The 55106-nt window shown below is 66.1% G+C and carries 54 protein-coding genes and 5 pseudogenes (2 of these 59 cut by a window edge); 21 read left to right on the top strand and 38 right to left on the bottom strand.

Annotation, left to right across the window (positions count from 1 at the left end; all coding sequences use genetic code 11):
* A protein-coding gene (locus ACT2FV_RS02835) for an NRAMP family divalent metal transporter (protein ID WP_444503153.1) crosses the window boundary here: on the top strand, window positions 1-1030 show its 3' portion. It extends 257 nt beyond the left edge of the window; the window shows 1030 of its 1287 coding nt (coding positions 258-1287); its start codon lies off the left edge, out of view; its stop codon occupies window positions 1028-1030.
* A gap of 36 nt (window positions 1031-1066) precedes the next feature.
* Here ACT2FV_RS02835 and ACT2FV_RS02830 read toward each other — a convergent pair whose 3' ends face one another.
* The 15 genes from ACT2FV_RS02830 to ACT2FV_RS02760 all read right to left on the bottom strand — a co-directional run bounded on the left by ACT2FV_RS02830 (window position 1067) and on the right by ACT2FV_RS02760 (window position 15128).
* Window positions 1067-1468, bottom strand: coding sequence for a PPC domain-containing DNA-binding protein (locus ACT2FV_RS02830; protein WP_151048621.1), 402 nt, complete (start codon window positions 1466-1468; stop codon window positions 1067-1069).
* A gap of 297 nt (window positions 1469-1765) precedes the next feature.
* The gene (locus ACT2FV_RS02825) at window positions 1766-3166 is read right to left on the bottom strand and encodes an MFS transporter (RefSeq protein ID WP_174912228.1); all 1401 of its coding nucleotides are present in this window, start codon (window positions 3164-3166) and stop codon (window positions 1766-1768) included.
* A gap of 28 nt (window positions 3167-3194) precedes the next feature.
* A complete protein-coding gene (locus tag ACT2FV_RS02820; protein ID WP_444503152.1) occupies window positions 3195-4439 on the bottom strand; it encodes an NAD(P)/FAD-dependent oxidoreductase in 1245 nt (414 codons plus the stop codon).
* Complete coding sequence (locus ACT2FV_RS02815; RefSeq protein WP_059608463.1) at window positions 4436-5398, bottom strand: VOC family protein; 963 nt, start codon at window positions 5396-5398, stop codon at window positions 4436-4438. The genes ACT2FV_RS02820 and ACT2FV_RS02815 overlap by 4 nt, the downstream gene beginning before the upstream one ends.
* Window positions 5399-5416: 18 nt before the next feature.
* Window positions 5417-6907, bottom strand: a complete 1491-nt coding sequence (locus ACT2FV_RS02810; RefSeq protein ID WP_124628982.1) for an aldehyde dehydrogenase — start codon at window positions 6905-6907, stop codon at window positions 5417-5419.
* Between the two features lie 89 nt (window positions 6908-6996).
* Complete coding sequence (locus ACT2FV_RS02805; protein ID WP_059608465.1) at window positions 6997-7824, bottom strand: aspartate dehydrogenase; 828 nt, start codon at window positions 7822-7824, stop codon at window positions 6997-6999.
* A complete protein-coding gene (locus tag ACT2FV_RS02800; RefSeq protein WP_151048628.1) occupies window positions 7817-9487 on the bottom strand; it encodes a thiamine pyrophosphate-binding protein in 1671 nt (556 codons plus the stop codon). Before ACT2FV_RS02800 ends, ACT2FV_RS02805 begins: the two co-directional genes overlap by 8 nt.
* Window positions 9480-10277, bottom strand: a complete 798-nt coding sequence (locus ACT2FV_RS02795; protein ID WP_444503151.1) for an SDR family oxidoreductase — start codon at window positions 10275-10277, stop codon at window positions 9480-9482. Before ACT2FV_RS02795 ends, ACT2FV_RS02800 begins: the two co-directional genes overlap by 8 nt.
* Window positions 10274-11131: an IclR family transcriptional regulator gene (locus ACT2FV_RS02790; RefSeq protein WP_124904915.1), complete on the bottom strand. Its 858-nt coding sequence runs from the start codon at window positions 11129-11131 to the stop codon at window positions 10274-10276. Before ACT2FV_RS02790 ends, ACT2FV_RS02795 begins: the two co-directional genes overlap by 4 nt.
* The gene (locus ACT2FV_RS02785; RefSeq protein ID WP_444503150.1) at window positions 11128-12024 is read right to left on the bottom strand and encodes an alpha/beta fold hydrolase; all 897 of its coding nucleotides are present in this window, start codon (window positions 12022-12024) and stop codon (window positions 11128-11130) included. The genes ACT2FV_RS02790 and ACT2FV_RS02785 overlap by 4 nt, the downstream gene beginning before the upstream one ends.
* Before the next feature lie 18 nt (window positions 12025-12042).
* Window positions 12043-12570 carry a cupin domain-containing protein gene (locus ACT2FV_RS02780; protein ID WP_009692519.1) on the bottom strand — a complete coding sequence of 176 codons (528 nt, stop codon included), beginning with the start codon at window positions 12568-12570 and terminating at the stop codon, window positions 12043-12045.
* A 33-nt stretch (window positions 12571-12603) separates the two neighbouring features.
* Window positions 12604-13374, bottom strand: a complete 771-nt coding sequence (locus tag ACT2FV_RS02775; protein WP_124628974.1) for an SDR family oxidoreductase — start codon at window positions 13372-13374, stop codon at window positions 12604-12606.
* Window positions 13367-14443 (bottom strand): aromatic ring-hydroxylating dioxygenase subunit alpha, encoded by a 1077-nt coding sequence (locus tag ACT2FV_RS02770; RefSeq protein ID WP_059608471.1) that lies wholly within the window; start codon window positions 14441-14443, stop codon window positions 13367-13369. The genes ACT2FV_RS02775 and ACT2FV_RS02770 overlap by 8 nt, the downstream gene beginning before the upstream one ends.
* Before the next feature lie 54 nt (window positions 14444-14497).
* Window positions 14498-14809 carry a recombinase-like helix-turn-helix domain-containing protein gene (locus tag ACT2FV_RS02765; protein ID WP_059608472.1) on the bottom strand — a complete coding sequence of 104 codons (312 nt, stop codon included), beginning with the start codon at window positions 14807-14809 and terminating at the stop codon, window positions 14498-14500.
* 1 nt (window position 14810) lies between these two features.
* A complete protein-coding gene (locus tag ACT2FV_RS02760; protein WP_006758060.1) occupies window positions 14811-15128 on the bottom strand; it encodes a non-heme iron oxygenase ferredoxin subunit in 318 nt (105 codons plus the stop codon).
* Between the two features lie 445 nt (window positions 15129-15573).
* On the opposite strand from ACT2FV_RS02760, the gene ACT2FV_RS02755 reads away from it, so the two are divergent.
* Entirely contained in the window at window positions 15574-16653 is a 1080-nt protein-coding gene (locus ACT2FV_RS02755; protein WP_124628972.1) for a porin, read from the top strand.
* Window positions 16654-16765: 112 nt separating this feature from the next.
* Here the strand turns inward: ACT2FV_RS02755 and ACT2FV_RS02750 are convergent, their stop codons facing one another.
* The 3 genes from ACT2FV_RS02750 to ACT2FV_RS02740 all read right to left on the bottom strand — a co-directional run bounded on the left by ACT2FV_RS02750 (window position 16766) and on the right by ACT2FV_RS02740 (window position 19214).
* Complete coding sequence (locus ACT2FV_RS02750) at window positions 16766-17710, bottom strand: IclR family transcriptional regulator (protein ID WP_151048632.1); 945 nt, start codon at window positions 17708-17710, stop codon at window positions 16766-16768.
* A gap of 375 nt (window positions 17711-18085) precedes the next feature.
* Window positions 18086-18292: a hypothetical protein gene (locus tag ACT2FV_RS02745; RefSeq protein WP_059608475.1), complete on the bottom strand. Its 207-nt coding sequence runs from the start codon at window positions 18290-18292 to the stop codon at window positions 18086-18088.
* 316 nt (window positions 18293-18608) lie between these two features.
* The gene (locus tag ACT2FV_RS02740) at window positions 18609-19214 is read right to left on the bottom strand and encodes an alpha-ketoglutarate-dependent dioxygenase AlkB family protein (protein WP_174919656.1); all 606 of its coding nucleotides are present in this window, start codon (window positions 19212-19214) and stop codon (window positions 18609-18611) included.
* 253 nt (window positions 19215-19467) lie between these two features.
* Here ACT2FV_RS02740 and ACT2FV_RS02735 point away from each other — a divergent pair, with 253 nt between their 5' ends.
* Window positions 19468-20055 (top strand): malonic semialdehyde reductase, encoded by a 588-nt coding sequence (locus ACT2FV_RS02735; protein ID WP_151048633.1) that lies wholly within the window; start codon window positions 19468-19470, stop codon window positions 20053-20055.
* Between the two features lie 7 nt (window positions 20056-20062).
* Here the strand turns inward: ACT2FV_RS02735 and ACT2FV_RS02730 are convergent, their stop codons facing one another.
* Window positions 20063-21211 (bottom strand): metallophosphoesterase, encoded by a 1149-nt coding sequence (locus ACT2FV_RS02730; RefSeq protein ID WP_444503149.1) that lies wholly within the window; start codon window positions 21209-21211, stop codon window positions 20063-20065.
* Window positions 21212-21717: 506 nt separating this feature from the next.
* Between ACT2FV_RS02730 and ACT2FV_RS02725 the strand changes: the two genes are divergently transcribed.
* From ACT2FV_RS02725 to ACT2FV_RS02705, 5 genes are all read left to right on the top strand, one after another.
* On the top strand, window positions 21718-22011 hold the full coding sequence (locus tag ACT2FV_RS02725; RefSeq protein WP_444503148.1) for a hypothetical protein: 294 nt from the start codon (window positions 21718-21720) through the stop codon (window positions 22009-22011).
* The gene (gene mdtN / locus ACT2FV_RS02720) at window positions 22008-23057 is read left to right on the top strand and encodes a multidrug transporter subunit MdtN (RefSeq protein WP_059608479.1); all 1050 of its coding nucleotides are present in this window, start codon (window positions 22008-22010) and stop codon (window positions 23055-23057) included. Before ACT2FV_RS02725 ends, mdtN begins: the two co-directional genes overlap by 4 nt.
* Complete coding sequence (locus ACT2FV_RS02715) at window positions 23038-25098, top strand: FUSC family protein (RefSeq protein WP_444503147.1); 2061 nt, start codon at window positions 23038-23040, stop codon at window positions 25096-25098. The genes mdtN and ACT2FV_RS02715 overlap by 20 nt, the downstream gene beginning before the upstream one ends.
* Window positions 25085-26629, top strand: a complete 1545-nt coding sequence (locus tag ACT2FV_RS02710) for a TolC family protein (RefSeq protein WP_444503146.1) — start codon at window positions 25085-25087, stop codon at window positions 26627-26629. Before ACT2FV_RS02715 ends, ACT2FV_RS02710 begins: the two co-directional genes overlap by 14 nt.
* 331 nt (window positions 26630-26960) lie before the next feature.
* Complete coding sequence (locus ACT2FV_RS02705; protein ID WP_059608483.1) at window positions 26961-27668, top strand: MgtC/SapB family protein; 708 nt, start codon at window positions 26961-26963, stop codon at window positions 27666-27668.
* Window positions 27669-27717: 49 nt separating this feature from the next.
* Here ACT2FV_RS02705 and ACT2FV_RS02700 read toward each other — a convergent pair whose 3' ends face one another.
* Window positions 27718-28437, bottom strand: coding sequence for an autoinducer binding domain-containing protein (locus ACT2FV_RS02700; RefSeq protein ID WP_124628957.1), 720 nt, complete (start codon window positions 28435-28437; stop codon window positions 27718-27720).
* Window positions 28438-28510: 73 nt separating this feature from the next.
* On the opposite strand from ACT2FV_RS02700, the gene ACT2FV_RS02695 reads away from it, so the two are divergent.
* The 3 genes from ACT2FV_RS02695 (at window position 28511) to ACT2FV_RS02685 (ending at window position 30582) form a co-directional block, all read left to right on the top strand.
* Window positions 28511-28954, top strand: coding sequence for a DUF4902 domain-containing protein (locus ACT2FV_RS02695; protein ID WP_124628955.1), 444 nt, complete (start codon window positions 28511-28513; stop codon window positions 28952-28954).
* 208 nt (window positions 28955-29162) lie between these two features.
* Complete coding sequence (locus tag ACT2FV_RS02690) at window positions 29163-29771, top strand: acyl-homoserine-lactone synthase (RefSeq protein ID WP_059608485.1); 609 nt, start codon at window positions 29163-29165, stop codon at window positions 29769-29771.
* Between the two features lie 52 nt (window positions 29772-29823).
* Window positions 29824-30582, top strand: a complete 759-nt coding sequence (locus ACT2FV_RS02685; protein WP_174919662.1) for a hypothetical protein — start codon at window positions 29824-29826, stop codon at window positions 30580-30582.
* Window positions 30583-30934: 352 nt separating this feature from the next.
* Here ACT2FV_RS02685 and ribA read toward each other — a convergent pair whose 3' ends face one another.
* Entirely contained in the window at window positions 30935-31585 is a 651-nt protein-coding gene (gene ribA / locus ACT2FV_RS02680) for a GTP cyclohydrolase II (protein ID WP_151048510.1), read from the bottom strand.
* 177 nt (window positions 31586-31762) lie between these two features.
* Between ribA and ACT2FV_RS02675 the strand changes: the two genes are divergently transcribed.
* The gene (locus tag ACT2FV_RS02675) at window positions 31763-32224 is read left to right on the top strand and encodes a CBS domain-containing protein (RefSeq protein WP_124628951.1); all 462 of its coding nucleotides are present in this window, start codon (window positions 31763-31765) and stop codon (window positions 32222-32224) included.
* 153 nt (window positions 32225-32377) lie between these two features.
* Here the strand turns inward: ACT2FV_RS02675 and ACT2FV_RS02670 are convergent, their stop codons facing one another.
* Window positions 32378-32707 (bottom strand): DUF4148 domain-containing protein, encoded by a 330-nt coding sequence (locus ACT2FV_RS02670; protein WP_059468447.1) that lies wholly within the window; start codon window positions 32705-32707, stop codon window positions 32378-32380.
* A gap of 513 nt (window positions 32708-33220) precedes the next feature.
* Here ACT2FV_RS02670 and ACT2FV_RS02665 point away from each other — a divergent pair.
* Window positions 33221-33619, top strand: coding sequence for a GreA/GreB family elongation factor (locus ACT2FV_RS02665; protein ID WP_059608488.1), 399 nt, complete (start codon window positions 33221-33223; stop codon window positions 33617-33619).
* Between the two features lie 188 nt (window positions 33620-33807).
* Here ACT2FV_RS02665 and ACT2FV_RS02660 read toward each other — a convergent pair whose 3' ends face one another.
* Window positions 33808-34926, bottom strand: coding sequence for a porin (locus ACT2FV_RS02660; protein WP_012366341.1), 1119 nt, complete (start codon window positions 34924-34926; stop codon window positions 33808-33810).
* A 612-nt stretch (window positions 34927-35538) separates the two neighbouring features.
* Here ACT2FV_RS02660 and ACT2FV_RS02655 point away from each other — a divergent pair.
* A pseudogene (locus ACT2FV_RS02655) lies at window positions 35539-35721 on the top strand (hypothetical protein); the annotation flags it as partial.
* Between the two features lie 73 nt (window positions 35722-35794).
* Here the strand turns inward: ACT2FV_RS02655 and ACT2FV_RS02650 are convergent.
* The gene (locus ACT2FV_RS02650) at window positions 35795-36406 is read right to left on the bottom strand and encodes a cysteine hydrolase family protein (protein ID WP_059608489.1); all 612 of its coding nucleotides are present in this window, start codon (window positions 36404-36406) and stop codon (window positions 35795-35797) included.
* A 474-nt stretch (window positions 36407-36880) separates the two neighbouring features.
* On the opposite strand from ACT2FV_RS02650, the gene ACT2FV_RS02645 reads away from it, so the two are divergent.
* A complete protein-coding gene (locus tag ACT2FV_RS02645) occupies window positions 36881-37129 on the top strand; it encodes a hypothetical protein (protein ID WP_239007352.1) in 249 nt (82 codons plus the stop codon).
* A gap of 261 nt (window positions 37130-37390) precedes the next feature.
* A complete protein-coding gene (locus ACT2FV_RS02640; protein WP_151048507.1) occupies window positions 37391-38146 on the top strand; it encodes a glucose 1-dehydrogenase in 756 nt (251 codons plus the stop codon).
* A gap of 138 nt (window positions 38147-38284) precedes the next feature.
* On the opposite strand, the gene ACT2FV_RS02635 is transcribed toward ACT2FV_RS02640, so the two are convergent.
* The 4 genes from ACT2FV_RS02635 to ACT2FV_RS02620 all read right to left on the bottom strand — a co-directional run bounded on the left by ACT2FV_RS02635 (window position 38285) and on the right by ACT2FV_RS02620 (window position 46021).
* Window positions 38285-39802, bottom strand: coding sequence for a purine-cytosine permease family protein (locus ACT2FV_RS02635; protein WP_444503145.1), 1518 nt, complete (start codon window positions 39800-39802; stop codon window positions 38285-38287).
* A gap of 330 nt (window positions 39803-40132) precedes the next feature.
* Window positions 40133-41629 (bottom strand): efflux transporter outer membrane subunit, encoded by a 1497-nt coding sequence (locus tag ACT2FV_RS02630; protein WP_151048505.1) that lies wholly within the window; start codon window positions 41627-41629, stop codon window positions 40133-40135.
* Window positions 41626-44799, bottom strand: a complete 3174-nt coding sequence (locus tag ACT2FV_RS02625; protein WP_444503144.1) for an efflux RND transporter permease subunit — start codon at window positions 44797-44799, stop codon at window positions 41626-41628. The genes ACT2FV_RS02630 and ACT2FV_RS02625 overlap by 4 nt, the downstream gene beginning before the upstream one ends.
* A 13-nt stretch (window positions 44800-44812) precedes the next feature.
* A complete protein-coding gene (locus tag ACT2FV_RS02620; protein WP_444503143.1) occupies window positions 44813-46021 on the bottom strand; it encodes an efflux RND transporter periplasmic adaptor subunit in 1209 nt (402 codons plus the stop codon).
* Between the two features lie 79 nt (window positions 46022-46100).
* On the opposite strand from ACT2FV_RS02620, the gene soxR reads away from it, so the two are divergent.
* Window positions 46101-46577, top strand: coding sequence for a redox-sensitive transcriptional activator SoxR (gene soxR / locus ACT2FV_RS02615; protein ID WP_124628937.1), 477 nt, complete (start codon window positions 46101-46103; stop codon window positions 46575-46577).
* A 33-nt stretch (window positions 46578-46610) separates the two neighbouring features.
* Here soxR and ACT2FV_RS02610 read toward each other — a convergent pair.
* Window positions 46611-46886: pseudogene (locus ACT2FV_RS02610) on the bottom strand (SDR family oxidoreductase); the annotation flags it as partial.
* 5 nt (window positions 46887-46891) lie between these two features.
* Here ACT2FV_RS02610 and ACT2FV_RS02605 point away from each other — a divergent pair.
* Window positions 46892-47182, top strand: a pseudogene (locus ACT2FV_RS02605) (LysR substrate-binding domain-containing protein); the annotation flags it as partial.
* Window positions 47183-47206: 24 nt separating this feature from the next.
* Here the strand turns inward: ACT2FV_RS02605 and ACT2FV_RS02600 are convergent.
* Window positions 47207-47860 carry a TetR/AcrR family transcriptional regulator gene (locus tag ACT2FV_RS02600; RefSeq protein ID WP_124628935.1) on the bottom strand — a complete coding sequence of 218 codons (654 nt, stop codon included), beginning with the start codon at window positions 47858-47860 and terminating at the stop codon, window positions 47207-47209.
* A 146-nt stretch (window positions 47861-48006) separates the two neighbouring features.
* On the opposite strand from ACT2FV_RS02600, the gene ACT2FV_RS02595 reads away from it, so the two are divergent.
* Both ACT2FV_RS02595 and ACT2FV_RS02590 read left to right on the top strand, forming a co-directional pair.
* A complete protein-coding gene (locus ACT2FV_RS02595) occupies window positions 48007-49299 on the top strand; it encodes an NAD(P)/FAD-dependent oxidoreductase (RefSeq protein ID WP_444503142.1) in 1293 nt (430 codons plus the stop codon).
* Between the two features lie 44 nt (window positions 49300-49343).
* Window positions 49344-49733 (top strand): DUF3331 domain-containing protein, encoded by a 390-nt coding sequence (locus ACT2FV_RS02590; RefSeq protein ID WP_444503141.1) that lies wholly within the window; start codon window positions 49344-49346, stop codon window positions 49731-49733.
* A gap of 2 nt (window positions 49734-49735) precedes the next feature.
* Here ACT2FV_RS02590 and ACT2FV_RS02585 read toward each other — a convergent pair.
* Window positions 49736-49933 (bottom strand): annotated as a pseudogene (locus ACT2FV_RS02585) (dicarboxylate/amino acid:cation symporter); the annotation flags it as partial.
* A gap of 95 nt (window positions 49934-50028) precedes the next feature.
* Window positions 50029-50326, bottom strand: a pseudogene (locus ACT2FV_RS02580) (gamma-glutamyltransferase); the annotation flags it as partial.
* Window positions 50327-50357: 31 nt separating this feature from the next.
* Here ACT2FV_RS02580 and ACT2FV_RS02575 point away from each other — a divergent pair.
* The gene (locus tag ACT2FV_RS02575) at window positions 50358-50786 is read left to right on the top strand and encodes a MurR/RpiR family transcriptional regulator (RefSeq protein WP_444503893.1); all 429 of its coding nucleotides are present in this window, start codon (window positions 50358-50360) and stop codon (window positions 50784-50786) included.
* 96 nt (window positions 50787-50882) lie between these two features.
* On the opposite strand, the gene ACT2FV_RS02570 is transcribed toward ACT2FV_RS02575, so the two are convergent.
* The 6 genes from ACT2FV_RS02570 to ACT2FV_RS02545 all read right to left on the bottom strand — a co-directional run.
* Window positions 50883-51140: a PAAR domain-containing protein gene (locus ACT2FV_RS02570; protein WP_444503140.1), complete on the bottom strand. Its 258-nt coding sequence runs from the start codon at window positions 51138-51140 to the stop codon at window positions 50883-50885.
* 41 nt (window positions 51141-51181) lie between these two features.
* Window positions 51182-51946, bottom strand: coding sequence for a DUF6708 domain-containing protein (locus tag ACT2FV_RS02565; RefSeq protein WP_444503139.1), 765 nt, complete (start codon window positions 51944-51946; stop codon window positions 51182-51184).
* Between the two features lie 117 nt (window positions 51947-52063).
* On the bottom strand, window positions 52064-52870 hold the full coding sequence (locus ACT2FV_RS02560) for a DUF6708 domain-containing protein (RefSeq protein WP_444503138.1): 807 nt from the start codon (window positions 52868-52870) through the stop codon (window positions 52064-52066).
* Window positions 52871-52881: 11 nt separating this feature from the next.
* On the bottom strand, window positions 52882-53688 hold the full coding sequence (locus tag ACT2FV_RS02555) for a DUF6708 domain-containing protein (RefSeq protein ID WP_444503137.1): 807 nt from the start codon (window positions 53686-53688) through the stop codon (window positions 52882-52884).
* Between the two features lie 64 nt (window positions 53689-53752).
* Window positions 53753-54559 (bottom strand): DUF6708 domain-containing protein, encoded by an 807-nt coding sequence (locus tag ACT2FV_RS02550; protein ID WP_444503136.1) that lies wholly within the window; start codon window positions 54557-54559, stop codon window positions 53753-53755.
* A 103-nt stretch (window positions 54560-54662) separates the two neighbouring features.
* Window positions 54663-55106 carry the 3' portion of a DUF6708 domain-containing protein gene (locus tag ACT2FV_RS02545; RefSeq protein ID WP_444503135.1) on the bottom strand. Its footprint extends 360 nt past the window's final position, so 444 of the gene's 804 nt are visible here — the last part of the coding sequence; its start codon lies off the right edge, out of view; it ends in the stop codon at window positions 54663-54665.

Genomic DNA, 55106 nt, shown 5'->3' with positions numbered 1-55106 from the left:
GCGCGCGCACTACCCGTCATGGCTGCTCTACAGCGCAGTGGCATTGCTGTTGATCGCGAACGTGATCAACATCGCGGCCGACCTGTCGGCGATGGGCGCGGCGGTCCATCTCCTGCTGCACGGCCCTCAGGAACTCTATGTCGTCTGTCTGGGCGGCGTGTCGGCCGTGCTGCAGATTTTCGTGCCGTACGACCGGTATGCACGCCTGCTCAAATGGATCGCGCTGGTCCTGCTCGCGTATGTCGCGGTGGCGCTCATCGTGCCCGTCCATTGGGGCGAGGTCGGCCGCGCGATCGTGTGGCCGCATATCCAGCTGACCGCCGCCTACCTGACCACGGTCATCGCCGTGCTCGGCACCACGATCAGCCCTTATCTGTTTTTCTGGCAGGCGTCGCAGGAAGTCGAGGAACTGCATGCGAAGCCGAACGAGCACGCGTTGCGGCGCGCACCTCGTCAGGCACCCGCGCAGTTGCGACGAATCAACTTCGATACCTGGGTCGGCATGGGCGTATCGAACGTCATTGCGTTCTTCATCACGCTGACCGCAGCGGCCACGCTCAACATGCACCACATCGAAGTGAAGACGTCCGCCGATGCCGCGCGCGCGCTCGAGCCCATTGCCGGGCACTTCGCGTACATGCTGTTTGCGCTCGGGATCGTCGGCACCGGCCTGCTGGCGTTGCCGGTGCTCGCCGGATCGGCCGCGTATGCGGCCTCGGGCAGCTTCCGCTGGCGCAACAGCCTCGCGCTTCGGCTCGGCGTCGCGCCCGAATTCTATGCGGTGATCGCCCTCGCGATCGTGGGCGGCGTCGCGATCACGTTCATGCATTTCGACCCGATCCGCGCGCTCTACTGGAGTGCGGTCATCAACGGCGTGACCGCGGTTCCGATCATGATCGTGATGATGCTGATGGCCGGCAGCCGACGCATCATGGGCAAGTTCGCCGTGACGGGCGCGCTGGCGTGGGGCGGCTGGGCCGCGACGGTCGCGATGGCGATCGCGGCGATGGGGGTGTTCGTGCCGGGGTAAGCCGCATCGGTCACCTGCGCCAGACCGTGCGCACGATCAGCCTGACTCCGGACGAATCACCAGCTCGTTGAACCCGGTCCCTGCATCGGGTTCACGGGAGAAACGATATGCGGGCAACAGCACGAGCAGGATCTCGGCGGTCGTCCGCACCATGCAACCGCTCGCGACGTGTCCGCCCGACACGCGGCCGTTCGCATCGGACACCGACATATGAAGGTGCGCGCCGTCCGGCGAGACCGAACCGGCCAGCGTCAGGATCTCGAGGTCGCCGCGCAGTTCGGTCGGCGCGTCGACACCGGCAAAGCGCAACTGCGCGACGGTCAGGCTGCCGATCCCCTGGATCACGAATGCCGCGTGTGTGTCGAGCCGGCACAATGCCTGCTCGACCGATGCGCGCAGATCGTCGCCGAGGGAAAGACGCAAAGGATGGGCTTGCATGGTCGATAACCTGCTGGTGGGCCGGGGTGTCGACAAAGCGTACGTTCGACCGGGCCATCCGGCAAGCCGCCTGCCGGATGGTGCATCGCGCCTGCGTCACGGCAACGCGCGGCACGCCCAACGCATCGACCGGCGTCCCGCGGAACCCGGCCCATGCCTGGCCCGGTCGCCATACGCACAAGTCGAGAAAGTGAAAGGAGATGCCGGATCAGCCCATGCCCGCAGACAAAAGCACAAAGGCCCGGACGGTATCGCCCGGGCCCTTCCCTTCACGCCATCCACCACGGCGACATGCGCTTACGCTTCCAGCGCCTCCAGCACCTTGCCTTTCGTCTCGATCCCGACGAAGTGCACGGTCACCGCCGCGATCAGCGGCACGACGCCGATCAGGTAGAACGCCGGCGCGAGGCTGCCGCCGATGATCGCGTGCGGCACGATCATCGGCGCCGCGAACGACGCGATCTTCAGCCACGCGCTGCCGAGTCCGCAGCCCGACGCACGGATGCTCGTCGGATACTGCTCCGGCGTATAGACGTACGCGGTGATGAAGCCCGATGCCATCAGCCCCAGCGACAGCGAGCAGAACACCGCGACGACGTACACCGACGATGCGTGATAGAGGCCCGCGAACGCCAACGACAGCGCGCACAGCACGAACGACCACACGATCACCGGCTTGCGTCCGAGCTTGTCGACGAGCAGCGCCGACGCAAGCGACCCGAGCACGCCCATCACCGAGCCGATCACCGCGAGATTCAGCGCGAGTTGCAACGGCGCGTGATAGAAGTTCTTGTAGATCGTCGGCAGCCACGTGGACAGCCCGTACTGGATGAACCCGCAGGTCGCCCAGAGCGTCGCCACGGCAAGCGTGCGCTTGCGATACGCGGCGCTGAACAGGTCGCTCATCCGGCGCTTCGGGTGCTGGCGCACCATCTCGTCGTACGCGGCCACCTGCGTGACCGGCGGCAGTTCGCCGCGCACCGACGATTCGAACACACCGACCGCGCGCCCGGCTTCGGGGAGGCGCCCGCGCGATGCGAGCCAGCGCGGCGATTCCGGCACGAGATGCGTGAGCACCAGCGCGAGGATCAACGGCAGCCCGCCGACGAAGTACATGATCTCCCAGCCGAACCGTGGCACGAGCCATGCGCCCAGCGCCATCGACACCAGCAAACCGATCGGAAACACGATTTCATACAACAGCACGAAGCGGCCGCGACCGTGCGCACGCGTGATTTCGTTGATGTACGTGGCTGCGACCGGCAGTTCGCCGCCGAGACCGAGCCCCTGCAAGATCCGCAGGAGCACGAATATCTCGAACGTCGGCGCGAAACCGCACGCGATGCTCGTGATGCCGATCACGGCCGAACTCCACGCGATCGCCTTCACGCGGCCATGCTTTTCCGCGAGCGCGGGAAACAGGAACGCACCGATCAGCTGGCCGATCGCGCCGGACGCGATCAGCATGCCGATCTGCGTCGGCGACAGCCCCCACTTGTGAATCAGCAGCGGCAGCGTCGCCGCGATCGTGATCACGTCGAAGCCGTCGAAGAACGTGGCGGTGCCGATCAGCACACGCGCGCGGATCTGCATCGCGTTGGTCGGAAGCCGCTCGAGCCGCGCGATGATCGCGCCGGGCGTGGAGGCGGCAGCTTCCATCGTGGCCCTGCCGGCCACGACGTTGTCGAAAGTGCTCATGCGGGGGGTCTCCTGGATCGTTCGCCGGTCAGGCAAGCGGTTTGGTCGTGTCCGCCAGGGCTTCCGTATCCACAGCCCGGCCCTGGTTCATCCACTTGCGTGCGAGCTTGAGCTCGCGTGCGTTGTTGACGGCGATGACACCTCTCACATGCCCATCGCCTACGAAAAACAGCGTCGCGCGGCGCGCGGCGAGGTCGCCGCGCACGACGAGCTGCGCATCGGCCGGCAGATCGCCGAGGATCTGCAGGTTCACGTCGTACTGATCGGACCAGAACCACGGAATCTCCGCGTACGGCGCGCGCACGCCGAGCACGGCCTTCGCAGCCGCGATCGCCTGGTTCTGCGCGTTCGCCCACGATTCGAGCCGCACGCGCCGCTTCAGCCAGCCGTTGTGATGATTCGCGACGTCACCGCACGCGAAGATCGCCGGGTCGCTGGTCGCACCGAATTCGTCGACCACGATGCCGTCGTCGATCGCCAGGCCCGCGTCGCTCGCCAGCGTCGCGTTCAGCGCGAGGCCGATGCCGGCCACCGCGAAATCGGCGTCGATCGTCGTGCCGTCGGCGAGCGTCGCGCGCACCTTCGACGCGTCGTCCGGTTGCGCGTCGAGCGATGCGAGCGCCGCGCCGAGACGCACGTCGACACCGTTCGCGCGATGCAGGTCGAGCAGGAAGTCCGACACGATCTGAGGCACCGACCGTCCGCACAGACGCGGAGCGCCTTCGACGACGACCGCTTCGACGCCGAGCTTGCGTGCGGTCGCAGCGACTTCGAGGCCGATCCAGCCGCCGCCGATCACGAGCACGCGCCGGCTCGCACGCAGCTTCTCGCCGAGCGCGGCCGCTTCGTCGAGCGTGCGCAGGTAGTGCAGGTTCGGCGTCCTGACGATTGCATCAGGCAAGCGACGCGACGTGCCGCCAGTCGCGATCACGAGACGGTCGTATTCGATCTCGAGCCCGCTTTCGGTCTTCACCACGCGGCGCGCACGGTCGATCGACGCAGCGCGTTCCGGCTGCCACGCCTCGACGTTCAGCGTGTCGAATTCGTCGGGACGCACGACGCGCACCGTTTCGATGTCGGCATCGCCGGCCAGCACGGCTTTCGACAGCGGCGGGCGTTCGTACGGCAGGTGCGGCTCGTCGGCGATCATCACGAGGCGGCCCGCGAACCCTTCCGCGCGCAGCGTCTTCAGCACCCAGCCGGCGGCCTGGCCGCCGCCGATCACGACGACCGTGCCCGGCACGGCCGACGCCTGCGTGTTCGCTTCGGTCATGATTTGCGCTCCGTCATGAACTTGCCTTCCGGCGCCTTCGCGTCCTTCTGCCGGCGCGTGTTGCCGTCGAGGCCGCCGTCGACGGCCCATTCGGCGAACACGGTCGGGCCAGGTTCGAATTCGCGCGGCTGCCACTCGGGCGTCAGCACGTCTTCGTCCGCGTAGTACTCGATCAGCGCGCCGGCCGGGTTCTGGAAGTACCAGAAATACGCGGACGACACCGGGTGACGCCCCGGGCCGAGTTGCGTTTCCCAGCCGCAGCGGTCGATGTGCATGCCGCCGCCGAACACTTCGTGGATGTCCCGCACGGTGAACGCGACGTGGTTCAGGCCGCGCTTGCCATTCGGCAACGCGAGCAGGAACAGATCGTGGTGGCCGCCGTGCGGCGCGCAACGCATGAACGCGCCGCGGCCCGGATAGCGATCCGACGTCTCGAAGCCGAGCAGCTCGTGATAGAACGTTTCCTGCGCGTCGAGGCAGTTCGTGAAGAACACCACGTGGCCAACCTCGACCGGTTCCGCGCGCGGATAGATCGGGCTCGGCTGGTCGACGCGCAGCGTCTGGCCCCACACGTTCGACGGCGAGCCGGTGATGTCGAGTTCGCGCTTGCGCGTGACTTCGACGCGAATCGCCATGCCGTTCGGATCGATGCAACCCACCGCGTCGTCGTGCGCGTAATAGCCGGGCTGGCCAGCCAGTTTCGTGCGCAGCGCGTCGAGTTCCTGCTTCGTCGCGACACCCCACGTCACCTCGCGCAGCGTCGGACCCGCCTCGAACGCCGGCGGCAGCGACGGATCGTCGGCCTTGACGACCAGCACGGTGCAGCCGTTCAGCGTTTCGAAACGTGCGCGCGTGTCGTCGTGCGCGACTTCCTTCAGCCCCCAGTCGGCGAAAAAGCGCCGGCACGTCGCGAGGTCGTCGACACCGTACGTGATCTGCTCGATACCCAAGATGCTCATTACGTCATTCCCCTTCGCTCAGTTCGCCCACGGCAGCGGCGCGTCGTTCAAGCCCCAGTAGAGGCTCTTCTGCTGCATGTACTCGCGGATGCCGAGACGGCCCTTCTCGCGGCCCATCCCGCTCTCCTTCCAGCCCGAGAACGGGGTGGAGATCGAAAACAGCTTGTACGTGTTGATCCAGACGGTGCCCGTCTCGAGCGCGCGCGCAATGCGCCACGCGCGCTTGTAGTCCCGCGTCCAGATGCCGGCGGCAAGGCCGAACACGCTGTCGTTCGCCTGCGCGATCAGCGACGCTTCGTCGTCGAACGGCATCGCGACCAGCACCGGTCCGAAGATTTCTTCCTGGCAGATGCGCGCGGTGTTCGGCAAACCTTCGAGAATCGTCGGCTGGTAGAAGAAGCCGTCCTCACGCCCGTCGCCCGACGGCCGCTCGCCGCCGCACAGCAGGCGGCCGCCTTCCTCCAGCCCGAGCGCGACGTAGCGCTCCACCGATTCACGATGCTTCGCGGTGATCAGCGGGCCCATCTGCGTGTCGGGCCGCGTCGGGTCGCCCACGCGCAGCTTGCGCGCGCCTTCGACGAGGCGTTGCATGAACGTGTCGTAGATCGCGCGCTGCACGAACAGGCGCGAACCCGCGATGCACGCCTCGCCCGACGAGCTGAAGATGCCGTACAGCACGCCGTTGACCGCGTGATCGAGATCGGCGTCGTCGCACACGATCGTCGGCGACTTGCCGCCGAGTTCGAGCGACACGGGCATCAGCTTCTCGGCGGCGATGCGCGCGATGCCGCGGCCCACTTCGGTGCCGCCGGTAAACGACACCTTCTTCACGAGCGGATGGCGCACGAGCACGTCGCCGATCACCGAGCCCTTGCCCGGCAGCACGCTCAGCACGCCCTTCGGCACGCCGGCCTCCTCGCAGATGCGGGCCAGCGCGAGCGACACGAGCGGCGTGACTTCGGCCGGCTTGAGCACCACCGCGTTGCCGCCGGCGAGCGCCGGCGCGAGCTTCTGCGCGTCGGATGCGATGGGCGAATTCCACGGCGTGATCGCCGCGATCACGCCGATCGGCTCGTGCACGCTCATCGTCAGATAGTCGCCGCGCGACGGTGTCAGTTCCTCGTCGAGCGTTTCCAGGCACGCCGCGAAATAGCGGAACGTGTTGGCGGCGCTCGCCACCAGCACGCGCGTCTCGCCGATCGGCTTGCCGTTGTCGCGGCGCTGCAGGTTCGCGAGCGCCTCGTGACGCTGCATGATCAGGTCGGCGATCCGGTACAGCACCAGCGCGCGCTGGTGCGGCTTGAGGCCGGCCCAGTCGGCGCGGCGCCACGCGGCGTCGGCGGCCACGACGGCTTCGGCCGCGTCTTCCGCGTTCGCCGTCGATACTTCCATGTTCAGCGACTGGTCGGCCGGGTAGATGCTCGCGTAAGGCGCGCCGCGACCGCGCCGCCACTCGCCGCCGATCAGGATGTCGCCGTTGGGTACGAGGCTCGTATCGAATGGAGTCATGTCACAAGTCCCACTAATCTGTCTCTGCGCAGCCGCCCGCGCCGTGGCGCCGGCGGCCGTTCATTGGCCCGAATGGCTGCGTCGCACGCTCAGATCACGCAGCGGGCCGCGCGGTTGCGCAGCGCGCGGATCGCGCTGTACGCGGTCAACGCGGACGTCTTCGGGTTGTCGGGCAACGGCTTGCCGCTCATTTCGAGCGACATTTCGCCGAACGCGCCGCGTGCGGTAATGCGGTGCACGTTACGCGCGACGGCCGGATCGGCAATCAGGCGCACGCGCGTCGCGTCGAGGCCGAGGCCCGCGAGCGCGACCGTCGCCGCGACGTTCGCGTTCTTCGGATACAGCCGCGCGGCGTCGCGTGCGGTGCCCTCGAAGATGACCTTCTCTTCGGTCATCGCACGCAAGTCGCACAACGCCTCGGCAGGTGTGCCGAGCCAGCCGAGCGGCGGCTTGCGGCCGACGTACAGCACCTCGTCGAGGCCGCCCTGCTTCGCCGACGCCAACGCGTCGATTCCGCCGATCGCGCCGGACAGCAGCGTCAGCGTCGCGTCGCCTTCGTCGGCGGCCTGCGACAGCACGTCGAGCAGCGCAAGGTCGGACAGCGCGCCGATCGATGCGACCGCGCAATCGGTGCCGGCCTTCAGCAGCGGCACGACGTGATCGACGAGCGCGCCGTGGCCCGCGCATTCGAGCGCGAACTCGGGCAGGTGGGCCAGTGCATCGACCGACGATACGACCTCCACCGCGCTTCCGAGCTCACGCTGCACCGCGTCGCGCTGGTGCTCGGGCACGATCACGTGCGCGACGCGCAACGATGCATCGTGCTCGACCGCGTGATACACGGCCGCACCGATCGCGCCGAAGCCGATCATCGCGATGTCGACGGGCGCATGCCCGTGGGCGTGGTTGTTACGCATACTGCCGCTCCGACGGCGTTTCTTCCTTCTTCACCGGCGGGCCTGCGAACTGCGATGCGAACGAGCCGACCGACAGCATGTCGACCTCGACCATCACCGGCCCTTCCTTCGCCATCCCTTCGCGCACGATCGCTTCGGCCTGGTCGAGCGACGAGATCCGGTAGTGCGTGAGGCCGAAACTCGCGCAGAACTGTGCGAAATCCGGCTGGTGCAGCTGCACGAAGCAGCGGCGGCCGCCATAGTGCGCGTCCTGGATGTTGCGGATCACGCCGTAGCACTGGTCGTTCATCAGCACGATCATCACGTTCGCGTTTTCCTGCACGGCCGTCACGAGCTCGCCGACGTTGACCATCAGGCCGCCGTCGCCGACCAGGCAGACCGTCTTCGCCGCCGCGCCGGCCAGTGCCGCGCCGATGCCCATCTGGATGCCCTGGCCGATGCCGCCGCCGAGCGCATGCACGCCAGCGCGCGGTTCGAAGATTTTCAGCAGGCGGTTGCCCCACGTGCTGTTCGAAATCGTCACGTCGCGCACCCAGTTGTAGTCGCGGCCCACCGCGCCCTGCAGCGTATCGACCAGCTTCTTGTAGGGCCCGAGACCTTCCGACACGCTGGCGACGGCCTGCTCGCGCGCTGCCGCGAGATCGCCCGCGAACTGCGGATCGACGGACAGGCGGCCTTCGAGGCGATCGGCCAGCTCGGCCAGCACGCGCTTCGAATCGCCGTGCACGAACAGCTCGTTGCGATAGCCGCGGTTGTCGGCGAGCGCGTCGGCGTCGATGCGGAACAGCGGCTGCGGCAGCGCGAGCTTGTACTTCAGCGTTTCGTTGCCGCGCAGGCGCGAGCCGACCACGACGAGCGCGTCGCAGGTCTTGTAGAACGCTTCGACGGACGCATGCACGTTGAACGCGCCGAGCGTCGCCGGGTGATCTTCCGGCAGCACGCCGCGCCCCTGCACGCTCGTCACGACGCCGAAGCCGAGCTTCACCAGGCGTTCGACTTCCGCACGGGCGTGGCGCGCACCGCCGCCGATCCACAACAGCGGACGGCGCTTGGCCGCCAGCGCATCGGCGAGCTTCGCGACGCGTGCGTCGTCGTGCTCGCGCACCGCGACGTGCGCCGGCGCGAGATCTTCCGGCCACTCGATTTCGGCAGCCTGGATGTCGATCGGAATCTCGACCGACACGGGCCCCGTCGGCGCGGTCTGCGCGATGCGCACCGCTTCGCGGATCGTCGGCAGCACGGTCTCGACCGTGCGCACGCGGAACGCGGCCTTCGAGATCGCGTCGAGCATCGTGAGCTGGTCCGGCGCTTCGTGGATGTAGGCGAGATCCTGGTCGAGGTACGGCGTCTCGATCTGCCCCGTGATGTGCAGCAGCGCGGTGCCGGCCGTCAGTGCCTCGACCATCGCACCCGCTGCGTTGCCCGCCGCCGTGCCGGTGCTCGTGAACGCGACGCCGAGGCCGCCCGACACGCGGGCGAGGCCGTCGGCCATGTTCACCGCGCCCGCTTCGCCGCGCGCGCCGACATACCGGATGTTGCCGCGCGAGTTGATCGCGTCGAGGATCGGCATGTTGTGGATCGAGATGACACCGAATGCGGTTTTGACGTCGCACTGCTCGAGAAAGGCGGCAATCAGCTCGCCAACCGTGGTTTTTTTAGACATGGCGTGCAAAGCCTCCAGAAACGTCGATATGGCTGCCCGTCGTGTAGGACGACAGATGCGTTGCGAGATAAAAAAGTGCCCAGGCTGCCTCGTCAGGCTTGCCGAAGCGGTTCAGCGGGATGTTCTTCTTGCGGGCGAGCGCGCCCGTCCAGTCCTCCCAGCTTTCGCCGGCCTGCGCCTGCGCTTCGTAGCGGCGGCGCCATTGACCCGACTCGACGATGCCGATCAGGATCGAGTTCACGCGGATGCGCTGCGGCGCGAGTTCGGTCGCGAGCGACTTCACGAGGCTCAGCACACCCGCGCGCGCCGACGACGTCGCGACCATGTGCGGCTCCGGCTGCAGCGCGAGCAGCGAGTTCACGCAGGTGATCGTCGGCGCATGCGCGTCGCGCAGCAGCGGCAGGAAGGCGCGCGTCGGGCGGATGATGCTGAAGTACTTCAGATCGAGCTCTTCGCGCCATGCGTCGTCGGTCGTGTCCGCGAAGGTCGACACGCGGCCCTGGCCCGCGTTGTTGACCAGCATGTCGGCGCGGCCGAAGCGGTCGGACACGGCCTGCGCGAACGCGGCCACATCGGCTTCGTCGAGCACGTTGCAGCGCACGGCGAGCAGTTGCGCGTCCGGGTATTTCTCGCCGAGCAGCGCTTGCGCGCGCGCGAGGCGTTCGCCGTCGCGGCCGCAGATCGCGACCGACGCGCCGGCCTGCAGGAACCGTTCGGCAGTCGCGAGGCCGATGCCGGACGAACCGCCCGTCACCACCGCCACCTGCCCCGTCAGATCGATCTCAATCATCGGAGTCCTAAAGCCTTCATAAACGTGTGCTCGTCATCCGAGCGGTAATTGAGCCGCCGCGACAGTTCCGCCGCCGCGCGCTGCACCTTGTCGATCAGGCCGTCGGCGATCAGCGCCGCGTCGATCTCCGGCCGAGGCACCGTCACGGTGATGCACGCGACGATCCTCTGCGTGTCGTTGCGCACCGGCGCCGTGACCACCGAAATGCCGCGTTCGAACGACGAATTGCTGACGCCGTAGCCGCGCAGCGCATCCTCGCGGATCACTTCGTACAGCGCGTCGACCGTCTCCGGCGTCGCGCTCGTCATCCGGTTCAGCGTGCCTTCCGGATACAGCGCGCGCAGCTCATTCAACGACAGGTCGCCCATCAGCACGTGGCCGTGCGTCGTCGCATACGCGGGCAAGCGTGTGCCGACGTTCACGCGAATCGAGCTGAACACCGGCGACTGGCTCTGCGCCTTCGCGACGAACACCACGTCGCGGCCGTCGCGGATCACGATGTGCGTCGTGAAGCCGGTCGCGTCGCGCAGGCTCTCGATCACGGGCAGGCCGAGATCGGTCAGCTCGAGCGAGCTCAGGTATTCGAAGCCGAGCCGCAGTACGGCGATGCCGAGCTTGTAGTTTCGATCCTTGTCCGCGCGCTCGAGAAAGCCGAGCGATTCGAGCGTCTGCAGCAGACGGAACACCGTCGTGCGCGGAATGCCGAGCCGCTTGGACAACTCCGGCGCGCCCAGTACCGGCTCACGCGGCGAGAATTCGGCGAGGATTCGCAAACCGCGTTCGAGGCCCGGCACCACGTAGTTGGCCTCGGACTTCGCGGAGTCCGCATCCGGCTGCTGCAACGGTTCGCTCATTCCAGCCCCCGTTGACGATCGCACTGACGGCAGAACGCGTCGATCAGCGACGAATAAACCCCCGGTGCTTCCACGTAACCCGCATGACCTGCCTGCGGAATCACCTGCAAGCCGACGTGCGCTGCCGCGGCGATGCGCTCGCACGCGGCAGGCGGCGTGATCGCATCGTTCGCGCCGACCGCCACCGCCGTGCGACCGCGAAAGCCGGCGAGATCGGACGCGAGATCGGCGTTCGCGAGCAGATGCGTGGCCTGCGCATAGCCGGCCGGCACGATGCGCGCCATGTTCCAGCGCACCCACGCACGCGCATCCTCGCTCGCGAAGCCCGACAGCATGTTGCCGCTGCGCTGCTCGGCGAGTCCGGCCGGGCCGAGTTCCTCGAGCATGGCAAGGCGTGCATCGCGGCGCGTGTCGCGCGTTTCCGCGGGCGCGCTGCCGTAACCGCCCGCGGGCGAGATCAGCAGCAGGCCGGCGATCCGCGCGGGCATCAGACGGGCCAACCCGCCTGCGACGATCGCGCCGAGCGAATGCCCGACCAGCACGCAGCGTTCGATGCCGAGTGCCTCGAGCCACGCGTTCAGCGACGCCGCGTAATCGGCGGCCGCCGGCGACGCGCCGTGCACCGGGGTCGACACGCCGTAGCCTGGCGCATCCCACGCCAGGACGCGTCGCGACGCGCCGAGCGTGTCGAGCTGGCGCACCCACGATGCTGCGCCCGAGCCGATCCCGTGCAGCAGCACGACGGGCAGCGCGTGGCCCGCATGCTGCGCGCCGGCCTCGCGAAAACCGATCGTGCCCGCCGCGCCGGCCGCGCAGCACCGTTCGGGAAACTGCCCGAGCAGCGCGGCGAACGCCGCGGTGCGGTCGCGTTCACGTTTGTCGATGACACTCATTGCTTGTTCCGCCCCGTCTCAGCGCTTGATCTTCGCGAGCGGCGAATCCGGCGGATACGTCGGCGTGATGGGCTTCGGCGAACCGAGCATCACGCACATCAGCGCGTCTTCCTCGCCGATGTTGATTTCCGTGCGATACACGCCCGGCGGCACCGAGATCAGGTCGCGCTCGCCGAGGATCGCTTCCCAGGTCTCGCCGTCGCGCTCGCAGATCACCTTCATCTTGCCGCGCAGCACGAAGAAGATTTCCTCGACGTCGATGTGGATGTGGCTCGGGCCGATGTTGCCGGCCGGGATGACCATCGTCGAAAACGTGAAGTTGCCGGCCGGCACCGTGTTGACGTCCTTCGCGACGCCCGTGCCGCCCGTGCCGACGTAGCGCATCTGTGCACGGCGATACTTCGGGTCGTAGTCGGCCTGGAACTTCAGCGCATCCCAGTCGTAGCGCCGCGTCGCGTAGCGCGCGACACGCCCTTCCATCCAGTCGCCGAAGCTTGCGCCTTCCGGCTGGTCCCACGACTTGCGTTCGAGATCTGCATCCGCCATCGTCCTCTCCTTCATTCAGAGTGAAACTTCAATTCAATTCATTACGAAGCCGCCGTTGACCGGCAGCAGTTGACCCGTCACGAAGCGCGCGCCGTCCGACAGCAGGAACAGCACGGGGCCCGTCACGTCGTCGGGCACCTGCGCGCGCGTCAGCGCGCGGCCCTGCATGTAGAACGCGTGGCGCTCGGCCGGCACGTAGGCCGTCGCCTCGACTTCGGTCAGCCCCGGCGCGATCGCGTTGACCGTCACGCCGTGCGCGCCGAACTCGCGCGCCTGCGCATGCGTCATCGCGATCACGGCGCCCTTGCTCGCGACGTACGCGAGCAGCTTCGGCGCGCCCCACAGCGCGGTATCCGATGCGAGGTTCACGATCGCGCCACGGCCCGACTGCGCGAGGTACGGCAGCGCCGCGTTGCTGACGAGCCACACGCCGCGCACGTTCACGTTCATCACGGCGTCCCACGTCGACACGTCGAGTTCCGTCGACAGCTTGCCGCCGGAGTTCGTGATCGCCGCGTTGTTGATCAACGCGTCGATGCCGCCGAGCGCCGCCGCGCCCTGCGCGACGAACGCGGTGACGCTCGCCGGATCGGCGAGATCGAGTGCGAAGAAATGCGCGACGTGGCCCGCTTCGCAGAGTTGCGCGGCAAGCGCACGGCCTTCGTCGGCCAGCACGTCGCCGAACGCGACCTGCGCGCCCGCGTCGACGAGCGCCGTCACGAACGCCGCGCCGAGCCCGCGCGCGCCGCCCGTGACGAGCACGCGGCGACCCGCGAGCGACACGACCGGAGCGCGCTCAGCCATTTGCCGGCTCCGATGCGGCCTGCGCCTGCGCCGCGCGATGCGCGTCGAGCGCGGAAAGATGCTCCTGCGCACGCGTGCGCAGCATCCGGCGCACGCGCGTCATGCCGACGTCGTGCTGGTACAGGTATTCGTGATCGCGCGCATTCGGCGCGAGGCTTTCGAGGACGTAGCGGTCCTGCTCGAGCACGTCCCAGTGCAGGCCCTCGAGGCGGTTGCGGTACATGAAGCGCCACACGTCGCGCTGCCAGCCGCTGACCTTGCGGGTGCGCCAGAAATAGACCTGGCAATTGTCGCCGTCGACCGGCGTCGCGAAGCCAATGATCCCGAAATTGCCGCCCGGGCCGAACTTCTGCTTGTACGGAATCGCGAGGCGCATCCACAGGCAGCCCGTTTCGCCGAGCTCGACCCAGTCGAAGTTCACGTCGCGTTGGCCGATCTTCTCGAACATCAGGCCCGTTTCCGTCTTGCGCACGCGCATGTCGGCCTGCTTGTCGCCTTCGGCCATCGAGTGCGAGGTGGCATGCAGGTACGCGCCGTGCATCGGGTCCATCACGTTGTCGATCGCGTACTGGTAATTGCACTTCCAGTTCGACACGCACAGGAAGTGGCCGTATGCGTCGTCGACCAGTTCCTCGGGCAGGTTCAGCGGCGCCGGCTCGCCGTGCGCTTCGTCGCCGAACCACAGGAAGATCGCGCCGGCCTTCTCTTCGACCGGATAGGACTTCACGCACTTCATGCCTTCGAGCGGACAGTTCGCGACCGCCGGCACGCGATTGACGGTGCCGCCGCCGTCGACTTCGATGCCGTGATACCAGCAGGCGATGTTGCCGCCGAGGTTCCAGCCGAGCGACAGGCGCGCGCCGCGGTGCGGGCAGCGATCTTCCAGCGCGTGAACCTTGCCTTCGTGATCGCGCCACAGCACGATCTGCTCGGACAGGCGCGTAAGGCCGACAGGCGCGTTCGACACCTGCCAGCTCGGGGCGACGGGATACCAGTAGTTCTTGATGCCGCGGTCGAGATACGCGCGGACCGGGTCGTGTTGTGTTTCGTGTTGTGCGGGGGACGTCATCAGTGTGCTCCGGATGCGGTTGTCGTCGGGTCGGCAGTCACGCGGTGCGCGCGCTCATTCCGCCAGCGAGGCCATTTCGGCGCGAAAGCGCTCAGGCGTCCACGCCGTGCCGTCCGGCGCGCGAAAGCCGATGCGGTTCAGGCCCGCGACGACATCGTCCAGCTCGGTCGCCCCGCTCTCGAACACGCGTTCGAGCGCGTCGCCGAGGTCGTTTTCATATTGGGTGGGCTCGGCCTTGCGGTTCTGCCAGACCTGGTTCTCGACCTGGCCCGGGATCTCGATCTGCCCCTTGCCGGCGACGTTGTTCGGCTGCGGCGCCACCCACGGCTTCAGGAAGGGATTGAAGTTGACGGTCGCTTCTTTCATGTCATTCCACCTTGATCTGGATTTCCTCGCCGGCCAGCCGCACCGCGTACTGCTTCAGTGCGCGTCCGCCCGGACCCTTCAGGCATTCGCCCGTCTTGATGTCGAACACGGCCTCGTGCAGCGGGCATTCGACAGTGCCTTCGTCGACGAACCCCTGCGTCAGTAGCGCGTATGCATGCGGGCACACGTTCTCGAGCGCATACACCTCGTCGCCGACGCGGTAGATCCCGATTTCGACGCCGTCGGTCCGCTTGAACTCGATCGGCGTGTCTTCCGACAGCGCGCCGGCGTGCCCGGCACAAACCCATTGTTCAGACATCTCACACCTTTCCTTCTGATCGACTCTCGGTTCGCTCCGGATTTGTTCCATATCCGGAACAGCAGTTTATGGATGGTGATTATAGGAGCGACTTTCCGCGAGTAAAACAAAAAGCTGCACGTCCTAGGGAAAACACTGACCGTCGGGTCGGCGCTCACGCGCGCCGACCTCGCCAAACGAATTTTTTTGTTATATGGCGGGGATTTACCGGGTTTACGCGGGCTTCGCGCACCGAGACCGGGCATCGGTCCGAAACCCATCCGTCCCGAAAAAATTATTTTTGATCCGGTGCTGGACGCCTCTATACTCCATTCCATCAGAGGCACATTGTTCCTTATATGGAACATACGAATGCCCACTCGATGGCGAAAACGCGCGACGGCCGGCCGTTCCCGCGCGCGCCGCCACGGCAGGTTTTCATCAGGTTGGAGATTCAGGAGATCAAATGGTCAAGCATGCGGTAGCAGCAGCAGTCATCGGATTGGGCGCCGCGTCGGGCGCGTGGGCGCAGAGCAGCGTGGTGCTGTACGGCAGCATGGATGCGGGCGTCGCGTACGTGAACAACGTCGGCGGCCATGCGAAGTGGGCGATGATCCAGGGCAATACGCAGCCCGATCGGTGGGGCCTGAAGGGCAAGGAAGACCTCGGCGACGGCCTGTCGGCGATCTTCCAGCTCGAAAACGGCTTCTATACGAACAACGGCCAGTTCGCGACCGCGAACACGATCTGGAACCGCGCGGCATTCGTCGGCCTCAGCTCGGAACGCTACGGCACGCTGACGCTCGGCCGCCAGACGCCGCTGACGTTCGACTATCTCGATCCGCTCAGCACGGCCTACCTCGCCATGAGCTGGTATGCGTTCCACCCCGGCAACATCGACGGGCTCGCCGCGACCGGCAACGTGCCGTACAACAATTCGGTGAAGTACCGTTCGCCGAGCTTCGCGGGCTTCTCGGCCGCGGCGACGATGGCGCTCGGCAACACGACGAACTTCTCGACCGGCAAGTCGGTCGGCGTCGCGCTGAACTATGCGAACGGACCGTTCAAGGCGTCCGCCGTTTACTCGAACGAGCATGACCGCTCGATCCTGATCGGCACGACCGGCATCACGTCGTTCCAGGGGCAGAACACCGCGAACGGCTACATCGCGAGCAAGGTCGAGAACATCGGCGCGGGCGCGTCGTACCAGTTCGGCGACTTCCTCGTGCACGGCCTGTACACGCGCACGAAGATGCAGTCGAACGGCTTTTCGGATACGTTCCAGAGCTACGACGCGGGCGTGAACTACCGCAGCAGCGCGTTCAACACGATCGCGGGCGGCGCGGCGACCACGACGCTGGCCGGCCGCCGCTGGACGCAGGTCGAGCTCGGGGACATCTATTCGCTGTCCAAGCGCACGCAGCTGTACGCGAACGTGCTGTACGAGCACGGCTCGGGCGGCGCGAAGGCCGCGTTCTTCACGGCCGGCGCTTCGAGCACCGCGAACCAGGTGATCGTGCTGACCGGCATCCACCATTCGTTCTGAGCGGCGACGGGCGCACGCGCCCGAGGCCGGAAACGAAAAGAGCAGCCCGCGGGCTGCTCTTTTTCATTGACGATGGATGGATAACGCCGCACGACGCGGCGCGTGCGACGGATCAGAACATCGCGACCCGGTGGCGCGCGTGCGCGAACGTCGGGTCGCTTTCGAGCGGCCGGTAGTTCAGGCGCTGCGACAGGTCGACCGCCGCACCGCAAACCGCTTCGACGAGCCGCTCCTTCTCGCCGGCCTCGCCGATCTCCGAGCGCGGCACCGTCGCGGTGATCGCCGCGACGATCGCGCCCGAATGGTCGCGCACGGGTGCGGTCACGGCCGAGATGCCGCTCTCGAACGCGGCCTCGCTGACCGCGTAGCCGAGCCGCGCGTAGTGACGCACGCGCTCGTAAAGTTCGTCGACGGTGCCCGGCGTGCGTTCGGTAAATTGTTCGAGCCGCTTTTCCGGATACAGCTGACGCAACGCGTCGCGCGTGAGGTCGCCCATCAGCACGTGCCCGTGCACGGTCGCGTGCGCCGGCAGCCGCGTGCCGACGTGTACCTTCACCGAACCGAACATCGACGTGTTGCTCTGTGCCTTCGCGACGAACACGACGTCGCGCTGGTCGCGGATCAGCAGGTGCGTCGACAGGCCCGTCGCGTCGCGCAGCCGTTCGAGCACGGGTGTGCCGAGATCGGTCAGTTCCAGCGAATTCAGGTATTCGAAGCCGAGCCGCAGCACGCCGACGCCGAGCCGGAAATGGCGGTCGCCGTTCACGCGCTCGAGAAAACCGAGCGCCTCGAGCGTCTGCAGCAGGCGGAAGGTGGTCGTGCGCGGGATGCCGATGCGCTTCGACAGCTCGGGCGCGCCGAGCACGGGTTCGCGCGCCGAGAATTCGGCGAGGATCCGCAGCCCGCGTTCGAGGCCCGGCACCAGATACGACGACGCGCCGCCGGACGATTCGTCGTCGCCGGCGCCCTGCTTCGGCGCGTCGTGGTCGACGTCCTCGCCCGCAGTCGCACGCGGCGCGCTTGCCGGCTTCGCCGGCGGTTTCGATGCGCCGCTCATCGTTGGATTGACCCTCTGCACATGGACGGAATGGAAGCGTTCAAGAAAGACCCGCAATGCTTGATTATGGATTTTCGACCGGACCGGATCAACACGATCCGGCTCATGCGGCCGGCGGCCCGATGCGCCCGACCGGACCGCGGGGCCTTCATATAGCCTGATGCGATCGGAAGGATAACAGCGATAGACAGGGCTGCCCATCGGAACGTCGCCGGGTATGACGGCGGCCTGCCGGCAATGCTCGATATGCGTTCGGGTGCGTCGTGCGCGGCATCGGGCGGCATAGTCCCGACCGATGCACGAAAGGAAACGGATGGAAAAGCGGATGGAAATAAACGACCGCGCCGATCCGCGAACGGGATCGGCGCGACGGCGTCAGGCCGTCACGGCGGCGTCGTACTCGACGCGCGCGAGCTGACCGGCGGCATAGGCGTCGGCTTCGCCGCGGAAGCCGTCCGTGCTGAATGCAACGACTTTCACACCGACGCCAGATGCCCGCTTCACCGTCAGCGCCCATTGCCATCCGCCGTCTTGTTCGAAGACGTGCAGCGAGGGTTCGAGGGATGAGTCCAGTACGGTCACGGGTTGTGCTCCTGCCCTGCGCGCCGCATCGGCAACGCGTCGGACATGTCGAAAAGATGCGCCGGCTCGCGGCGCGTTTCAGCTATTCGACAGTCTAGTCAAGGAATGTTGCGACGCACCATCAGGGCTTACACCTGCCTATCAGAACCGGGCGGTCGATGAAATCCACCTGAAATCCTTATGGCACGGGCCTTACGGGCCTATTCCCCCCGCACGCACACAACGTGTGCGGCAACGTGCCGCATGGACGACCGATGGACTGGATCGGTTGAAAACGGGTCGCGACCCCGGGTGGCGAACCATCCGATCGGCGCGGCTACGGGCCCGCCTCGGCCGTCACCACCCGCCGGAACGTCAGGTTGACGCGCTCGCCCTGCACGGCCGGCGCCTTCGGCACTCGGTGCTGCCATTCGACCTGCGTGCGGCCGCGCATCACCAGCAGGCTGCCGTGCGTCAGCCGGTACGCATGCACGACGCCGGTCACACGATGACGCAGGTCGAACACGCGCATCGCGCCGAGGCTCACCGACGCGATCACCGGCGCGTCGCCGAGCTCCGGCTCGTTGTCCGCGTGCCAGCCGAGACTGTCGTGCCCGTTGCGATAACGATTGAGCAGCACGCTGTTGAAGCGCGCGCCGCAGGTCGCCTCGACCGCGTGCTTCAGGTCGAGGACGGCCGGCGTCCACGGCGCGGACACGTTGCGGATTCCCGAATACACGTAGACGGCGTCGGGCTCGCCCTGCCACGCGGTGAGCCGCGGCAGCGGAATGCGTCCGCGTGGCGTGCGGATCGTGTCCTGCCGCCACGCGACCTCGTCGATCAGCGCGGCCAGCACGCGATCGGCCTCGGCCGGCGCGAGCCAGTCCGGGTACCAGTCCACGTCGGGCGCGGGCGTATCGGCGAAAAGATCGGGCGTCGACATGTCGGAATCAGGCAGGGGTGAACGATGCGGGCGAACCATGTCTGCATGGTAGCCAACGGCGACGCGCGCCGCCATGCGCTGTCATTCCGGCGCGTCACACGCCCGAGCGCTCGAATCGCCGATTGCGACGCCGGTGCGTTTTCGCGCGCCACGCTATCATCGCGCCGTGTCGCAGCGCGCCCTTATCCAGGGCGCCGCTTTCTTCCGCCATGCCGGCCGGCGCGACCCGGCCGCTTTCTTTCCGGATCCCATCATGACGACGCTCTCCGATGCCGCCCTCGATCAACTGTTCCGCATCGCGCGCACGCACAACGCGTGGCAGGACAAACCCGTCGACGACGCGCTGCTGCACCGGCTGATCGACCTGACGAAATTCGGCCCGACGTCGGCGAACTCGAGCCCGGCGCGCTTCGTGTTCGTCAAGTCGCCCGAGGCGAAGGCGCGCCTGAAGCCCGCGTTGTCCGAAGGCAATCTCGCGAAGACGATGGCCGCGCCCGTCACCGTGATCGTCGGCATGGACTTCGCGTTCTACGATCACTTGCCGCGCCTGTTTCCGCACGCCGACGCACGGAGCTGGTTCGCCGGCAACGCTGCGCTGATCGAGGCCACCGCATTCCGCAACGCGTCGCTGCAAGGCGCGTACCTGATCCTCGCCGCGCGCGCGCTCGGCCTCGATGCCGGCCCGATGTCGGGCTTCGACGGCGCGAAGGTCGATGCCGAATTCTTCGCGGGCACCGCGATCAAGAGCAATTTCCTCGTGAATCTCGGCTACGGCGACCCGGCCGGCCTGTTCCCGCGCAGCCCGCGCTTCGACTTCGACGATATCGCGCGCATCGAGTGACGCGTCGCTAACCGCCGCGCGTCAGCCGGATCAGCGCGATCTCGGACGGCACGCCGAAGCGGTTCGGCGGCCCCCAGTATCCGGTGCCGCGGCTCGTATAGAGCCACAGATCGCCGAAGCGGCTCAGCCCGCCGATCACCGGCTGCTGCATCCGTACGAACGGCGGCCACGGCAGGAACTGGCCGCCGTGCGTATGCCCCGACAACTGCACGGTAAAACCCGCGCGGCTCGCCGCTTCCGCGCTGCGCGGCTGGTGCGCGAGCAGGATCTTCGTGCCGACGTCGCACGGCGCGCCCGCCAGCGCCTGCTCGGGGTCGCTGCGATGCGCGGGATCGAACCCGCCGGCGGTGAAGTCGGTCACGCCCGCGAGCACCGCGCGCGCGCCGTCGTGCTCGATCAGCACGTGCTCGTTCAGCAGCACCGTCAGCCCGATGCGCCGGAATTCGTCGATCCACTCGTGCGCACCCGCGTAATACTCGTGGTTGCCCGTCACGAGAAAGCTGCCGTGCCGCGACCGCATGCGGCCGAGCGGCGCCGTATGCTCGCGCAGGCGCTTGACCGAGCCGTCGACCACGTCGCCCGTCACGACGACGAGGTCGGCCTCGAGCGCATTGACCGCGCGCACGATCCGTTCGATATAGGGACGCTTGATCGTCGGCCCGACGTGGATGTCGGACAGTTGCACGATCGTCAGCCCGTCGAGCGCGGCCGGCAGCCCGTCGACCGGAATCGACACGCGCTTGACCGCCGCCGTGCGGCGCGCGCCGACGAACCCGATCGCGGTGACGAGCACCGCGGCCGCCAGGACGCCGAGCGCCGTATCGGCTGCAGCGCCGCTCCACGCGCCGTCGTGCCCGAGATGCCGCCACGCGAACACGCCGAGCAGCACGAATTCGCGCAGGAACGTCAGCACGAGCAGCGACGAAAAGAAGCCCATCACGAGCGAGCCGGCCCAGCCGATCAGCGTCGCGGCCCAGCCTTCGTCGAAGCGGCGCGAGAACATGCCGACCGGAATCAGCACGACGAAGCTCGCCAGCACGAGCGCCGCGATCGTGCGCGCCGCCGGCGACGCGAATGCGTCGGGAATGATCCGCATCCCGACGTACAGATGGAACAACACGCCGATTGCAATGAACCGGACAAAGAAACTTCGCATGGAGCGCTCACCTTCGTTGCAATACGGCTTCCGCGAAATCCGTCACACGGGGCCGTGACGCCCCATGCCGCGCTTCGCGCCATACATACGATGGTACACAGATCCCGGCTACGACGACCGGTCGCGACCACGGGTGGAGGCTCGCGTGGCTTCGGGCGGTGATCGCGCCGTTTCCACGCCGATTCCGCCGCGTCGGCACGAGAAATGCAGCGCGCCCTCTTTAATCTGACGATCCTTTACAGTCCGTTAGCAACCCTACACGAGCGCACGCTGGCAGAATCGCGACGATCCGCACGCCGCTGCCGAAACGCGATTCCGGACGGCCCGATATGGCCGCCGGGCCTTTCACGGCCGGCCACGGGGCGTGCCGCACATGCGGGACGGACGGCTGGCGGTCCGCATCGTGCTGCTTTATTATCGGCTCCGTATCGCGGAATCGTCGTCGCGGCGGCGAACCGCATTGCGCCGCGCCCGGCATCCACCCCCATCGTCGAGCTCGCCACACCATGAGAAAAACAACGCCGCGCGCGCCCTTGCGCGTCGCCGCCGTCCTGGCGCCCGCCCTGCCGCTCGCGGGCTGCGCATCGCGCGGCGCACCGTCGTACGTGCTGTTCGGCGCGTATTTCCCGCTCTGGCTCGTCAGCGCGATCATCGGCATCGTCGGTGCGATCGTCGCGCACCGCATATTCGTCGCGACCGGCTGGGCCGCCACGGTCCCTTACCAGCTTGCCGTCTGCACCGCGATCGGGCTCGTGGTCGCCGTGATCGTCTGGCTCACCGGCACGGGGCCGTTCGCATGAAGGCCGCCGGAACCGCCCGCCCGTCCATCAAAGGCCGTGCGATCGCGCTCGCGATCGTCGCGCTCGGCATCGCGGCGCTCGCATACGCGTACCACCGCACGACGGCCTACCCGTCCACCGACGACGCGTCGATCGACGCGGACGTCGTGCATGTCGCATCGCCTGTCGGCGGGCGCATCGTGCGGCTCGCGGTGCATGAAAACCAGCGCGTCGCCAAAGGCGACCTGCTGTATGAAATCGATCCGGTGCCGTACCGGCTGACGGTTGCGCAGGCGCAGGCCGATCTCGAGCTCGCACGCGCATCGCTCGACACGCGCCGCCGGTCGCTGATCGGCGAGCGCTCGAACGCGGCGGTCGCCGCCGAGCAGGTCAAGCGCGCGACGCAGAACGCCGACCTCGCGACGCGCGACGTGAACCGGCTCGCACCGCTTGCCGCGCAGGGCTACGTCAGCGCGCAGCAGTTCGATCAGGCGAAGGTCCGCCAGCGCGACGCGGCCGTGTCGCTCGCGCAGGCGCAGGAGCAGCAGCGCGCGTCCGCGCAGACGATCGGCGACGACGCCGACGCGATCGCGACGCTGCATGCGCGCGAGGCCGCGCTGGCCCGCGCGCAGCACGCGCTCGACGACACGGTCGTGCGCGCCCCGCACGACGGGCTCGTGACGGGCCTGAGCGTGCTCGCCGGCGAAACCCTCGCACCGAACCAGTCGATCTTCACGCTGATCGACGCGAGCGAATGGTTCGCCGTCGGCAATTTCCGCGAGACGTCGCTGAACCGCATCGAGCTCGGCGACTGCGCGACCGTCTATTCGATGATCGACCGCAGCCGCCCGATGACGGGCAAGGTCGTCGGCATCGGCGCGGGCATCGCGGACAGTGCTCGCATCAACCTGCCGCGCTCGCTGCCGATCGTGCAGAACTCGGTTAACTGGGTGCACGTCGCGCAACGCTTCCCCGTGCGCGTGAAGCTCGACGAACCCGACGGCAAGCTCGTGCGCGTCGGCGCCAGTGCGATCGTCGAGGTCCGGCATGGCTCAGCCTGCCGCTGACGTCCGCTCGCCGGGCCTGCGCGAAGTCCTGCGACTGCTCGCGCCGTTTCCCGGGCGCACGGCGATGGCCGTGCGCGTCGCGCTGATCTGCGCGCTCGTCGTACTGGTGACGAGCGGGTACGGCACGCCGGAGGCCGCGATCTCCGTATACGTCGTGTTCTTCCTGAACCGCGCGGACCGCGTGACGAGCGTCGTGCTCGCGGTCGCGATGCTGCTGCTCGTCACGGTCGTCATCGCGCTCGTGATGGGCGTCGCGATCTTCAGCATCGACTATTCGATCCTCCGCGTCGCGTGCATGGCCGTGGTGTCGGTCGGGCTGCTCTACCTGACGTCGGCAAGCAAGCTGCGCCCGGTCGGCGCGATCCTCGCGATGATCGTCGGCTTCGGGCTCGACCAGCTCGGCCTGGCGCCGTTCGGCGAAGCCGCGACGCGCGCGCTGCTCTATGCGTGGCTGATGGTCGCGATCCCGGTCGGCGTCGCGATCGTCGTCAACCTGCTGATCGCACCGTCGCCGCGCAAGCTCGCGCAGGCGCAGCTCGCGAAACGGCTGCGTCTCGCCGCCCGGCGGCTGCGAGGCGATGACGGCGACAACGCGCGCGCCGCGTTCGACGCGAGCCTGCGCGAAGGCGACAAGCAGTTGCTCACGTGGCTCAAGCTGTCGAAGCTCGAAGGCTCGTCGGCGGCCGTCGACGTCGTCGCGCTGCGGCAGGCCATCGCGTCGAGCACAGCGCTGCTCGTCGCGGTCGCGCTCGCCGACCGCGAACCCGACGCAAGGCTGCCCGACACGTTTGTCGAGCCGATTGCAACGACGCTCGACGACATGGCCGCCATCCTCGAACGCGGCGGCTATCCGGTCGACGTGACGCTCGCGCTGCCGGCAGCCGATACGCTGCCGCCGCTCGCGCGCGTCGTCGCAACGGATCTGCACACGGCGATCACGCATTTCGCGGAACCGGCCTCGAACGACGCATCGGCCGATACGGCCACCGCCGACACGCCTGCCGAGCCCGCCGCACCGCCTGCGCCGCCCGCCCCCGGCGGCGGCTTCTTCCTGCCCGATGCGCGCACCAATCCCGACCACGTCCGCTATGCGCTGAAAACGACGGTCGCTGCGATGTTCTGCTACCTGCTTTACTCCCAGCTCGACTGGTCGGGCATCCACACTTGCTTCATCACCTGCTACATGGTGTCGCTCGGCTCGACGGCCGAAACGGTCGAGAAGCTGACGCTGCGCATCGCCGGCTGCATCGTCGGCGCGCTGATCGGGACGGCCGCACTCGTGTTCGTCGTGCCGTCGCTGTCGTCGATCGGCGAGCTGATGGCGCTCGTGTTCGCCGGCGCGTGGCTCGCCGCGTGGGTCGCGTTCGGATCGCCGCGCATCGCATACGCGGGCTTCCAGGTCGCCTTCGCGTTCTTCCTGTGCGTGATCCAGGGCGCGGGCCCCGGCTTCGACCTCACGCTCGCGCGCGATCGAACGATCGGCATCCTGCTCGGCAACGTGGTCGTGTATCTCGTGTTCACGCGCATCTGGCCGGTCAGCATCGGCAAGCAGATCGACACGGCGCTTACGGCGCTGCTCGACCAGTGGCGGCGCCTCGCGCAGATCGCGCAGCCGGCCGAGCGGCGCGCACTGGCCGCCGAAGCGTTCGCACGCCACGGCGCGATCGCGCAGGAGCTCGGCCTGATCCATTACGAGCCGTCGTGGGTGCGGCCGGCCGCCACGTGGCTCGCCGCGCGACGGCGCGCACTCGCGGAACTCGGCGCGCTCGAAGGCCCGCTGTTCCTGCTCGCCGAACGCGCACCGGGCGACGCGGCGATCGGCGATCGGCTCGCACGCGTGGTCGACCTGCGTGACGGCGAAGCCGCGCCTCATGCGGCCTCCCCCGCGCCGCCGGCCCCACCGCCGGGCGCCGCCCCCGCTGCCCCCATCGACCCCGCACGCGACGCGCTGCTGAACCTGATCGACACGCGGCTCGCGCACATTGCCGACGACGCCCGTCAAGCCACACCGAAGGAGCCTGTTCCCCATGCGCCTACCTGAACCGCCGGCCGCCTCGATCGCCGCCGCCGCCCTCGCGACCGCCGTCGCGCTGGCCGGCTGCGCGACGTCGTCGATCGATCTGGCGCCGGAGGCGTCCGACCGCCCGTGGCAGCCGCAAACATCGGCCGCGGGCGACATCGTGCCGGCACCGCCGCTCACGACCGCGCAAGGCGCGCACGACTACACGCTGCCGGCCACGCCCGCGCTCGCGTCGGTATCGCCGCCTGCCACGCTCGATGCCGCCCATGCGTACACGCTGCCCGAACTGATCGATCTCGCCGAATCGGCGAACCCGCTGACGCGCATCGCATGGAACGACGCGCGCAACGCGGCGCTCGCGGTCGGCATCGCGAAGGCCGCGTACCTGCCGAACCTTTCGGCGACCGCGATGGGCGCGTACCAGACGAGCCACGGCTCGACGTCGACGCTCCTCGGCGACGCGTCGAGCAACACGACCGTGCACGGCACGATCTCGGCGCTGTCGCTGCAATGGCTGCTGTTCGATTTCGGCGGCCGCGCGGCGCGCGTCGAAGCGGCCGAGCAGGCGTCGATCGCGTCGAACGTCGCGTTCACGGCCGTGCACCAGCAGGTGATCCACGACGTGACCGTCGCGTATTACCGGTACGAAGCCGCCCGCTCGCGCGCGGCCAGCGCGCAGCAGGGCCTCGCGAACGCGGACGCGATCCTCGCGGCGTCCCGCGCGCGGCTCAAGCATGGCGTCGGGACGGTCGTCGAGCTTGCGCAGGCGACGCAGAACCGTGCGCAGGCGAACCTCGCGCTCGTGCAGGCGAGCGGCACGGAAAGCGACAGCTACCTCGCCCTCGTCTCCGCGCTCGGCATCTCGCCGCTGTCGAAGCCGACGATCGCCGCGCTGCCGAAACGGCCGCTGCCGCCCGCGCTCGGTTCGTCGGTCGACGCGATCGTGTCGGACGCGATCGCGCGCCGCCCCGACCTGCAGGGCGCGTTTGCGCTCGAACAGGCCAATCGCGCAAAGATCAAGGCTGCGGAAACCGCGTTCATGCCGAAAGTCTTCCTGTCCGCTTCGACGTCGTACGCAAGCGGCGGCACGGCCATCACCGCACTGCCCGCGATCGGCGACCAGGCGCCGACCGTCAACCTGAACGGCAGCCGCTACGGCGGAGGCGTGTTCCTCGGCGTGACGATTCCGCTGTACGACGGCGGCCTGCGCTCGGCGGTGCTGATGCAGGCGCGCAACGACGCGCAAAGCGCGTCCGCGCGCCTCACGCGGACCAAGGAGGAAGCCGTGCGCCAGGTCGTCGCCGCGCAGAACGCGGTGCAGACGAGCCTCGCGTCGCACGACGCGGCCAAGGCGCTCGTCGATGCCGCGCAGACGAGCTACGACGCGGCGCTGACCGCGTACCGCATCGGTGTCGGCTCGGTCACCGATGCGACGATCGCGCAAAGCCAGCTGCTCGCGGCCCGCAACGCGGAAGTCGACAGCTACGCCGGCGCGCTGTCGGCCGCCGCCGCGCTCGCGCTCGCGACAGGGACGATCGGCGCGTCGCAGTAGCCGTCGCCGTGACGCACCGGCCGTTCGCGGCCGGCCACCAGACGGGTTGACGCCTGCGCGGACGGCCCACTAGAATGCCGCCCATTCTTCCTTCAGGAACCATCGTGGACAGTTGCAGCACTCCGTTGCGTGCGCCGCTTGCCGCCTGAACGCCTGTCCGACGCAGTTCTCCTGCCGCGGCTCGCGTTCCGCGAGCCCGCATGCCATCCGTTTCACACTGAATGACGCATTCGCGCGGTACAGTACCGCGCGATGACGGCCATCGTGCCGCGTTCGGCCTCGCGCCGCCGCGACGCGGGCCGGCATGCGCACTTGGCACGGCAGAACAAACATGACTTTCGATTTCGCACTCCGTCTTTTCACTGCGTTCGCCTGCGGCGTCGCGATCGGCCTCGAACGCCAGATGCGGCAACGCACGGCCGGCCTGCGCACGATCACGCTCGTCGCGAGCGGCGCCTGCCTGTTCGTCACGCTCGGCGTGCTGACCGGCAACGGCGTGGCCGGCGTCACGCAGATCGCCGCGTACGTCGTGTCGGGCGTCGGCTTTCTCGGCGGCGGCGTGATCATGCGCGACAAGGGCTCGATCCAGGGCATCAACACGGCCGCGACGCTGTGGTGCTCGGCCGCCGTCGGCGTACTGGCCGGCTCCGGGCACTTCGTGCCGGCACTGGCCGGCACGGGCGTCGTGCTGCTCACCAACACGGTGCTGCGCGGCGTCAGCCAGGCGATCAACGCAACCCCTGTGTCGAACGCCGACCTCGTGCGCGAATACCAGATCACGGTGATCTGCCTGGACGCCGACGAAGTGCACATCCGCACGCTGCTGTCGAATTCGATGTACGCGAAGCCGCTGTCGTTCCAGAGCCTGACGAGCGAAGACGTGCCCGACCAGCCGGACCGCCTGAAAGTGACGGCGACGCTGAAGCTGCACCCGAAGGATCAGCAGAAGCTCGAGCAGATCGCGAGCCGAATGAGCATGGAGAAGAGCATTTCCAGCGTGAGCTGGACCGCGAAGGAAGCGGAGCCGATGATGGAGTGAGCGGCGGCGACGCCCGGCGCGGCACGATCGCCCCGCCGCCAGCGCCGGATCAGGGTGTATCGATGAGTCCGGCCGCGATCGCCTTGACGACCGCCTGAACCTTGTTGGTCGCGCCGAGCTTCTCGAGGATGTTGTTCACGTGGAAGTTGACCGTGCGCTCCGAGATGCTGAGGATCTGGCCGATCTCGCATGCGGTCTTCCCCTCGGCCGTCCAGCACAGCACCTCGCGCTCGCGCGCGGTCAGCGTGACGCTCGACTCGGGCGACAGCTTCGGCACCATGAAGCGGCTCATCAGCGAATGCGACAGGTTCGCGAGCCAGTTGGTCTGCAGCGTCAGCATGTTGATCTCGGCCGGCGTGAGCCGGTCCGCGTGACGCGCGATGCTCAACAGCCCGAACGCGCCGCGCGCCGCCCAGCTCGACTGCGCGACGCCCACCGACAGCCCGTAGTCGCGCGCGTCCTGCCACAACGGGCACGGATCGATCCGGTCGACGTCCGGCCAGACGATCATGTTGGTACTGAGCGCGCCGTCGCGAACCGTCGAGTCGATCTCGATGTAGTTCTGGGCCTGATAGTGCGCCATCCAGCCGTCCGGATAAGTATTGAAGATCGCGACGGCCGGCTTCGACACCGGCAGCGGCACGCGAATGCCGTAACAGCAATATTCGAAGCCGAGGCGTTTAGAATAAGCGGCGATCCGCTGGAAGAGCTGCTGCTCGTCTTCCGCGGCGCTGAATTGTTGGTAGGCATCCTGCCAGCGCAGTTCCATTCATTCTCCGACAACGTTACGCTGTCATACCTGTCAGGTGCCAGCGCCGGTTCGGGGCTGATACATTCCGCGCATGACTTCACCTTTGTTGCATCCGGTCCGTGGCCCGTCTCCGGACGGCTACGTGCGCCTGTCCGAAAGCGCACTGGCCGCGCTCGTGCTCGACCACGTCGCGAGCGGCCTCGATGCATCGCTGCTCGCGGAACTACGCGACAGCGCCATCGACGCGCGCCTGGCCGGCTACACCGAATGGCATCGCCCGGCCAGTGCCGGCGTCGCATACCTGACGGTCGGCTGGGACTGGTATCTCGAGCGCGCGACGGGCACGTTCGTGATCGCGGGCGGCGACGTGCGCAGCAACATCATGGCCGTCGACGCCACCGGCGCCGATCTCGGCATGTTCCGCACCGCCGCCGTGCTCGCCGCGCGGCTCGCACACGTCGACTGGCCGGCCGCGGTCGCATCGTCGCTGCTCGGTCGCAACGACGCCTATCATGCCGGTCCCACGCTCCAGTGACAACCGGCCGCGCTTTCCTCTGACATTTCCGTACGACTGGCGCTCTTTATAAGCAAAAGCCGCCCGCATTTCAATCCCGCCGATCAGGAAACCGATACCATCGGTCAAATGGTATCGGCCACCCTCACCCTGTAAGAGTTACTAGTTACCGCCCCCTCGGGACGCGCGCTGTAATGCGTGCATACCAAAGTACAGATCCGAGGACACCATGCGGACCTTCGTTCACGAGGAAGGGCGGTTGCCACACGAACTTGCAGCGGATCTCGGGCGCTATCGGCGCCGCGTGTTCGTCGAACAGCTCGGTTGGGCGCTCCCGTCGGCGAACGAAAGTTTCGAGCGCGACCAGTTCGATCGCGACGATACCGTCTACGTGTTCGCGAGAAACGCCGACGGCGACGTGTGTGGATGTGCGCGCCTGTTGCCCACCACGCGCCCGTATCTGCTGAAGTCGCTGTTCGCCGACCTGATCGCCGACGACGTCGCGCTGCCGGAATCGGCAGCCGTCTGGGAGCTGTCGCGGTTCGCGGCAACCGGCGACGAAGGCGCTCCGGGCAATGCCGAGTGGGCCGTCCGCCCGATGCTCGCCGCAGTCGTCGAATGCGCGGCGCAACTGGGCGCGCGGCAGCTGATCGGCGTGACGTTCGCGAGCATGGAGAGGCTGTTCCGCCGGATCGGCGTGCACGCGCACCGGGCAGGCCCCCCGAAACCGGTGGACGGTCGTCTGGTTGTCGCGTGCTGGATCGACATCGATCCGCAAACGTTTGCCGCACTTGGAATTGAGCCGGGACGGGCTGCCCGGCAGGCCATCGCCGCCTGAGCCGGAACGCGCGTAGTCCGGCCGGGCGGAACCGTAACGAAGGAGAACCACCGTGGACCAGTCTCAGGTCTTTCGCGCGATGATGCCCGGGTTGACGGGTACCGGCGGCGCCCGCATCACAGTCACCTACCCGTCGTTTCCGCGGCCGCTGCCGCTCGTCCGGCTCGATCGCAACGGGCTCGTGTTCCGGGCGGCCGGCGCGGCACCGCTCGTGTGCGGGTTGCCGCGCGCGGCGACGCTACTGGTTGCGGACGAGCCGCTCTGCTCGCTGCGCCTCGTGATCCGCGACGTCGCCGCTATCGGCGACGGCCAGCACGACCTGACGATGCAGCCGTCCGGGGCCACCGGCGACGAACTACTGTGGCACGCGCTGCGCGACCGCGAACCGTACCGGCAGATCGGGCAGCCGCTTGCGCCCGTCGACGCAGCCATGGCGCCGAACGGCGAGCCGCAGGCCGCCGGCGCCACGCGGCGTCCGTCGCGCAGTGCGGCGTTCCGTCTGCGCTGCCGCAGCGATGCGCTGTTCTTCGCCGACTGGCTCGAATATCACTTCGACGAGCTGCGCGCGCTGTCGCAACGGCACGGGCCGCAATTGCAGCTCAAGCAGTTGCAGCGGCAAGTCACCGACGACGAGGTGGGCGTGCGCTTCGTCTACGACATCGACGGACACGCGACGCGGCACGCGCTGACCGACTGCGCGCGCGAGGCCTGTGCGTGGATCGAGATGGAAATGCGCGACAAGTACGCGGTGCCGGTTGCGCAGGAGCGGTTCGGCGCGTTTGCGGCGCATGCATGGGCGGCCGGAATGTGAGAGCGGCAACGGCTTCGCGGACACAGCCAGGAAAACTCACCAAGGTTGCGTTGCACAATTACAACTAGGGCTTGCCAGCCCTCGGGTTTTCCCTTAAAGTTATATCCGTCTCCTCCATGTCTCCAAACATGGATTCAGCCCGTTCCAGTAGCGGGCTTTTTCTTGCCCGCGATAATTTATCGGGGACACATCATATCCGCTATCCGCCCATGGTCCGCACACCTGGCCGGCCCCGGACAGCAGTATTGGGATACATCCGGACAGACGCTCGACGAAGCAGACGGCTACCGAAAAGGCTGCAAGGCACGAAATCCAGATGAGACAAGGGGCTCCGAAGAGCCCCTTGTTTTCGTTACTCGTTTTCTTCGAAGTAATGCCCGAACTTCGCCTGCTTGGTCCGGATGTAACGCTCGTTTTCCTCGCGTACGGGCACCGCAAGCGCCACGCGTTCGCAGACGGGAATGCCGTGCTTCACGAGCGTGTCGAACTTCTTCGGGTTGTTGCTCATCAGTCGCACCGACGTCACACCGAGGATCCGGAGGATCGCTGCGGCCGAGTCGTATTCGCGGGCGTCGTCGGGCAAGCCGAGATCGAGATTCGCCTCGACGGTGTCGCGCCCCTGCTCCTGCAACGCGTATGCACGGATCTTGTTGCTCAGGCCGATACCGCGCCCTTCGTGGCCACGCAGATACAGCAGCACGCCGCGGTCTTCCGCCGCGATGTAACGCAGCGCGAGATCGAGTTGCTCGCCGCAATCGCAGCGGTAGGAGCCGAACACGTCGCCGGTCAGGCATTCGGAATGCAGCCGCGTCAGCACGGACTGCTCGCCGGTGACGTCACCCATCACGAGCGCGAGATGTTCGGCATCGCTGCCCGATACGCGGAATGCGTACGACGTGAACGTACCGTAGCGCGTGGGCAGCGACGCGGTGGCGACGAGTGTCACGCACTCGTCGGCCCGGCCATTGCCCTGCGTGGGCGATTGGGGACGCGAAGACATCATGAATTCAATCGAAACGATCAGGAATGTAGGAGTTGTGTGGATAGTGCGTGCCCGGAGTTTACCGCTAATCTGGAAACGTCACGCGACTGCCGTAGCGGGCCCGGCTATACTGGGCCCATCGGGTGCCGCGCATCACGCCCTGCCTTCCCTGCATCGTCCCGCACACGGAGAAAGCAAATGAGCACGACTGTCGCGCAAATTCTCAAAGCCAAGCCGGATTCCGGCCGCACGATCTACACCGTCACGAAAGCCGATTTCGTCTATGACGCCGTCAAGCTGATGGCGGAAAAGGGAATCGGCGCATTGCTGGTCATGGAGGGCGACGACATCGCGGGCATCGTCACCGAGCGCGACTACGCGCGCAAGGTCGTGCTGCAGGACCGTTCGTCAAAGGCCACCCGCGTCGAGGAAATCATGACGGCCAAGGTGCGCTACGTCGAACCTTCGCAATCCACCGACGAGTGCATGGCGCTGATGACCGAACACCGGATGCGCCACCTGCCCGTCCTCCAGGACGGCAAGCTCATCGGCCTGATCTCGATCGGCGACCTCGTGAAGAGTGTGATTGCCGATCAGCAATTCACGATCAGCCAGCTCGAACACTATATCCACGGCACGCCGGCGGTCACGTCCGTCTGACCCATCCCAGCAAAAAAGGCCCAAACGCGCGAGCGTCTGGGCGGAAAAGCCGCCGGAATGCGGCGACGGAGGTTCTGCTCTGCTGACGCAGACGCGCGCGAGTAGCGCGCGTCCCGTCGGTCACATGCTGTGCTCGGGCAGACCCGGGGATGTTCAGTTGCCGAAGTAGACGGAGTTCACGGGATTCGGGGCTTCACGCGTCATGCGGCGGCCCGACTGGCCTGCGCCCGTCGCCACCGCACCATAGCCGCTCGTGTCGGCTTGGGCGAGCATCGGCTGGTTCGGCTGGATGCGTTGTTCAGCGGCCTGGATGTTCTGCGGATATTGCGCATCGCTCGCGAGCGGCTTGTAGCCGTTCTGTTCGAGTTGCACGAGTTCGGCCCGGACCTGGTCGCGGGTCAAGCCCTGCTCGGACTGCGCGAACGATGCGATCGGGGCGGCAAGGACGGATGCAGCGATCGCTGCGTAGATGATCGACTTCATGGTGGACCTCCGAAATATGTTCTCTTTTGGCGTCGCTTCCGGCGGGACTGTCTGAAGCGATGGATCAAGTGTAGTGCTCGCAATACCAAGGGGAAACCCTTGGTTTGAACATACAGCGTTGCATTTTCGGAAAAAATCGACCGGTGTCACCGCGCGAGATCGTCATTACTTAAATCATTTCCACAACAATGCCTGACGAAAGGCCGACAGCCTAATCACCGATCCGGAAGGTTGTGTTGTAGAATCGTAAGGTTTTATTCGCCCGTCGATCCCCTATTCACCATGCACGCGCCCACGCCTCTCTCGGTTTCGCTGTCCGGCCCGGCCGGCGTGCGTGCGCGCGCCGGCCATCCGGCGCCCCCCTGCCTTCGACGCACGGCCCAGGCACCGCTCGCCCCTGCCCGGCGCCTGATCTGACAGCACGGCCTCCTCCCGGAGCCAGGTCAGACAGGCTCCGGGCGATCCCCATAGGCACGCCATGCCTGCCCCATGCCGATCATTTGGAGAACTGCCATGAAACAACGCCTTTACCAGTTGACCGAACTCGACGTCGCCCGTCTCGAGAAGCACGCCGAACACAACCCGCGCTTCCAGACGATGCTCGACACGCTGCTCGAGCGCGCGGATATCGTACAGCCCGACGCCATCAAGGCGAACGTCGTCACGATGAACTCGCAGATCACGCTGCTCGACGAAGCGTCCCAGGAACAGGCCACCTGGACGATTGTTTATCCGGATGCCGCCAATCTCGAACTCGGACGCCTGAACGTGTTCTCGCCGGTCGGCATGGCGCTGCTGGGCACGCAACGCGGTCAGTTGGTGAAGGTGTTGCAGCCGAGCGGCGTCGAAAAGCTGATGAAGGTCGCGGCGATCGTGTTCCAGCCGGAAGCCAACGGCGAATACACGCGCTGACGCCGCTGCAGGCCGGCAGCGTACCTCCGGCCATATCAAACAAAAAGCGAGGCTCTGAGCCTCGTTTTTTTGCGTCCGGACGAGACGCACCGTCGTCGCAACCCGCGTCGTCGTATTCGACAGGCGAAAAAAAGGCGCCCGAAGGCGCCTTTTCGATACTGCGAAGCGGGTTACCCCGCTTGTCACGCTTAGAAGCGGTGACGCAGACCAACCGTTGCTGCGGTTTGGTTGATCGACGAGCTCGGCAGGTTGTTGCTGAAGCTGTCGCCGTTGTAGATCGACGCGCCGATGCCGTTCTTCGCTGCACGCTGGTACACAGCTTGTGCGTAGACGTCCGTGCGCTTCGACAGCGAGTAGTCAGCTTGCAGGCCGAACTGGTTCCAGTGCGTGCTGCCGTTGTTGATCTTCGCGTTCGTGTACGTGTAAGCAGCGCCCAGGCCGAGAGCCGGCGTCAGGTTGTACTTCGCGTTGACTTCGTAGTTGTCCGTGCGCAGCGTGCCCAGACCAACTGCGTTGTTGTCGAGACGTGCTTGCGTCCATGCAGCGCCGACTTGTGCCGGGCCGAATGCGTAACCGGCAGCAGCACCGTACGTGCGGACGCGGCCTTGGCTAGCGATGCCACCGATTGCCGACGACGTCGCGCCGTTTGCGTTCGTACCGTCACCCAGGTTCGCTTGCGAGTATGCACCCGCCAGCTTCAGGCCTTGGAATTGGTATGCAACGCCTGCGCTGTACGCACGGTTGTTACCAAAGTTCGTGTTGTTCGAGAACGAGTACGTGCCGCCGAATTGCAGGCCAGCGTAGTTCGCGCTCGTGAATTTGATGGTGTTGTTCGCTGCGACGTCACCGGTCGTGCTCAGACGGTCGAGGTTCAGCGGGTGCGCGAAGTACGTGCCGCCCCACGAGCCCGTTGCCGTCAGCGGCGCCAGGTAGTCTTGCGTTGCGTCATACTGCTTACCCAGCGTGACCGTGCCGTACTGGCTCGACAGACCGACAAATGCTTGACGGTTGAACATGCCGCCGTTGTTGCCCAGCTTGCCGTTACCGATGCCGAAGCCGCTTTCCAACGTGAAGATTGCCTTCAGGCCGCCACCCAGGTCTTCCGAGCCACGCAGGCCGAAACGGCTCTGGTCAATGCCCGAACCCATCGCCCAACGCGACTTGCCAGCTTGGCCGAGAGCCGGCTGGACGTTGCTCGTGTAGGTGATGCCTGCGTCCAGCACGCCGTACAGCGTGACGCTGCTTTGCGCGTGAGCGACGGTAGCGAACGATGCTGCAGCTGCTGCAACGATCAGAGTCTTGTTCATTCGTGGAGCTCCCTTCTAAAAAGAGGCAGGTCTCGCGACCTTGTTCATAAACGGTCTGCAACCGCCCGGGAACGCCATCGGTCCTTCTGGCCGCGCCCGGATAGTTGCCCGTTTGGGAACCGTGAGTTTAGGGGTGTACCCTAGGGGCGCGATCCGCAAATAAAGAAATAAGCTTTTCCAGAACTAGAAATAATGGAAGTGGGGGAGCGATATAAGTATTTGTTTTAACGTATTTTTTTGACTGATTGACGGATGCTTTTTGGAGGCCCTCATCCCACCATTCTTTCGTGTCATCGTCTTGACGGTTGCATAGAAACAACAAACGGAATCGATGGAACCACGCAAAAACGGTAATTTTTACCCAGATCAGTCTCAAATATTGGGCCTGCTCGCCTAAAACGCTGCGACCGAACTGTAAACACATGCCCGTGTGGCCGTGGCCGACCCTATTGGGCCGTCAGCGTCTGAAGCGTGGGACCGGCGGCCGGCGCCCCGGCTGCCCGCAAGCCGTCGTGACATGCGGTAACAGCCTTGATGACCCGCGTAACCCGGTCGCAGGACCAGCAGACTAGCGTAAGGCGCCCCGATTACATATTAGATAGAGGACTCGCCATGAATCGGCGTTCGCTGTTGCGCGCCATCGGACTGACCGCCGCCGTCGCCGCCACCGCCGATCGGCTGCGCCCCGCCTCGGCCCAACCCGCACCGCCCAGGTATAGGCCTCCCGGCCCGCCTCCGGCCCCCGGCAGGCCGCCTCATGTCGATCGCCCGGGCTTCGCTGCCAGGCCGTCTCGCGCCGCCTGACCGCGCCAGGGGCGTCGTCCGCCTGCGCGCCGCCGCACACGGCTCGAGCCCGGCCGCACGCGCATCAGGCGACGTCGAGCGCGAGCACCTGTCCGGTCGTCAACACGTCGCCGAACGTGTCCGACAGCGCGGCCAGCGTGGCGCGATGGAGATCGCGGTGCGGCACCGTGCCGCCGTCCGCGACATCGAGATCGCGCGTCGCGCACGCGTCGTCGACGACGATCACCGCGTAGCCGAGCGGCACGGCATCGCGGGCCGCGCCGGCGACGCACGCATGCGTCATCAGCCCGGTGACGATCAGCGTGTCGATGCCGGCCGCCTTCAGGCGCGCGTCGAGGTCCGTCGTCGGGAACACGCTCACCGACGTCTTCTTCACGACCGCGTGATGCGGCGCCGGCAGCAGGTCCGCATGAAAGCGGAAGCCGTCGCTGCCGTCGGCGAAGAGCGGGCCGCCGGCAGCGCCGACGTGCTGGATGTGAAATACCGGGATGCCGGCGCGATCGGCGAACGCGATCACGCGTCGCGCATTGCCCAGCGCGCGCGGTCCTTCCGGAATCGGCAGGCGGCCGCTGAAATACTCGTTCTGGAAATCGATCACCAGCAGCGCGGTGCGGGCGGCGTCGATCGACCTCGGCGCGCTCGCGCCGGCCAGGGTACGGATGGTCGGATGTTGCATGGGTCGCTCTCTACTCAAGGTTGGCACACCGAACGGAACGGCGGCCCGGCACAGCCGCGCCGCCGCACGCGGTCAAGGCAGGTTGCAGTCGTGAACCGGCTGCCGTGACCACGATGCGCCAGTGTCGGGCCGTGCGACCCTGCGCGACAGCGGACCGCGGGACAACGTCCGACAGGATCGGGCCAACCTGCGCGCAACCGTCCACGACAGCGCGGCTGCCCGCCACGCAAACAACGGATACGTGACGGTCGAGGGCCCGAACGCGCGATAACGCGCGGAGGCGCCCACTCGCCTCTCCCCCATCGCGCCGCGCCCCCGCGGCTCGTCCGTTTGGATGGCACGAAGCGCCAGGTTTGTTGTCATCATGGCCGTCATTCGTCGCATGTCGCATCGAACGGCGCCGCGCACGCTCGCGCCCCCGCCATGGAGACACCATGAACGCCCCCGTCCTCGGCGCCGTCGACCAGATCGGCCATGTGGTTGCCGATCTCGACCGCAGCATCGCGCACTGGCGCCCGCTACGATGCGGTCCCGTCGACCGTGTCCCGCGACGTGCGTCTCGACGGCTGCTACCTCGGTGAAGCGGCGACGGTCACGATCGATGTCGGTCTCTCGTATCCCGGCAACCTGCAGATCGAACTGATCCACGTGACGAACGACGCGCCGTCGCCGTACCGCGACATGCACGGGCAACCGCTCGCGGGCCTGCATCACGTCGCATGAGCGGTCGACGATCTCGATGCCGCGGTTGCGCAGCTCACGGCGCTTGATCTGCGCGTCGTGTTCGAAGCGCGCAACCCGGACACGCGCGTCTCCCTCCTCGACGACGCCGACGATCCCGGCGTGCGCGTCGAATTGATCGATCGCGCGCGGCATCGCCGAAGCACGCGCACGGGATGGCGCCGATCCGGTCCGCATCATCGACGCGTCGGCCGCCGCATGAGCGGGCTCGTGCGTCCCCTTTCACTCACAGGAGAAAACACGATGAAACGACTCGAAGGCAAGGTGGCGCTGATCACGGGCGGTGCCCGCGGCCAGGGCGAGGCGGAGGCACGCCGATTCGTCGCCGAAGGCGCACGCGTGGTGATCGCCGACGTTCTGGACGACACCGGACAACGCGTCGCGGCCGAACTCGGCAACGCCGCGCGCTACCAGCATCTCGACGTGACGGACGAAGACGACTGGCACACCGCCGTTCATGCGACGCTCGCGCACTTCGGCCGGCTGGACATCCTCGTGAACAACGCGGCGATCCTGAAGCTCGTGCCGATCGAGTCCTGTTCGCTCGACGACTATCGCAAGGTGATCGACGTGAACCAGGTCGGCTGCTGGCTCGGCATGAAATCGGCACTGGCCGCGCTGAAGGACGCGGGCGGCGGCTCGATCGTCAACGTGTCGTCGACGGCCGGTATGGAAGGCGTGGCCGGCGGCAGCGCGTATGTGGCGAGCAAGTTCGCGGTGCGCGGGATGACGAAGGCCGCCGCGCTCGAGTTCGGCCGCTATGGAATCCGCGTGAACTCGGTCCATCCGGGCGGCATCGACACGGTGATGGCACGCCCGCCGGAATACGCCGATTTCGACCCATCGTCGATCTACAGCGGGCTGCCGATCGCGCGCATCGGCAAACCCGACGAAGTGGCGAGTCTCGTGCTGTTTCTCGCGTCCGACGAATCCGCGTATTGCACGGGCGCGGAATTCATCGTCGACGGCGGGATGCTCGCAGGCAGCACGTTCCACTGATCCGCTGCGGGGTCGACGGACAGGTCAGGCCGCTCATCCGCACCGGCAATCACGGATCCGAAAACGATCATGCCGCCGGCGGCTTTCCCGCGCGGCGGCACGATGGCTTCCTTAACGAAGCAGCAAGCGGTGCGGCGCTCAATACCCCTTCGGCTGGATCGCCGGCGTGCCGACGCCGCGCGCCGCCTGCCTGCGGCCGCGCACGAGGAAGCGTCCGTTCGGGCCGTATACACCTTCCGCTTCCGGATGCAGCGTCAGCAACACGAAATACAGCAATCCGCCGACCAGCAGCGACACCGGCACGCTTAGATCGAACTCGCCAGCCAGGTTGCCGAGCGGCCCGACGAACTGGCCCGGCAGGTTCACGAACGACAGCCCGATGAACGCCGCCGGCAGCCACGCGCCCATCGCGCGCAGGTTCCACCCGTGCGTGAACCAGTAGTGGCCGCCGCGCAGCCCGCGGTTGAACACCTGCAGGTCGTCGGCGAGATAGAAGCCGCGACGCGTTACGTAGCCGATCACCATGATCGCCATCCACGGGCAGCTGAACGTGTCGATCAGCGTCGAGAACGTCGCGACGCTTTCGACGAGGTTGAACCAGAAACGGCCGACGAAAATGAATGCGATCGCGATCGTGCCGATCAGCAGCGTCGCACGCACACGATTCAGGAAGCGCGGAAACATGCTCGACACGTCGAGGCCCGTGCCGTACAGCGCGGTCGTGCCGGTCGACATCCCGCCGATGATCGCGATCAGGCACATCGGCAGCAGGAACCAGCGCGGCGACACGGCGAGCAGCCCGCCGACGTAGTCGTTCGATGCGATGAACGCGGGCGCCTTCGACGCGATGATCGTCGCGGTCGCCAGGCCGAAGAAGAACGGCACGAAGGTCGCGATCTGGGCAGCGAACACGGCGCCCATCACGCGCCGCTTCGGCGTCTGTTGCGGGATGTAGCGCACCCAGTCGCCGAGCGTCGACGCGAACGACACAGGGTTGCTCAACGCGACCAGCACCGCGCCGACGAACGCGGCCCAGAATCCTGCACTGCCCTGGCTCAGCTTGCCCGCGTAGTTCATGTCGAACATCCCCGCGAACGCGAACAGGCCTGCGACGAACAACAGGCTCGCCGCCCACACGGCGATCTTGTTGACCCACAGCATGAAGCGAAAGCCGTAGATGCAGACGATCAGCACGAGCACCGCGAACACCATGTACGCGGCGCCGAGCGTGAAGCCGTTGACAGGCACGCCGACCATGTTGTGCGCGCCGCCGACGAGCGCGTCGCCCGAGCTCCACACCGCGAGCGAGAAGAACGCGATCGACGTGAGCAGCGCGAGGAACGAACCGACGATCCGGCCGTGGATGCCGAAATGCGCGCCGGACGACACGGGGTCGCTCGTGCCGTTGCGCGGGCCGAACAGGCTCATCGGCGCGAGGATGCAGGTGCCGGCGAGTACACCAAGCACGATCGCGGCGACGCCCGCCTTGAACGACAGCCCGACCAGCACGGGGAAGCTGCCGAGCACCGACGTGGAAAACGTATTGCAGCCGCCGAACAGCAACCGGAACAGATCGATCGGACGTGCATAGCGCGATGCGTCGGGAATGCGCTCGAAACCGAACGATTCAACTTGCGTAATCCTGCCTTCAGCCATTTGTCTCCAACTCCTCTGGTGCATCGGTACGGCCTGCGACTTCGGCCATACGACACATCGTCATCAATTTGCGGCCACTCTAAACCGGATCGGGCGGCGCAAATATCACGCATTCGAGACGTTTACGACGAAGGAGAACAATGTTTCGCGGCGGGAAATCGTCCGTTTGCCGCGCCGCGCATGCGGTGCGGGCGATTGCGGTGCCGGCGATGCAAGGCAGGTGCGACGGCGAGGCGCGGGGCTGCCGTCAGCGGACACCAGGTCGGCGCTCCGCCCCCTGTTGCACGGCGGGCGGACGACCCGCGCCAGCCTGCCTCGCGGCCCGGCGTGCTACTGCACCGATCGCGCGACCGGCCCCGGTGCGGCCTGCGCCGTTCCCGCCGGCCAGCCTCCCGCGAGCGCCTTGTACAGCACGACCGTCGACGCCGCGCTGCGCATCCGCCCGTCGGCCGCCGCGTCCTGCGCCTGCAGCAGCGTCCGCTGCGCGTCGAGCACTTCGTAATAGTCGATCGCGCCCGCCGAGAAGCGCGCCTGCGCAAGCTGCGCCGCGCGTGCGCTGTCGTCCGCCGCCCGCACGAGGTGCGCGGTCTCGTCCCGCGTGCGGGCAACGCGCAGCAGCGCGTTCTCGGTTTCCTCCAGTGCGCCGAGCACGGTCTGCCGGTACTGCGCGAGCTGGCCGGCCGCCTCCGCGTCGCTCGCCGCGATCCGCGCGCGCACGCGGCCTACGTCGAGGAACGACCAGTCAACGCCGAGCGCGATCAGGTTCGTGTCGCTGCCCGCACGGAAGAACCCGTAGCTGCTCGTCGCGCTGCCGAGCAGCCCCGACAGCGTAAAGCGCGGAAACAGGTCGGCCGTCGCGACGCCGACCCGCGCGGTCGCCGCGTGCAGCCGTGCCTCGGCAGCCGCCACATCGGGGCGCCTGCGCAGCAGGTCGCCCGGCGTGCCGGGATCGATGTCGGCGGCAAGCGCCGGCAGCGGCACCGGCGTGCCTTTCGATGCGTCGTCGTTCGGGATGTCGAACCGGCCGATCAGCGCATCCGGCGTCTGTCCGGTCAGCACCGCGAGCCGGTGCTCGTCGACGCCGATCGCCGATTCATACACGGCGATCCGCGACATCGTCGATTCGTACTGTGCGCGCGCACGCGCCGCATCGAGCTCGGAACCGCGCCCCGCGCCGACGCGCGCATTGATCAGCGCGAGCGTCTGCTTCTGGTTGTCGGCGTTCTCGCGTGCGATCCGCAGCCGCTCCTGCGAGCCGCGCAGATCCACGTACGTGCTCGCGACCTCGCCCGCGATCACGACACGCACCGCGCGTACGTCGGCCGCGCTCGCGGCCGTTTCCGCGCGCTGCGACTCGATCGACCTGCGCACGCGTCCGAACAGGTCCAGTTCCCACGCCGCGTTGATCCCGACATTGGATATCGGCGTATCGCGCTGGCTGCGCGGTGCGCCGAACGCCTGGTCCTTGCTCATTAGCTGGTGGCCGATCTGGCCGCTCGCGGTAATCGTCGGATAGCGATCGAACGTGGCATGCGACAGCAACGCGTTCGACGCGTCGTAGCGCGAGACGGCGACCTGCAGGTCGTGGTTCGCCGCGAGCGCCGAGTCGATCAGCTGCGTCAGCGCCGGATCGCCGAAGCCGTCCCAGAACGTGGCATCGGCAGCCGCCGACGCGTCCGGCGACGTCGCGTCCTGCGTGGCCGGATGCGCGTCGCGTGCGAAGCGCGCGGCAGCCGCCGTGTCTGGCCGTTTGAAATCGGGGCCGACCGCGCACGCGGCGAGCGTCAGCGACATCACGAGCGCGGAAAGACGGAACGCGGCGCTCATCGGTTTTCTCCTTCGAGGGTGCCGTGCTGTTCGCTCCACACGGCCGGCGTGCCGCCCGCGAGCTTGCGGATCGCCACATAGAACACGGGCGTGAGGAACAGCCCGAACAACGTGACGCCAAGCATCCCCGCGAACACGGTGACGCCGGTGGCCGCTCGCACCTCGCTGCCCGCGCCGCTGCCGATCAACAGCGGCACCGCGCCCGCGATGAACGCGACCGACGTCATCACGATCGGCCGCAACCGCAGCCTGCACGCCTCGAGCGCGGCTTCGATCACGCCCTTGCCCTGGATTTCAAGCTCGCGGGCGAACTCGACGATCAGGATCGCGTTCTTGCACGCGAGGCCCATCAGCACGACGAGACCGACCTGCACGAACACGTTGTTGTCGCCGCCGGAAAGCCATACGCCGAACAGCGCCGCGCACATGCATACCGGCACGATCAGGATCACCGCGAGCGGCAGCGTCCAGCTCTCGTACAGCGACGCGAGCACCAGGAACACGAGCATCACCGCGAGCGGGAACACGACGATCGCCGCGTTGCTCTGCGTGACCTGCTGATAGCTGAGGTCGGTCCATTCGAGCGTGATGCCCGGCGGCAGCACGTCCTTCGCGATCTGCTGCAGCTTCGCGATCGCCTGCGACGACGACATCGCCTTCGGGTCCGCGTCGCCGATCAGGTCCGCAGCCGGATAGCCGTTGTAGCGGACGACCGGGTCCGGCCCGTACGCGGGCACGACCGTCACCATCGAGCCGATCGGCAACATCTCGCCCTTCGCGTTGCGGGTGCGCAGATTCGCGATGTCGGCGGCCGTCTGCCGGTGACCGGCATCCGCTTGCGCCATCACGCGGTACACGCGGCCAAACAGGTTGAAGTCGTTCACGTACATCGAGCCGAGATAGACCTGCAGCGTGCTGAACAGGTCGGTCAGCGAGACGCCCTGCGCCTTCGCCTTCAACCGGTCGACCTTCATCTCGAGTTGCGGGATGTTCGCCTGGTACGAGCTGACCGGGTAGCTCATCCCCGGCGTCTTCGCGACCGCGGCCTGGAACGCGGTGAGCGCGTTCTGCAAGGCGCCGTAGCCCAGCCCGCCGCGATCCTCCAGGTACAGCGAATAGCCCGAGCCGTTGCCGAGGCCCTGGATCGGCGGCGGCATCAGCGCATAGGTAATGCCGCCACCGATGGCCGAGAAGCGCGCGTTCAGATCCGCGTTGATTTCCGCGGCGCTGCGGTGGCGCTGGTCGAACGGCTTCAGGATCACGTACGAGTTCGTGATGTTCGGCGTGTTCACGCCCTGCAACGCGTTCAGCCCGGCGAACGCCGGCACTATCTCGACACCGTCGGTGCCGAGCGCAACCTTCGTCATCTGCTCGGTCACCTCGCTGGTGCGCGCGAGCGATGCGCCTTCCGGCAACTTCGCGCCCGCGAACAGGTACAGCTTGTCCTGCACGGGGATGAAACCGCCCGGCACCGCGTTGAACAGCAGCGCGGTCGCCGCGAGCAACACCGCATAGACGGCGAACACCACGCCGCGCCGCTTCAGCGCGCGACCGACGACGCCGTGATAGCGGTCGGAGCTGCGCTCGAAGAAGCGGTTGAACGGATGGAACAGCCAGCCGAACGCGCGGTCGAGCCCACGCGCGAGCGCATCCTTCGGCGTGCCGTGCGGGCGCAGCAGCTTCGCGGCGAGTGCGGGCGACAGCGTCAGCGAATTGATCGCGGAGATCACCGTCGAGATCGCGATCGTCACCGCGAACTGCCTGTAGAACTGGCCGGTCACGCCCGACATGAACGCCATCGGCACGAACACCGCGCACAGTACGAGCGCGATCGCGACGATCGGCCCCGACACCTCGCGCATCGCCTGATGCGCGGCGTCGCGCGGGCTCAGCCCCTGTGCGATGTTGCGCTCGACGTTCTCGACCACCACGATCGCATCGTCGACGACGATCCCGATCGCGAGCACGAGCCCGAACAGCGTCAGCGTGTTGATCGAATAGCCGAGCAGATAGAGCCACGCGAACGTGCCGACCACCGATACCGGCACCGCGACGAGCGGGATGATCGACGCGCGCCACGTCTGCAGGAACAGGACCACGACGAGCACGACCAGCACGACGGCCTCGATCAGCGTGTGCTGCACCGCGCCGATCGATTCGCGCACGAACACGGTCGGATCCCACACCGGGCGATACGCGATGCCCGGCGGGAAACGCTTCGACAACTCGTCGAACTTCGCATACACGGCCTTCGCGACCTCGAGCGCGTTCGCGCCCGGCGACAAGAAGATGCCGACCACGGCCGAATGCCGGTCGTTGAAATACGAGCGCAGCGTGTAGTCGCCCGCGCCGAGCTCGACGCGCGCGACGTCGGATAGCTTCACGACCTGGCCGTCGTCGCCGTTGCGCAGCACGATGTCGCCGAATTCCTGCACCGTGCGCAGCCGGCCGCGCACATTGATCGACAGCAGGAAGTCGTTCTTCTTCGGCGTCGGCTCCGCACCCAGCTGGCCAGCCGATACCTGCACGTTCTGCTCGCGCACCGCGGCGATCACGTCGCTCGCGGTCAGCCCGCGCGATGCCAGCCGGTTCGGGTCGAGCCAGAGCCGCATCGCGTAGTCGCCGGAGCCGTATACGCCGACATCGCCGATGCCGGTCAGGCGCGACAGCTCGTCCTTCACGTTCAACGTCAGGTAGTTGCGCAGGTACAGCGAATCGCGGCTGTTGTCTGGCGAATAGAGGCTCACGTACATCAGCGGCGTCGGCGACTGCTTCTGCGTGGTCACGCCGTACTGGCGCACCTCGTCGGGCAGGCGCGACAGCGCCTGGCTCACGCGGTTCTGCACGCGCACGGCGGCCGTGTCGGGATCGACGCCCTGCAGGAAGGTGACGACGACCTGCAGGCTGCCATCCGAGCCCGCGACCGACTTCATGTACATGATCCCTTCGACGCCGTTGATCGCTTCCTCCAGCGGCTCGGCGACCGATTCGGCGATTTCCTTCGGGTTCGCGCCCGGGTACGTCGCACGCACCACGACGCTCGGCGGCACGACTTCCGGATATTCGCCGGCCGGCAGCATCGGGATCGAGATCAGGCCGAGCGCAAAGATGACGATCGACAGCACGACCGCGAAGATCGGCCGGTCAATGAAGAATCGGGAAAAATCCATCGCAGGGCTCCCGTTATTGCGCGACCGGCGCGCCGGCGTCGGCCGCGGCCTGCATGCCTCTGCCCGGCCCGGTGCCCGCGTCCGCATGCACGGCCAGCGCCTTCGGCTTCACCTGCGCACCTGGATAGTAGATCCGCTGCACGCCGTCGACGACCACGCGATCGCCTGGCTGCAGCCCCTTCTCGACGATCCGCTCGCCGTCCAGCACACGGCCGATCGTCACGTCGCGACGCAGCGCCTTGTCGCCGGCGCCGATCACGTATACGTACTTGCGATCCTGGTCGGTGAGCACCGCCTTGTCGTCGACAAGCAGCGCGTCCTGGTCACGGCCGCTGACGAGCTGTACCCGCGCATAGAGGCCCGGCGTGAACGTGTGGTCCGCGTTCGGCAGCCGCACGCGTGCACGGATCGTGCCGGTTTGCGGATCGAGCCGGTTGTCGAGGAAATCGACGGTGCCCGCGTGCGGGAAGCCCGTCTCGTTCGCCAGGCCCACGCGCACCGGGTCCGCGCCGATCGCCCGATGCTTCCGGTCGGCGCGCCGCGCGTTGTAGCGCAGGTAGCTCTGCTCGTCGCAGTCGAAATAGACGTAGACGGGGTCCTGCGACACGACCGTCGTCAGCAGCGTCTCGTCCGCGCGCGCGAGGTTGCCGGCGGTCGCGATCGCGCGGCCGACTCGCCCGGCGATCGGCGAACGCACTTCGGTGAAGCCGAGATTGAGCTTCGCGTCCGCGACGGCCGCGTCGGCCGCCCGCAGGTCGGCGCGCGCCTGCTCCGCGGTCGAGCGCGCGTTGTCGAGTTCCTCCTGGGAGGTTGCATGCGCATCGATCAGCGTCCGCACGCGCTTGAGCTGTACATCGGCGAGGCTCGCGGCCGCGCGCGCCCGCTGCTGCTGTGCGTTCGCACGGTCGAGCGCGATCCGGTACGGGCGTGGATCGATCTCGAACAGCACCGCGCCCTGCGCGACCAGGTCGCCCTCCTTGTACGCGATGCGCTGCAGGTAGCCGCTCACGCGCGGTCGCAACTCGACCGCGTCGACCGCTTCGACGCGTCCGTTGAATTCGTCCGCGAGGCGGACCGTGCGCGGCGCGACGGTGGTCACGCCGACTTCGGGCAGAGGATGGACCGACGATTCGCCTTTGCCGTCATGACAGCCCGACAACGTCAGCAGCAATGCGCAGGCGGCGCTCAAAGGCGACGTCCTGCCTGGGGATAAGAAGAGCATGATGCCTCGCGACGGGTTAAACTGCCGCGTAGCATAAAAGTTGAAGTTAACTTCAAGTCAAGCTTTCCCGGAGGGCGTCATGGGTATCGACGAAACCACGCAATGGCCGCTGATGTCGATCCGCGAAGTAGCCGCGCGCAGCGGCGTGCCGGCATCGACGCTGCGCTTCTACGAGAAGCGCGGGCTTATCAAGTCGCACCGCAACGGCTCGAGCCATCGTCACTATTCGCGTGCGGTGCTGCGGCTGATCGCGTTCATCGTGTTCGCGCAGAAGATCGGCTATTCGCTCGACGAGATCGCCGAGCAACTCGTGAGCCTGCCGGAAGACACCGCACCGACGAACAAGGACTGGCAGCGGCTGTCGCGCGGCTGGAAGCAGCGCGTCGCGAACCGGATCGAGGAGTTGCAGCGGCTCTACATCAACCTCGACGAATGCATCGGCTGCGGCTGCCTGTCGCTGAAGCGCTGCAAGCTGACGAACCCGGAAGACCGCGCGGGCCGCAACGGGCCTGGCGCGCGGCGCTGGCTCGGCGATGCGCCGCCGGATCTCGACTGATGCGCGCGGCCCGCACCACATTGCCCCCTCACCTCAACCGACGCGCCAACCACCGTTCACCGCGATCGTCGCGCCGGTGACGAACGACGCACGCGGCCCGGCGAGCCACGCGACCGCGTCCGCGATGTTGTCCGGATGGCCAGCGCGGCCGGCCGGCGTCTGCTCGCGGATGGTCGCCGCGATGGCCGGCGCGACGCCACCGTCGCCGAAGAAGCGCGTCTCGGCGATGTAACCGGGCGCAACCGTATTGACCGTTGCACCGCGCGGCCCGAGTTCGCGCGCGAGCGTGACGGTGAACCCTTCGCCGCCGCGTACTCGTGACGGCGTGCGCGCAGGCGGGCTTCGCGCTGCGCGTGGTCCAGCAGCCGCGCCAGATGCAGACGACGGCCGGGCTGGTCGCGGTCGGCATCGGCGTCGCGCTGATGCCGCGCCTGTCCGTGCCGATGCAGCCGCAATATATTACGTTGTGCGAACTGACTGGCACGGGCAGCTCGCTCGCGTAAGAGCTGACGATCGCGTACCGCACGCCGTCGCCGTTCGCCGATGCGCTGCGCGAAAGCGCGCGCAACGAGGTGCACGAACTGGGGCCGATTGCGGCGACATGACCGCGCGCATCGCGCGCGCGGTGCTCAATCGCCGAGGATGTTGAGCGCGACCGCGAGCACGGCCTGCCTGAATTCGTGCTGCCGCGCGGGCAGCGACGTGAACTCCCGCATCATGTGGCTGTACGACACGGTCATGCCGATCGCGCTCGCGATCATGAAGAACAGCACGTTGGGATCCGCCGCCCGAATCTCGCCGGCCTCCACCGCTTCCGCCAGCAGCGGGAACATCACCTCGTGATACGGGCGCACGAGCCGCTCCTGCAGCCGGTCGAGCCGCGCGCCCTCCTCGGTCGCCGCCGTCGAGAAGAACATGCCCATGTCGGGCTCGTCGAATTCGTGATCGACGCACAGCTCGAGCGCGCGCCGTACGCGCTCGCGATGCGGCAGCGACGACGTGCGCAATGCCCGCAGCGCGTCGAACATCGGTTGGGCCAGCTCGACGATCTGCTCGACGACCGCCAGCCACAACGTTTCCTTCGTGCCGAAGTGATGGGCGATCAACGCCGCGTCGATGCCCAGCTCGCGCGCGACTTCGCGCACGCTCGTCGCGTCGTAGCCGCGCTTCGCAAACGTGCGGCGCGCGGCGCGCAGTATCACGTCCGGACCGACGGATGCGTCCGCCAGCGGCCGCCCGCGCGTACGCCGCTTCGACGGCGCGCGCTCAGTGACTTCAGCCACGTTTTCCTGCTCCCCTTGAATGGTTCGAATGCCCGCGTTCGGGCCCGGTTTGATTTCCCCGGCATTGGACGGCCGCCCCGCTCCGTTGACACGCGAAGCCGGGAAGCGCTAGGATCATACCTTATTCATCACGTGATGATTTATCCATGACAACCCCTACACGCATCGTCATCGTCGGCGGCGGAATCGCCGGGCTGCAGCTCGCGACCCGTCTGGGCGAGCGCCTCGGCCGGTCCGGGCGGGCGCAAGTCACGGTTGTCGATCGCGGTCCGACGCACATCTGGAAGCCGATGCTGCACACGATCGCGGCCGGTACGCGCGACGTCCAGCAGCAGCAGGTGATCTTCCTCGCCCATGCACGCGACCACGGCTACACGTACCAGCCCGGCGAACTGAAGGGGCTCGATCGCGCACGCCGCCGTGTGCAGCTCGGCGAGATCCGCTCGCAGGACGGCGAACTCGTGCTCGAGGCACGCGAACTCGAATACGACGTGCTGATCCTCGCGCTCGGCAGCCAGGCCAACGATTTCGGCGTACCGGGCGTGCGCGAGCACTGCTACTTCATCGACAGTCAGCAGCAGGCCGAGACCTTCAACGAAGCGTTGCGGATGCGCGTCTTTCGCAGCATCGCGCGCGACGAGCCGTTCCGCGTCGCGATCGTCGGCGCGGGCGCAACCGGCGTGGAACTCGCGGCGGAGCTGAGCCGCCTGCTGGAAGTGGCGCAGGCGTATGGCGACGCGACGGTGCGTGAGCGGCTGCAGCTCACGCTGCTTGAAAGCGGCCCGCGCATCCTCGCCGCGTTTCCGCCGAGGATTTCCGCGTCGGCGCAGCGGCGGCTCGAACAGATCGGCTTTCACGTGCTGACGTCGACCCGCGTCACGTCGGCCGACGCGAACGGCTTCCACTACGGCGACGGTTCGTTCGCGGAAGCAGACCTGATGGTCTGGGCGGCCGGTGTGAAGGCGCCCGATTTCATGCAGGCGCTCGACGGGCTCGATACGAACCGCGCGAACCAGATCGTCGTCGGGCCGACGCTGCAGGCCACGGGCGACGAGCACGTGTTCGCGATCGGCGATTGCGCAAGCCTCTTGCCCGACGGCCATGAACGGCCGCTGCCGCCGACCGCGCAGGTCGCGACGCAGCAGGCCGAGCATCTCGCGAAGCACCTGCCCGCCTGGCTCGACGGCACGCCGATTCCGCCGTTCGCATTCCACGATTTTGGCGCGCTCGTGTCGATCAGCGACTACGACGCGTTCGGCACGCTCGGGCAGTTCGGGTTCTTTCGCGGCGGCTTCATCCAGGGGCGCTTCGCGCAGTTCAGCCACCTGATGCTCTACCGGCGGCACCAGCAGGCGCTGCACGGCTTCTCCAAGGCGACCCTGCTGTGGATCGCCGAACGGATCAACGGCTGCGCGCAGCCGCGCATCCGCCTGTCGTGATGCCGCGTATGGCGGTGTCGCGCAACGTTTCGAGGAAAACTGACATGAACAACCGTTTAGCGCCCTGGCTCGTGACCGTCGCCGCGATCGGCAGCTTCGACATGCCGTCCGTCTCGTGGGGCGTGCCGCGGCGGCGCAGCGTCACGCGCGACCGGCTGCCGTCGTGGGACGCGACGAGCAAGCCGACGATCAGCGTGCTCGAGCGGCCCACGGCCGATACCGTGATGATTTCGTGGCGCGACGCATGCACCGGGCACTACGGTTATCAGAAGTGGCGGCTGTTCACCACGCGCAAGCGCGGCGTGTGCGCGCTGTCGGGACAGCCGATCGAGATCGGCGACAGCGTCTATGCGCCGCAACTGCTCGGCTCGGCGCCGGGCAACGCCGCCGCGATGGTGCTGGCGGCGTGCATCGACGACGCGGCTGAGACTTGAACGGACGTCGCCCGGCCGGCGCCATACGCCGGATCGCCGTTCTGGCGCTCCGGTTCCGCGTCGAGATGCGCGGCATGCGGTCGCGCTTTGGACTCCGGCATCAGCTCGCCTTCCCACTTCGCGACCACGGCGCTTGCGATCGCGTTGCCCACCGCGTTCGTGGCCGAACGGCCCATGTCGAGGAACGTGTCGATACTGAGAAAGTCCGTGAACGGACTCACTGTTCGCCGTGCCGGCGTTCGCCCGATCGCGAACGCCGGTTGCAACCGTTCAGCGTGGTGCGACCGCGATCAGGTCAGTACCCGATCGCCGAACCGGCCGGACGGCGCGGATCGCTGACGCCATAGATGTAGCCGACCCGCACGTTGCCGGACACCGAAGAATGTTGCCCGAACTCTGATGGCTCACCGCCTCCGTGCCGGGCAGGCCGACCAAGATCAGTTCCGCGGCGCCCCACGGCGTCTGCTCGACCATCTTGTAGCCCATGTTGCGCGGATCGCGACGGTGTCCGGCGAGAGGCCGCGGGTCTCGCAATAGACTTCGTCCGGCAGCCATTGATGATGGACGCGCGGCGCACCGACCGCATTCTGCGGCGGCGGACGCTACACGGCGCCGCTCGCTTCGCTGATTTCGTTCACCCTCGCCTATGCTCGACCGCATGTTCAGTACGTCGAACCGAACGTCAGTCTGGCGTCGGTCGCGCTCGCGGACATGGGGCTCGGCGACGTGCTCGTCATTTTCGATTTCCACCGCTACCAGCGCGACAGTATTCGGTTCGCGGAAGCCGCGCACAAGCTCGGCACGCATGTGCTGCTGGTCACTGACGAATGGCATTCGCAGATCGGCGAGTTTGCCGAAATCGTGCTGCGAATTCAGGGGCAGCCGTTCGCGATGCTGCAGACCAATGTGCCTGCGCTTGCCGAGGCACTCGTGTTCGGTGTGACGAATCAGCAGCCGGAATTGGCACGGCAGCGGATGGAGACGATCGAGTATTTCAATTCCGGGGGATCGAGCCGGATATCAGTCAGCGGGATTTGTCGGAGTAAGGGGTGACGCGGGTAAGGCGCCTCACCATGTAGAAGAAGGATTGACCGCTCCGTCCAACCAGCGGCAATCCTTCAGGGCATGTTGATGGCGAAGTCAGTGCGCTCACTCCAGACAAAAGCTCTCATCTCCTTCGATCAACTCGCCACCGTGACTCGTTCGGTCACCCACTCGGGCAGCTTGTCGGTCGCCCAAATCAAAAAACGACGCGCCGCTGATAATCACCGCGCCACAACTAATCCGGTCGCCTACCCCTGCCACGGCCCGGCCATTGATGATCATCCCCGTCGAACCGCTCACGACAACACCCTCGCCGTGCTCCGGGCACATGTGCCAGTGGCCCACCAAAACTATTGCTCTCATCGTAGCTCCGTTGAATGATGTTTGAGGTTGTGTTGTTGACTTCAGTGAGCGTCTGTTGCCAATTCGAGGCATGTCGACTCTGCAGGGGCAGTTCGCGATTCGATATCCATCTCGGCAGGCCAGTTCACCTTGGGGGCCAGCATGTACGCTATGTTCAATCTGTTCTCCTCCTCGCTGTCGCGCGACGGATAATCTGGCGGTGGTAGCGAGTTCGGGCCCTCTTGCATGTACGTACAGATATAGGCCCATGCCGACTCGCCGTCTCCTTTGGCCCTCAACTGGAATCGGTCGATCACCTCGTTAGTGCCAGGTTTGACAACTGATAGCACCACGCCCCACTTCATTACGTGGCCACCATTGATTACACCTTGCTGCTGCCAAGCTTCGGCCCGCACATCGTCCCAGTCATAGCTGACCGCCCGAATCGGCCAGCGAATGAACGGGTTCCACCACACCACATCGATTTCGTACGCATACATCTTTCGGCGCAAACGATTGAACCGCAGTGGAAGATCGCGAGGAGGAGAAACATCAGATCTAATCGTTACAGAAGCAATCCATATCGATATGATCAATAAAATCGATCCCGATATAAAATCCTCGAAATATCTAAAATCATAAAAAATATTTTTAACACACCAAAACATAAATGGAATGTAGAATACGTTTATATAAACCAAGAGCCCCCGAGCATCCGAAAACGAGCGGGGAAATTCGAGATAAATATCATTTACTTGGTTAGGAATATGGCCACCCAATTCCGGCTCCTCACTTGGAACATCATGCGGCCCCGGCAGATCAGCCAACCAGCCTCGTGCGGGCGGGTTCAATCTCGGTCTAATCGTCATTAAAATCAGCCCTGCAATGTCATTTGCGCAAATCCACCCTCACTAGACGGCGCTTATGGAACAACGTTGTCATCATCATGCCCCGTCAGCAACCGATGTACGGCAGGCCGAATCCGTCGGAGCCGTCCGCGATTCGATGTCCATCTCGACAGGCCATTTCACTTTCGGGGCCAGCAAGTACGCTATGTTCAATGTGCGCTCGCCTTCGTTGTCGCGTGGTGGGTGATCAGGCGGCGGTAGCGAGCTCGGGCCCTCTTGCATGTACGTACAGATATAGGCCCACGCTGCCTCAGCGTCTCCTTTCGCCCCCAGTTGGAACCGGTCGATCACCTCGTTGGTGCCAGGTTTGACCACCGACAACACCACGCCCCACTTCATCACGTGACCACCATTGATTGCGCCTTGCTGCTGCCAGGCTTCAGCCCGAACATCGTCCCAGTTATAGGCAACCGCGCGAATCGGCCAGCGGATAAACGGGTTCCACCAGACCGCGTCAATTTCATACACGTACATCTTGCGGCGCATCCGGTTGAAGCGCAGAGGAAGATCTCTTGGAGGAGATATATCCATCCGGAACATTACCAGTACCCCCCACACGCAACTGGATACAAACACAACACTTATCGTCACAAGAAAAATATCATCGGGATATTCAAATATTCCATCAGCACACCAAAAATAAACTGGAATACAAAGAACATTCAACCAAAACAGCACCCCTCTAATACTCAAAAATGAGCGAGCAATCTCTAGATAGATGCCATCAAGATGATTAATTACGCCCTCACTCAAACTCGGCTCATCATCTGGTGGAGCATTTGGTCCTGACAAATCGGCCTGCCAGCCTCGAGCTGGAGGATTCAGCTTCGGTTGAATTGTCATAACAATCGGTTCTAGAACATCACGTCAGCAATCGATGCCCCGCAGCGCAGACCCGCGGGTGCTGTCCGCGATTCGATGTCCATCTCGGCAGGCCATTTCACCTTTGGAGCCAATAGGTACGCTATGTTCAATGTGCGCTCGTCTTCGTAGTCGCGTGGCGGGTAATCAGGCGGCGGCAGTGAACTCGGACCTTCTTGCATGTACGTACAGATATAGGCCCATGTTGCCTCACCGTCACCTTTCGCCCCCAGTTGGAACCGATCGATCACCTCGTTCGTGCCCGGCTTGACAACCGACAACACCACGCCCCACTTCATTACGTGACCACCATTGATTGCGCCTTGCTGCTGCCAGGCTTCAGCTCGAACATCGTCCCAGTTATAGGCAACCGCCCGAATCGGCCAGCGGATAAACGGGTTCCACCACACTACATCGATTTCGTACACGTACATTTTTCGGCGCAAGCGGTTGAATCGCAATGGTAGATCTCGGGGTGGAGATATATCTACACGAAGCATCATCAGTGCAGACCAGATAAAAACCAAAGAAGTTACCCCACCCACCATTAAATCACCTACATTATTAATATCCTCAAAAAATCCACCAACGCTCCAAATTGAAAATGGAATACCAATCAAACCAATCAAAACCAACACACCTCTAAAGTACAGATATGATCGAGGTAACTCGAGGTATATCTCATCAAGATGATTCGGTTCGCCGCCATCCAATCCAGGCTCCTCATTCGGGACTATGCTTGGTTCTGGCAAATCGGCCTGCCAGCCGCGAGCAGGAGGATTCAATTTCGGTCGGTTCATCGTTACAGTCGTCCCTGAGAGAAACGAGCCATGCTTGATAAAGCAGTTGGTTCGACCGCCATCGTCATGCCCCACCAGCAGTCGATACACGGCAGGCCGAATCCGTCGGAGCCGTCCGCGATTCGATATCCATCGCGGCAGGCCATTTCACCTTAGGAGCAAGCAGGTACGCTATATTCCACGCCCGCTTGTTATCCTCGCCGCGCGACGGATACTCAGCTGGCGGCAACGCCCCCCGGCCTTCCTGCATGTACGTACAGATATAGGCCCATGCCGCTTCACCGTCACCTTTAGCCCTCAACTGGAATCGGTCGATCACCTCGTTGGTGCCGGGTTTGACAACCGACAGCACTACGCCCCACTTCATCACGTGGCCACCATTGAGTGCGCCTTGTTGCTGCCAGGCTTCGGCTCGAACATCGTTCCAGTTATAGGCAACCGCCCGGACCGGCCAGCGGATGAACGGGTTCCACCACACTGCGTCGATTTCGTATACGTACATCTTGCGACGCTTACGATTAAAACGAAGGGGAAGATCGCGCGGGGCGGATATATCCGGACGGGACAGAGTCAATATCGCCCAAACACCAAGCAGTGCCAGGAAAAATCCTATGCCCTTAATTTTTACATTACATTCATCGCAAAAAAAGTCACGCAAACAGAAATATGAAAAGACAGCCAAAAATATCCCAACCCAAAGCATTACACCTCTTGAATTCATAAATGAGCGCGGCAGCTCAAGATATACATCATCAATATGATTCGGCGAATATTCATCCAGGCTTGGCTCATCATTTGGAACCTCATTCGGCCCCGGCAAGTCCATCTGCCAACCCGGCACTGGAGGAATCAATTTTGGTCGAATCTTCATCACAGTCGGACCGAGGGGGTGATTTCAGAAAAATCGTACTTATCCGTACAATCCCAACAGAGTCGTCCGATGATCGATACGGACATTGATCTCACAGCCATCGTCATGCTCCACCTTCAATCGATGCACGACAGTCTGAATCCGTCGGAGCCGTCCGTGATTCGATATCCATCTCGGCAGGCCAGTTCACCTTTGGGGCCAGCATGTACGCTATGTTCAATCTGTTCTCCTCCTCGCTGTCGCGCGACGGATAATCTGGCGGCGGTAGCGAGTTCGGGCCTTCTTGCATGTACGTACAGATATAGGCCCATGCCGACTCACCGTCTCCTTTGGCTCTCAACTGAAATCGGTCGATCACCTCGTTAGTGCCAGGTTTGACCACAGATAGCACCACGCCCCACTTCATCACGTGGCCACCATTAATTGCACCTTGCTGCTGCCAAGCTTCGGCTCGAACATCGTCCCAGTTATAGGCAATCGCCCGAACTGGCCAGCGTATGAACGGGTTCCACCATACTGCATCGATTTCGTACGCGTACATCTTTCG

Source organism: Burkholderia sp. PR2 (genome assembly GCF_052372875.1).
GTDB classification, from domain to species: Bacteria; Pseudomonadota; Gammaproteobacteria; order Burkholderiales; family Burkholderiaceae; genus Burkholderia; species Burkholderia diffusa.
Note: the sequence above shows the minus strand (reverse complement) of the source record. Positions and strands in the feature narration are given on the sequence as shown.

What these genes read in the sequence shown, in the direction of transcription:
- ACT2FV_RS02780 (WP_009692519.1), bottom strand. Translation starts at nt 12,570, where the DNA reads ATGGCGGATGCAGATCTCGAACGCAAGTCGTGGGACCAGCCGGAAGGC.
- ACT2FV_RS02590 (WP_444503141.1), top strand. Translation starts at nt 49,344, where the DNA reads ATGAACAACCGTTTAGCGCCCTGGCTCGTGACCGTCGCCGCGATCGGC.
- ACT2FV_RS02630 (WP_151048505.1), bottom strand. Translation starts at nt 41,629, where the DNA reads ATGAGCGCCGCGTTCCGTCTTTCCGCGCTCGTGATGTCGCTGACGCTC.
- ACT2FV_RS02620 (WP_444503143.1), bottom strand. Translation starts at nt 46,021, where the DNA reads ATGCTCTTCTTATCCCCAGGCAGGACGTCGCCTTTGAGCGCCGCCTGC.
- ACT2FV_RS02645 (WP_239007352.1), top strand. Translation starts at nt 36,881, where the DNA reads ATGTGGTTGCCGATCTCGACCGCAGCATCGCGCACTGGCGCCCGCTAC.
- ACT2FV_RS02700 (WP_124628957.1), bottom strand. Translation starts at nt 28,437, where the DNA reads ATGGAACTGCGCTGGCAGGATGCCTACCAACAATTCAGCGCCGCGGAA.
- ACT2FV_RS02665 (WP_059608488.1), top strand. Translation starts at nt 33,221, where the DNA reads ATGAAACAACGCCTTTACCAGTTGACCGAACTCGACGTCGCCCGTCTC.
- ACT2FV_RS02705 (WP_059608483.1), top strand. Translation starts at nt 26,961, where the DNA reads ATGACTTTCGATTTCGCACTCCGTCTTTTCACTGCGTTCGCCTGCGGC.
- ACT2FV_RS02770 (WP_059608471.1), bottom strand. Translation starts at nt 14,443, where the DNA reads ATGACGTCCCCCGCACAACACGAAACACAACACGACCCGGTCCGCGCG.
- ACT2FV_RS02730 (WP_444503149.1), bottom strand. Translation starts at nt 21,211, where the DNA reads ATGCGAAGTTTCTTTGTCCGGTTCATTGCAATCGGCGTGTTGTTCCAT.
- ACT2FV_RS02670 (WP_059468447.1), bottom strand. Translation starts at nt 32,707, where the DNA reads ATGAAGTCGATCATCTACGCAGCGATCGCTGCATCCGTCCTTGCCGCC.
- ACT2FV_RS02570 (WP_444503140.1), bottom strand. Translation starts at nt 51,140, where the DNA reads ATGAGAGCAATAGTTTTGGTGGGCCACTGGCACATGTGCCCGGAGCAC.
- ACT2FV_RS02635 (WP_444503145.1), bottom strand. Translation starts at nt 39,802, where the DNA reads ATGGCTGAAGGCAGGATTACGCAAGTTGAATCGTTCGGTTTCGAGCGC.
- ACT2FV_RS02695 (WP_124628955.1), top strand. Translation starts at nt 28,511, where the DNA reads ATGACTTCACCTTTGTTGCATCCGGTCCGTGGCCCGTCTCCGGACGGC.
- ACT2FV_RS02625 (WP_444503144.1), bottom strand. Translation starts at nt 44,799, where the DNA reads ATGGATTTTTCCCGATTCTTCATTGACCGGCCGATCTTCGCGGTCGTG.
- ACT2FV_RS02760 (WP_006758060.1), bottom strand. Translation starts at nt 15,128, where the DNA reads ATGTCTGAACAATGGGTTTGTGCCGGGCACGCCGGCGCGCTGTCGGAA.
- ACT2FV_RS02650 (WP_059608489.1), bottom strand. Translation starts at nt 36,406, where the DNA reads ATGCAACATCCGACCATCCGTACCCTGGCCGGCGCGAGCGCGCCGAGG.
- ACT2FV_RS02735 (WP_151048633.1), top strand. Translation starts at nt 19,468, where the DNA reads ATGACGACGCTCTCCGATGCCGCCCTCGATCAACTGTTCCGCATCGCG.
- ACT2FV_RS02595 (WP_444503142.1), top strand. Translation starts at nt 48,007, where the DNA reads ATGACAACCCCTACACGCATCGTCATCGTCGGCGGCGGAATCGCCGGG.
- ACT2FV_RS02785 (WP_444503150.1), bottom strand. Translation starts at nt 12,024, where the DNA reads ATGAGTGTCATCGACAAACGTGAACGCGACCGCACCGCGGCGTTCGCC.
- ACT2FV_RS02825 (WP_174912228.1), bottom strand. Translation starts at nt 3,166, where the DNA reads ATGAGCACTTTCGACAACGTCGTGGCCGGCAGGGCCACGATGGAAGCT.
- ACT2FV_RS02555 (WP_444503137.1), bottom strand. Translation starts at nt 53,688, where the DNA reads ATGAACCGACCGAAATTGAATCCTCCTGCTCGCGGCTGGCAGGCCGAT.
- ACT2FV_RS02675 (WP_124628951.1), top strand. Translation starts at nt 31,763, where the DNA reads ATGAGCACGACTGTCGCGCAAATTCTCAAAGCCAAGCCGGATTCCGGC.
- ACT2FV_RS02775 (WP_124628974.1), bottom strand. Translation starts at nt 13,374, where the DNA reads ATGGCTGAGCGCGCTCCGGTCGTGTCGCTCGCGGGTCGCCGCGTGCTC.
- ACT2FV_RS02740 (WP_174919656.1), bottom strand. Translation starts at nt 19,214, where the DNA reads ATGTCGACGCCCGATCTTTTCGCCGATACGCCCGCGCCCGACGTGGAC.
- ACT2FV_RS02795 (WP_444503151.1), bottom strand. Translation starts at nt 10,277, where the DNA reads ATGATTGAGATCGATCTGACGGGGCAGGTGGCGGTGGTGACGGGCGGT.
- ACT2FV_RS02815 (WP_059608463.1), bottom strand. Translation starts at nt 5,398, where the DNA reads ATGAGCATCTTGGGTATCGAGCAGATCACGTACGGTGTCGACGACCTC.
- ACT2FV_RS02690 (WP_059608485.1), top strand. Translation starts at nt 29,163, where the DNA reads ATGCGGACCTTCGTTCACGAGGAAGGGCGGTTGCCACACGAACTTGCA.
- ribA (WP_151048510.1), bottom strand. Translation starts at nt 31,585, where the DNA reads ATGATGTCTTCGCGTCCCCAATCGCCCACGCAGGGCAATGGCCGGGCC.
- ACT2FV_RS02810 (WP_124628982.1), bottom strand. Translation starts at nt 6,907, where the DNA reads ATGACTCCATTCGATACGAGCCTCGTACCCAACGGCGACATCCTGATC.
- mdtN (WP_059608479.1), top strand. Translation starts at nt 22,008, where the DNA reads ATGAAGGCCGCCGGAACCGCCCGCCCGTCCATCAAAGGCCGTGCGATC.
- ACT2FV_RS02820 (WP_444503152.1), bottom strand. Translation starts at nt 4,439, where the DNA reads ATGACCGAAGCGAACACGCAGGCGTCGGCCGTGCCGGGCACGGTCGTC.
- ACT2FV_RS02755 (WP_124628972.1), top strand. Translation starts at nt 15,574, where the DNA reads ATGGTCAAGCATGCGGTAGCAGCAGCAGTCATCGGATTGGGCGCCGCG.
- soxR (WP_124628937.1), top strand. Translation starts at nt 46,101, where the DNA reads ATGGGTATCGACGAAACCACGCAATGGCCGCTGATGTCGATCCGCGAA.
- ACT2FV_RS02640 (WP_151048507.1), top strand. Translation starts at nt 37,391, where the DNA reads ATGAAACGACTCGAAGGCAAGGTGGCGCTGATCACGGGCGGTGCCCGC.
- ACT2FV_RS02710 (WP_444503146.1), top strand. Translation starts at nt 25,085, where the DNA reads ATGCGCCTACCTGAACCGCCGGCCGCCTCGATCGCCGCCGCCGCCCTC.
- ACT2FV_RS02725 (WP_444503148.1), top strand. Translation starts at nt 21,718, where the DNA reads ATGAGAAAAACAACGCCGCGCGCGCCCTTGCGCGTCGCCGCCGTCCTG.
- ACT2FV_RS02750 (WP_151048632.1), bottom strand. Translation starts at nt 17,710, where the DNA reads ATGAGCGGCGCATCGAAACCGCCGGCGAAGCCGGCAAGCGCGCCGCGT.
- ACT2FV_RS02805 (WP_059608465.1), bottom strand. Translation starts at nt 7,824, where the DNA reads ATGCGTAACAACCACGCCCACGGGCATGCGCCCGTCGACATCGCGATG.
- ACT2FV_RS02765 (WP_059608472.1), bottom strand. Translation starts at nt 14,809, where the DNA reads ATGAAAGAAGCGACCGTCAACTTCAATCCCTTCCTGAAGCCGTGGGTG.
- ACT2FV_RS02560 (WP_444503138.1), bottom strand. Translation starts at nt 52,870, where the DNA reads ATGACAATTCAACCGAAGCTGAATCCTCCAGCTCGAGGCTGGCAGGCC.
- ACT2FV_RS02830 (WP_151048621.1), bottom strand. Translation starts at nt 1,468, where the DNA reads ATGCAAGCCCATCCTTTGCGTCTTTCCCTCGGCGACGATCTGCGCGCA.
- ACT2FV_RS02715 (WP_444503147.1), top strand. Translation starts at nt 23,038, where the DNA reads ATGGCTCAGCCTGCCGCTGACGTCCGCTCGCCGGGCCTGCGCGAAGTC.
- ACT2FV_RS02800 (WP_151048628.1), bottom strand. Translation starts at nt 9,487, where the DNA reads ATGTCTAAAAAAACCACGGTTGGCGAGCTGATTGCCGCCTTTCTCGAG.
- ACT2FV_RS02550 (WP_444503136.1), bottom strand. Translation starts at nt 54,559, where the DNA reads ATGAAGATTCGACCAAAATTGATTCCTCCAGTGCCGGGTTGGCAGATG.
- ACT2FV_RS02660 (WP_012366341.1), bottom strand. Translation starts at nt 34,926, where the DNA reads ATGAACAAGACTCTGATCGTTGCAGCAGCTGCAGCATCGTTCGCTACC.
- ACT2FV_RS02790 (WP_124904915.1), bottom strand. Translation starts at nt 11,131, where the DNA reads ATGAGCGAACCGTTGCAGCAGCCGGATGCGGACTCCGCGAAGTCCGAG.